This is a genomic window from Streptomyces sp. NPDC090798, assembly GCF_044768965.1.
Taxonomy (GTDB): Bacteria; Actinomycetota; Actinomycetes; order Streptomycetales; family Streptomycetaceae; genus Streptomyces.
Map to the genome: position 1 here is coordinate 55,184 of NZ_JBIVXA010000002.1, position 55,192 is coordinate 110,375.

The window sequence follows — 55,192 nt, forward strand, 5'->3', positions numbered from 1 at the left end:
AGGCCCGGGGAATCCTGCGCGTTCTGCTGCTCACCGCGGTGGTGATGCTGCTGGTCGAGTTGGTTCAGGGCACGCTGATCACCGGGCGCGCCTTCGACATCGACGACGTCATCCTGAACACGTCCGGAGCGCTGGTGGGTTATGTGCTGCTGGGACGGCGGATCGGCCGCGCGGTGCATCCCAAGCGCCGTCGGCGGTTCCGGCGCAACCGGCGGGAGGCCCCGAAGGCGTGAGGGGTCGCACGGCCTGCCCGTCCGCCCGCGGCCCCCACCGCGGGCGGACGGCGTCGACCGGCCGGGGTTGACCGGCTGAGGTTTGCCTCTCAGCAGCCCATGGACCAGGTGTGCGAGTCACCACGGTCGTTCGCCACGGCGTTGTAGCCGACCTCCTCCCCCGGTCCGAGACAGATCGTCATGGCGCCGCCCTGCCAGGCGTTCTCGTAGACCTTCACGTGGTCCTTGACGCCGGGTCCCGAGATGCCGTGGTTGGCCCAGGAGGAGTCGGTGTCGGCGATCCAGCTCTCCCACCACCCGTCGTCCCCCGACCAGTTGGCGCGCTGACCGTCGAAGTTGGCGTTCTCCCAGACGCAGAAGTTGCCGCTGGGGCAGTCGGCCGCGCCGGAGGGGGTGGCCAGGGCGAGACCGCCGGTGAGGGCGAGCAGGGCCGCGGCGGCGGAGAGGGCGAGGCGCTGGGTGATCACGAAGGGTCACTGCCTTTCTTCAGGGTTACCTGGACGGTCCGCTCGGCGTACAGATCCGCCGCGCGGCGCAGTGCGCGGGTGCGCAGCTGCCGGTAGGTGGTCAGTTGTCCGTGCCGCTCGGCGCGGACCCGGGCCAGCAGAGCCGGTTCCAGCCGTGCCCGCACCCGGGTGAGGCCGCTCTCGCGTGCGCAGCGCGTGGAGACTGCGGGGTCGGGGCGGCCGGGGCGGGCCCCGTGCGCCGGGTTGACGCAGCGGGTCCAGCGGGCGGTCGCGGCGCGGTAGTCGGGGTCACGCTTCATGCGCTGCTGGGCCTCGGCCCGCAGGTTGTTCACCACGACCCGGGTACGGAACCAGAGCCGCTGGTCGCCGTAGAGATCGCGCTCGGCGGCGGCGACGCAGCCGTCCGTGTGGGCGGTGACGGTGTAGCCGGTGGCAAGGGTGACGGAGAGCTCCGGGCGGCCGCGGCCGAACAGGGCGCCCTGCAGCCGGCGGTCCCGTGGGTCCGCGGCGCCGCGGTCTCGTGAGGCCGAGGCGCTGCGGTCCCGCGGGGCCGAGGCGTTCTGGAGGGTCAGTCCCTGCCGGGCCAGACAGCGGTCGACGAGTACCTGCTGGGCGGCGTCGATGAGGTCGTCGCGGTCGCGCTCGGTCCTGGGCAGCGGGGGCACGGTCCGCTGCGCCGTCGCCGTGGAGCACCCCGTCAACGCCAGGACCGCGAGCGCGGCGGCGGCGAGCGCGCGAAGGAGTCGCACGGGTCAGCCGACCTCGCAGCCCATCATGGTGTCGGCGACTCCGTCGAGCCGGGCGCCCCAGGGCCAGTTGTCGGCCAGGTCGTGCGCCCGGATCAGCCGGGCGTAGCAGGTGCCGCGGCCCCAGTCGATGGCGTACACGGCGGTATCGGCGTTGGACCTGAAGGAGGCGGCCTTGTCGTGCAGGAACTCCGGGACGTCCGTATAGCCCGGTGGGGTGTAGCACCACGAGGAGCCGTGCTGTCCGGCGGCGGTCCAGAAGCACACGTCTGCGGCCCGCTGCGCGCCGTGCGGCGCCGCGCTCGCCGGTACGGCGGCGAGGAGGGCGGTCGAGGCCAGCAGACCGGTCGAGGCGAGGAGGGCGGCGGCGGGCACGGCGAAGCCACGAGGCATGACGACTCCCGGAGGGAAGAGGGGGCGCCGGGGCGGTCGCGATCACCCGGCAAGATCAACCGTGCCCTCGCGGGAATCGGCCCATGCCGGGTTCCCGCCCTTCGGTGATCTTTCCTGGGGTGCGGGATCACTCCTCCCGCGACAGCTCACACCGGCGCGAACCCCGAGCTCCGCACGCTCCCCGCCCTCGATCTCGCCGTCCGGGGCGCTAGCGCGGTGCCCAGGTGAACTTGTCGCCGCCCACCCAGCGCACCACCTCCGGGTCGTCGAGATCGTGGATGTGGATCCCGTGGGAGCCGGCGATCGTCAGGACATCGGTGATCGACTTCGCCGCGCCGACCATTTCCCCGTCGATCTCCATGATGCGAAACGGCGGGTCGCACGGCTGCACCCCGAGCACCATGACCCGCGGGTAGGAGATGTGGGGGCTCGAGATTTCGGTCATGCCTAGAGCGTAGATCGATTCCCACGAGCGGGCCGAGGTGAGTGCGCTCCGCCGTGCGGGCCGACGGCGGCTGGGCAAGGCTTGAAGGGATGGAAGGGCTTGAAGGGCTGGAAAGGGGTGGGGAGCGCACGGGAGGTGGTGCCGATGGATCCCGTCGAGGCCCTGGACCGGATCGCGTTCCTGCTGGAGCGCACCCAGGCGCCCACCTATCGCGTACGGGCCTTCCGTACCGCGGAGGCCGTGCTGGCCGCGCTGCCCGCCGGGGAGATCGACAGGCACGTCGCCGCCGGAACCCTGGAGTCGCTGAAGGGCATCGGGCCGAAGACGGCGCAGGTCGTGCGCGAGGCGGCGGCCGGTCGGCTGCCCGCCTATCTCGAGACGCTGGAACAGGAGGCCGCGGGCCCCCTCGCCGAGGGCGGCGAACGGCTGCGGGCGCTGTTGCGCGGCGACTGCCATCTGCACTCCGACTGGTCGGACGGCGGCAGCCCGATCGAGAAGATGGGCCGGACCGCCGCGCGCCTCGGGCACGAGTGGGCGGTGCTCACGGACCACTCGCCACGGCTGACCGTGGCGCGGGGCCTGTCCCCCGAGCGGCTGCGCGAGCAGTTGGCGGTGGTGGCGGAGCTCAACCGCCGGTGGGCCCCCTTCCGGCTGCTCACCGGCATCGAGTGCGACATCCTCGACGACGGATCGCTCGACCAGGAGCCGGAGTTGCTGGAGCTGCTGGACGTCGTGGTGGTGTCGGTGCACTCCAAGCTGCGCATGGATGCCGGGCCGATGACCCGCCGTATGGTCACCGCCGTACGCAACCCGCTCGCGGACGTGCTCGGGCACTGCACGGGCCGGCTGCTCACCGAGCGCCGGCGGCCCGAGTCGGAGTTCGACGCGGACGCGGTCTTCGCCGCCTGCGCGGAGTCCGGTACCGCCGTGGAGATCAACTGCCGCCCGGAACGGCTCGACCCACCGCGCCGACTGCTGCGCCGGGCGCTCGACGCGGGCGTGCTCTTCTCGATCGACACCGACGCGCACGCCCCCGGCCAGCTCGAATGGCAGATCCACGGCTGCGCACGGGCCGAGGAGTGCGGGGTGCCCGCCGAGCGCGTGATCACCACCTGGAGCGAGGACGAGCTGCTGGCCTGGACGCGGTCGCGGACGGCGCCGACCCGTGTGACCAGCACCTGACGGGCGTACTCTTGACCGTGAGACCAAAACCGCGTCCGGGCCCCCGGACACGTGAAGCCGAACGGCGAACCGGGACGTGAGTCGTACGGCGACCCGAGAACCGTCCGCCCCTCTTGCCCCCTCCGGGTGACATAGATCACCACACCTGCCCTGGTCACGCGGGAACACCCCTGGATAGTTCCCCGTTAAACCAACCGTGGGTACGGATGGGACAGTGTCCCCGGGCCTCACCTTTTGCCCACAGGGACGATCGTCCGGCTGAAGCCCTGTGGAGCCTCTCGCCGAGAGGTGACCGCCCTCCGTCCCCACCAAAGACGGCCCCGACCGAGATTCCCCCGTCCGGTCGGGGCCTTTCCATGCCTGGCGTCGCGCCCGGCCCCGCCGTGGGCGATGGCGTCCGCTTGACTTCGAGTGCTCTCTAATCCGTAGCGTCGAAACATGACCACTGCACAGCACAAGATCGGCTCGGGGTTCGGCGCCCACAGCACCGCCGACGACGTCCTCCAGGGCATCGACCTGACCGGGAAGCTCGCGCTCGTCACCGGCGGGTACTCGGGGCTCGGCCTGGAGACCACCCGCGCGCTCACCAAGGCGGGCGCCCGCGTCGTCGTTCCGGCGCGCCGCCCGGACGTGGCCCGGGAGGCGGTCGAGGGCATCGACGGGGTCGAGGTGGACGAGCTCGACCTCGGTGACCTCGACAGCGTCCGCGCGTTCGCCGAACGCTTCCTCGCCTCCGGCCGCACCATCGACATCGTCATCGACAACGCCGGGATCATGGCCTGCCCGGAGACCCGCGTCGGTCCCGGCTGGGAGGCCCAGTTCGCTACCAACCACCTCGGCCACTTCGCGCTCGTGAACCGTCTGTGGCCCGCGATCGAGCCGGGCGGCGCGCGGGTCGTCTCCGTCTCCTCGGGCGGTCACCACCTCTCGGGGATCCGCTGGGACGACGTGCACTGGCGCACCGGCTACGACAAGTGGGAGGCGTACGGGCAGGCGAAGACCGCGAACATCCTGTTCGCCGTCCACCTCGACCGGCTCGGCCGGGAGTCCGGCGTACGGGCCTTCGCCCTCCACCCCGGCGGCATCCTCACCCCGCTGCAGCGCCACCTCGCCAAGGAGGAGATGGTGGAGCGCGGCTGGATCGACGAGGACGGCAACCCGCTGAACCCGTCCGGTTTCAAGTCGCCCCAGGAGGGTGCGGCGACCCAGGTGTGGGCCGCGACCTCCCCCCAGCTGGCCGGCCTGGGCGGGGTGTACTGCGAGGACTGCGACATCGCCGAGGTCGCTCCGGCGGACGGCGAGCGGACCGGCGTACGCGACTACGCGATCGACCCCGGGCAGGCCGCGCGGCTGTGGACGCTGTCGGCGGAGCTGACCGGGGTGAACGCGTTCGCGTGACGCGCCCTGGGCGTCAGTCGCGGGCCATGAACTCCCGCAGATCCGCGAGGAGCCGTTCGGCGTGCGTGGCGAAGAGGCCGTGGCCCCCGTTCTCGTAGACCTTGAGCGTGCCGTTGGGGAGCAGTTCGGCCGCCCGGCGGCCGGTCAGGTCCAGCGGCGCCGACGTGTCGTGGGTGCCGTGGACGACCAGCGCGGGCAGGTCGAGCTTGGCCAGCTCGGGGGCGACGTTCAGGCCGGCCGCGAGGTCTCCCAACGCCGCCCCGCCGCGCGCGGTGGCGCCGTGGCAGCGGTTGATCATGGACTGCACATAGGCCGGGGAGAGATCGTTGCCGGGGAGGTCGAGGGCGAAGAACGCGCGGGCCCCGTCGACGAAGAAGGCGGCCCGGTCGCGGCGGAAGACCTCGTTGCCGGCCTCGACGACGCCTGGGTCGATGCCCTCCGGATGGTCCGCGGACCGGACGGCCCCGGGCGCCATGCCCGCGACTAGTGCCACCCTCGCCACCCGCTCGACGCCGTGCCGGGTCAGACAACGTACGACTTCCGCGGTCCCGATGGAGTGCCCGACGAGTGTCACCCCGGACAGGTCGAGGTGGCGCAGCAGCCCGTCGACGTCGTCGGCCAGGCTGTCGAGGTCGAACCCGCCCCACACGTCGTCGGACCGGCCGTGGCCGCGCCGGTCGAAGCCGACGCACCGGTAGCCCTCCGCGGCGAGCGGCAGCATCTGGTACTCCCACATCTCCGTGCCGAAGTAGGCGCTGTTGACGAACACGATCACCTGCCCGGTGGCGGGTCCGTAGTCGACGAAGTGCAGTCGGGTGCCATCGACGGGGCTCTCGAAGTACGGCATGGGAAACCTCCCGGAATCCGGTGGCGGGACGAGTGGGTACGTCCTTCATGGTTCCGGAGGGCCGGGGCGGGGTCGATTACCTCCGAGGTCATGCCAGGCCGCGCTCATCGCAGTCCCCCGACCTCGTGGTCAGCTCGGCCGGTCAACCGCCCGCAACGGGCACCCCGTGTCGACGCGCGTGGCGAGTTCGGCCCGCAGGACGGCGAGTTCGGCCATGCGGGCGTCAATGACCTGGATCTTCTGCTCGAACAGCACGGACAGCGCCTCCGCGGAGTCCGGCGCCTCCCGCAGCTCCTCCCCGTGCCGCGCGATCTCCGCCAGCGAGAATCCGAGCGTCTGCGCCGTGCGGACGTAGTGCAGCCAGGGCACCGCCTCGGGCGGGAAGTCGCGGTAACCGTTGGCCAGCCGCCGGCCCGTGACGAGGCCGACCTTCTCGTAGAACCGAATGGTGTCTCTGCTCATGCCCGCCTGCGCGGCCAGCTCTCCGATACGCATGTCCCTCCATCGGACGGTGTGGGCTTGACCTTGGACCGTACTCCACTGTTTACCGTGAGGCGTCGCTGACCCAAGGCCAGTTGGAGCCTCATTGTGATCCGGACCCTCGCCCCCGAACACCCCGCCTATCTTCGCGCCGTACGCGCGAGCGCCTGGTACGACCTCGTCGTCACCTCGGGCTTCGCGACACCGTGGACGTACGTCCTGGTGCACGATGCGCTGTCGTCGTCGGGCAGCGCGCTCGGGCTGGGCGCCCTGCCTCAACTCGACCCGGTGCAGGTCCTGTACGCGAATCTGATGGGCTCGGTCGTGGTGGTCTGGGCCGTCCTGCGTCTCGTCCGGCCGCTGCCGGTGCACGGACTGCTCGACGGCATCGCGCGCACCCTGTTCGCGGCGTGGCAGGCGTACGCGCTGGCTCACGGTGCCACCCGGCTGCTGTGGTTGTTCTTCGGCGTCGAGGTGACGTTCGGTCTCGTCCAGCTCGTTCCGTGGTGGCGTCACCGGAACACGAACCTGTTGAACGCCGAAGCCGGCCCGGCCGTCGGGCGTCCACTGAACACAGAGGGCGCCTGACGGGCCGTCGAACGCCCCGAGCGCGCGCCGGCGTGCCCGCTCGCGTGCCAAACACCCACGGCGGCGTCTACAAGCCCGCCAAGTGATGCGGTAAGGATCGACGGCAGGGGGCCGGACGATCTCAGGAGCCCCTGCCCCGCTGCTCAACGACCCACCGGTTGCGGGAACGGACGTCGTGAACCCCGGCTGTGGGTCAGTGCGGGGCGCGCTCCTCCAGAGCGGTGCGCCAGGCCGGGGAGGGGCCCTCGCTCACCGGCTCGGCCCGTCGGCCGCCCCGCGCGAAGAAGTCGGCGAGCGGCAGGATCGCGGCGCCGACCGTGACGGCGTCCGGACCGAGCCGGCCGAGGTCGATGGAGACGCGCTCGGCCGGGTAACGCAGGGCGTACGAGGCCGCGTACCGGCGGACGGCGGGCAGAAAGCGGGTGCCGAGCTGGAGGCCCGCCCAGCCGCCGATCAGGATCCGCTCGGGCTGGAAGAGGTTGATCAGGTCGGACAGGCCCGCACCCAGGTACTCGGCTGTCTCCTCCAGGACGGCGAGCGCCACGGGGTTGGGCTCGACGCCCTCCTCGGTCGGGTAGGCCGCGGTGAGCATCGCGGTGAGCGCGGTCTCCTCGTCGGTGCCCTCCGGCGGGCGTCCGCCCTCCTCGCGCCAGCGGTCGAGGAGCGCCTCCGCGCCCGCGTACGCCTCCAGGCAGCCCAGGGCTCCGCACCGGCAGCGGCGCCCCCTGACCCGTACCGTCAGGTGGCCCCACTCCACCGAGCGGCCGTGCTCCACGTCCTCGGTGACCAGACAGGCGCCGACGCCCGAGCCGAAGAGGACGACGACCGCGTTGCGCGCGCCGCGTCCGGCGCCGAACCACATCTCGGCCTGGCCCAGGGTCCGGGCGCCGTTGTCCGCGAAGTACGGGACCACGTCGGGGAGTTGGCAGGCCGAGCGGAGCAGGGACTCCAGCGGGACGGCGTCCCAGCCGATCGTCTGACCGTGCACCACCGCACCCGACTCGGGCGTGCGGGCGACGATTCCCGGGACGCCGATACCAACGCCGAGCAGCCGCTCGGGGGCGATGCCCGCCTCGTCCAGGACCTCGGCGATGCCGTCCCGGATGTGCCCGACGATGACATCGACGTCGTATTCCCGACGCTTCGACGACGGTCCGCCGCCCCCCAGAGACGGCCCTTCCCCCTGGGCCGCCTCGTCGCCCTCCGACGCCCAGTCACCCCCGTACCCCTGCCGCTCCAGCGGCCTCTCCGTGCGGGCGAGTTCGGTGAGGGTCAGGTCGAAGAGTTCGACGCGGACGCGGGTTTCGCCGACATCGACGCCGATCATGTGGCCGCTGCCGGGTACGACCCGCAGCAACGTACGCGGGCGGCCGCCGTCGGAGTCGACGCTTCCGGCCTCCTCGACCAGACCGTCCGCGACGAGCTCCGCGACCACGTTGCTGACGGAACCGGAACTCAGGCCGGTGGCCGGCCCCAGCTCGAAGCGGCTCAAGGGGCCATCGAAATACAACCGTTGCAGCACGGCGGTGCGATTGCCGCGTCGCAGGTCACGCACTGTCCGCCCGTTCCGAACCGCCATGTGAATCCCTTCCGGCCCGCCCGACCTGCAAGATACCCCTGCGCGATCCCTTGACGCGACTTTCTTCCGGGTCTTAACTCACGTCCTAAATTAAGCCATGAGGGTCGTTCGAGAAGTGAACGCGGGCGCTCCTCCTGGCTCGCCCTCCGGGAAAGGGACATACGCAGCCATGCGCAGAATCCGAGCCGCGGCCGCCGGTGCGGTCACCGTCTCCCTGCTGACCGCCGTGACCGCCTGTGGTGGCGGCTCGTCGACGGGCGGCGGGTCCAACGACTCGCCGAAGACGCTCACCTATTGGGCCTCCAACCAGGGCGCCAGCATCGAGGTCGACAAGAAGGTCCTCCAGCCCGAACTCGACAAGTTCGAGAAGCAGTCCGGGATCAAGGTGAAGGTGGAGGTCGTCCCCTGGTCGGACCTGCTGAACCGGATTCTCACCGCGACCACGTCGGGTCAGGGCCCCGACGTCCTGAACATCGGCAACACCTGGAGTGCCTCGTTGCAGGCCACCGGCGCGCTGCTGCCGTGGGACGCGAGCAACTTCGCCAAGATCGGCGGCAAGGACCGCTTCGTCGAATCGGCGCTCGGCTCGACGGGCGCGCAGGGCAAGGACCCGGCCGCGGTCCCGCTGTACTCGATGGCGTACGCGCTCTACTACAACAAGAAGATGTTCGCCGACGCGGGGCTTACGAAGCCGCCGGCCACCTGGGACGAGCTGATCGCCGACGGCAAGAAGCTGTCCAAGGGCGGCAAGTGGGGCCTGGGGGCGGAGGGTTCGAACCCCTCGGAGAACATCCACCACACCTTCGTCTTCGCCAAGCAGCACGGGGCCGACTTCTTCACGGCCGACGGCAAGCCGGACTTCACCTCGGACGGCACGGTCGCGGCGGTCAAGCAGTACGTCGACCTGATGGCCAAGGACAAGATCATCGCGCCCGGCAACGCCGAGTACGCCCAGAACCAGTCCGTGAGCGACTTCGCCAAGGGCAAGAACGCGATGCTGCTGTGGCAGTCGGCGTCGGCCAACCTCAAGTCGCAGGGCATGAGTGACGACGCGTACGGCATCGCCCCGGTCCCCGTGCAGTCCGGTACCCCGGGAACCGGCACCAACGTCAACTCGATGGTGGCGGGCATCAACCTGGCCGTCTTCAAGAACAGCCACAACCTCGACGGCGCCACGAAGTTCGTGAAGTTCATGACCAGCGACGCCGAGCAGAAGATCCTCAACACGGCGTACAGCTCGATCCCGCCGGTGAAGACGGCCCAGACGGACGCCACCTTCAACACCCCGGCGAACGCGGTCCTCAAGGACACCCTGGCCAAGAGCGCCGCCGCCCTTCCGCAGGTCGCCGACGAGTCCCAGTTCGAGACGACGGTCGGTACGGCCGTCAAGACTCTGTTCGCGGCCGCGGCCGCCGGACGCGCGGTGACCACGGAGTCGGTGAAGGCTGAGCTCGAGAAGGCCCAGCAGCAGATGCCTGCGAAGTGAGCGCGGACTCCCTCATGACCACCACGACCGCCGCCTCCGCCGATTCCGGCGAACGGGCGGTGCCCAAGGACTCCCCCGGGGCGGCGCGCGGACCGCGCCGCCCCGGGCGGATCCGGCGCATCGCACTGCCCTATCTGCTGCTCCTGCCCGCCCTGATCCTCGAACTCCTGGTCCACCTGGTGCCGATGGTGATCGGCATCTTCATGAGCTTCAAGGAGCTCACCCAGTTCTACATCCGCGACTGGGGCACCGCACCCTGGTCCGGATTCGACAACTACAAGGTGTCGGTGGACTTCAGCGCGCCCGTCGGCAAGGCGCTGCTGCACTCGTTCCTCGTCACCGTCGGATTCACCCTGCTGTCGGTGGGCCTGTGCTGGCTGATCGGCACGGCGGCCGCGATCTACATGCAGGACACCTTCCGCGGCCGCGGTCTGCTGCGGGCGCTCTTCCTCATCCCGTACGCGCTGCCCGTGTACGCGGCGGTCATCACCTGGGTGTTCATGTTCCAGCACGACAACGGCCTGGTGAACCACGTCCTGCACGACCAGCTGCACCTCACCGACAAGCCGTCCTTCTGGCTCATCGGCGACAACAGCTTCTACGCCCTGCTCACCGTGTCGGTGTGGAAGGGCTGGCCGTTCGCGTTCCTCATCGTCATGGCCGGCCTCCAGAACATCCCCGGGGAGCTGTACGAGGCCGCCGCCCTCGACGGAGCCGGTCTGTGGCAGCAGCTGCGCCGGATCACCCTGCCGTCGCTGCGCCCGGTCAACCAGGTGCTGGTGCTGGTCCTGTTCCTGTGGACGTTCAACGACTTCAACACGCCGTTCGTCCTGTTCGGCAGGACCGCTCCGGAGGCCGCTGACCTCATCTCGGTGCACATCTATCAGGCGTCGTTCGTCACCTGGAACTTCGGCACCGGATCCGCGATGTCGGTCCTGCTGCTGCTCTTCCTGCTCGTCGTGACGGGCGTCTACCTGCTGCTGACCTCCCGGGGAAGGAAGACGGCCGATGTCTAGCACCGCGCAGACGGCGCCCCGCGCCTCGAAGGCGCCCCGCTCGCCGATGGCTCCCCCGCGGTCCTTCCTCTGGTCCCGCAGGATCTTTCTCACCCTGCTCACCGGCTTCGTCCTGGTACCGGTCTACGTCATGGTCTCCAGCTCGCTGAAGCCGCTCGCGGACGTCTCGGGGAAGTTCCGCTGGCTCCCGAGCGGGCTGACGATTCGTCCGTACATCGACATCTGGTCGACGGTCCCGCTGGCGAGGTACTTCGTGAACTCGCTGATCGTGGCGGGCGCGGCGACGGTCTGTTCGGTGGTGATCGCGGTCTTCGCGGCGTACGCGGTGAGCCGCTACAGCTTCCGCGGCAAGCGCGTCTTCACGGTGACCGTGCTCTCGACGCAGATGTTCCCCGGCATCCTCTTCCTCCTCCCGCTCTTCCTTCTCTACGTCAACATCGGCAACGCCACGGGCATCGCGCTGTTCGGCTCGCGCGGCGGCCTGATCCTCACGTATCTCACCTTCTCCCTGCCGTTCTCGATCTGGATGCTGATCGGGTACTTCGACTCGGTGCCGCGCGATCTGGACGAGGCGGCGCTGGTGGACGGCTGCGGGCCGCTCGGCGCGCTGCTGCGGGTGGTCGTGCCCGCCGCGATCCCCGGCATCGTCGCCGTCGCCGTCTACGCCTTCATGACCGCCTGGGGCGAGGTGCTGTTCGCGTCGGTGATGACCAACGACACCACGCGCACGCTCGCCGTCGGGCTCCAGGGCTACTCCACGCTCAACAACGTGTACTGGAACCAGATCATGGCCGCCTCGCTCGTGGTGAGCGTCCCGGTGGTCGCCGGGTTCCTGCTGCTCCAGCGCTACCTCGTCGCCGGCCTGACGGCCGGAGCCGTCAAGTGACCGACTCCTCATCCCCTGAAGGGACTTCCGTGACCATCGACTTTGCCGCACTCCCCGAGGACTTCCTGTGGGGCACGGCCACGTCGGCCTACCAGATCGAGGGAGCCGTCGCCGAGGACGGCCGCTCGCCGTCCATCTGGGACACGTTCTCGCACACCCCGGGCAAGATCGACAACGGCGACCACGGTGACATCGCCTGCGACCACTACCACCGCTGGCGCGAGGACATCGCGCTCATGCGCCAACTGGGCACCAATGCCTACCGGTTGTCCATCGCCTGGCCCCGGGTGGTGCCGGGCGGCGACGGCCCGGTGAACGCGAAGGGGCTCGACTTCTACGACCAGTTGATCGACGCCCTGCTGGAGGCGGGCATCACCCCCTCCGTCACCCTCTACCACTGGGACCTGCCGCAGGTGCTCCAGGACCGCGGCGGGTGGCCGGCACGCGACACGGCATACCACTTCGCCTCGTACGCGTCGGTGGTCGCGGAACGCCTGGGCGACCGCGTCCAGCACTGGACGACGCTGAACGAGCCGCTGTGCTCGGCCTGGATCGGCCACCTGGAGGGCCGGATGGCTCCCGGCCTCGCGGATCTGGCGGTCGCGGTCCCCGCCTCGTACCACCTGCTCCTGGGCCATGGCCTGGCCGTGCAGGCCATCCGGGCGGCGGCGCCGGACGCCCAGGTGGGCATCGTCAACAACCTCTCCAGCGTCGAGGCCGCCACCGACCGCCCCGAGGACGTCGCGGCGGCCCGTCGACTGGACGGACACACCAACCGCTGGTGGCTCGACCCGGTACACGGCCGCGGGTTCCCTGCGGACATGCGTGAGGTCTACGGGGTCGAACTCCCGGAGCTGCCGGGTGACTTGGAGACCATGGCGCAGCCCCTGGACTGGCTGGGCCTCAACTACTACTTCCCGTCCACCGTCGCCGACGACCCCTCAGGACCCGCGCCTCGGGTGCGCACGGTGCGCCGCCTGGGCGCTCCGCGCACCGGCATGGACTGGGAGGTCGACGCCTCCGGCATCGAGCGCCTGCTGCTGCGCCTCACCGACGACTACGGCGCCCGCAAGCTGTACGTCACCGAGAACGGCTCCGCCTATCCCGACGTCGTCCGCCCCGACGGCACCGTCGACGACCCCGAGCGCACGCGGTATCTGGAGCAGCACCTCGCCGCCTGTGCCGCGGCGGCCGGCAAGGGCGTCCCCCTCGCCGGATACTTCGCCTGGTCGCTGCTCGACAACTTCGAGTGGGCCTACGGCTACGACAAGCGCTTCGGCCTCGTGCACGTCGACTACGAGACCCAGCGGCGCACGGTGAAGGGGAGCGGGCACCGGTACGCGGACATCATCCGGGCCCACGGGGAGCGCAGGCGCAGCGCGGCCTGACGTACGTCCTGGCCTTCGCGCTGGACGCGCGTGTTCCTCGACCGGAGCTCGCGTCCAGCCGAAGGCGAGGGCCGAGCTGGACGGCGGCTTCCCTCGGCACGAACGGCGACTGCGCAGCCGTGCCTCAGTGCGCCGGCACCCGCTTGCCTGCTCCCTGCCGGCCGATGTCGTCCAGGGCCGCCACGAGCTGCGGAGCCACCGCCTCGCGGGTCCAGGCTGCCTGGTCGTCGCCCACGGCGCGGGGAACGGTCTCGATGAGCATGATCAGGTAGAGGTAGCCCCGGTAGAGGGCGAGGCGTCGGCGGGCGCCGGTGCCGAAGTCCGCGTGGCCACCCGCGTTCCGATAGCCGGTCAGGAAGGCGGAGTCCTGCTCGATGTCGCCGAGGAGGGCGAGGGAGACGAAGTCCGCCAGGGGGTCGCCCCAGAACATGCGCTCGCCGTCGATGAGGCCACCGATCCGGGGTGTGCCGTGCGTGCGGTCCACGAGGATGTTGCCCCGCCACAGGTCGAAGTGGACCAGGCGGGGGTCGGTGACCTCGTCCAGGACGTCGTACGCCGCCTTCGCCGTGCGGGCCACCTCGTCCACGGGCCGGGGCAGCCAGGCCCGGTAACGGCGGGCGTCGTCCAGGACGGCGTCGAACATGGTGGTGAAGGCGGTGCGCCAGTCGGGGGCGAGCGGGCCGAGGGCCCCGGAGGGGTACCCGAAGCCGGGCCCGGTGACCTGGTGGAGCCGGGCCACCAGGCCGCCCAACTCCGCGCGCAGGTCGGCCTGTTCGCTGCCGGTGAGCGTGCCGTCCCATACCTGGCCCGGGCAGGCCGTCATGAGGAGGTGACGGCCCCCGGTGGCCACCACGCGCGGCGCCGGTACGTCGACGGTGGCCGCCGAACGGTAGAACTCCGCCTCGGAGAGCAGGAGTTCGCGCTCGTGGCGCAGACCTGGAGCGGTCTGCGGGGGCGGAACCTTCAGCACATGGCGGGTGCCGTCGGTGAACAGGAGTTCCTCGACGGTGTTGTACGTGCCACCGTCGAGCGGGCGGCAGCGGGCGAGGCGGTCCGGCGGCAGTCCGGCGGCCGCGAGGATCCGTCGCGCCCGCTCCCAGGAGTCCTCCGTCATGCGCCCCACCCGCTCCTTCGGTCACCCGGCCGCGTACACGTCCTCCACGTAACGCCCGTTCGCGATCAGCTCGTCCAGCCACCTCTCGGCGGTCGCCCCGTCCGCGTCCGGTGTACGGTCCCGGTACAGCGTACGGAAGGCCTCGCGGACTCCGGGCGCCATGCGCGAGCCGTCGCCGCACACGTACACCCGGGCCCCGGCCCCCAGCAGCTCCCAGACCTCGTCCGCCTCGGCGGCGATCCGGTGCTGCACGAAGGTCACACCCTCGACGGGCGCCGCGCTGAAGGCCGGGCGCAGGGAGACCGCCCCGGCGGCCTCGGCGGCGTGGAGTTCCTCCGCGTGGAGGTAGTCCGCGTCCGGCGCGTCGCAGCCGAAGTAGCAGACGGCGGGCAGTAGTTCGGCTCCCGAAGTCAGCCGGGCGCGGCGGTCGGCGATGGCGCCGCGGAACGGGGCGAGTCCGGTGCCCGCCGCGACCATCACGACCGGCGCGCAGGCGTCGATCCGGAAGGCCTCCCGACAGGGCTGGACGCGGGCGAGGACGGTGTCGCCGGGCTTGACCGTGTGCAGATGGCCGGAGCCGACTCCGGTGTACGTGCCCCGGCCGGAGCGGGCCGGGGCCTCCAGCAGGGAGACCATCAGGTCGGCGTGGCCGGGGTCGGTCGCGGGTGAGGACGACACCGAGTAGTGGCGGGGCCGCAGCGGGGTGAGGAGGTCGAGCAGGGCCGGCCAGTCCAGCGCGCCGCGCAGGGCGGGGTGGGCCTCGAACACCTCGACCAGGGTGCGCGGGTCGCCCGCGAGCGCCGCGAGGGCCGTTCGTTCCGGCGGGCACGGGTTGGCCGCCGCGAGGGCGGTGAGCTGGCTGGGGGTCGGGCGTTCCTGCAACTCGACGTGGTGTGCGAGGAGTTGGCGTACCGTCAGAGGCCGGTCGACCGCGATGCCGTCGCGGCGCGGGCGGGTGGCCCGGATGTCCAGGACCGTGTCCAGGTAGAGGCCGAGCGCGGTGGCGGTCCGCTCGACGAGGGCCGGGTCGTTGACGGGGAGCACCGTGAGGTGGTCACCGGTGCGGTAGGTCGTGCCGGCGGGCAGGGCCAGCCGGACGAAACGCTTCGTGCGCGGGTGCGTCGGCGCGGTGAGGTCGTACGCCTCGGTGACGGTCATGGGGAGCAGCCCGTGCCGCTCGGCGAGGGCGTCCAGGGGGCCGCCGGTCAGCGCCCGGACCTCGTACGCCGCCGTGGGCTCCTCGGTGGCGGTGGCGTCCGGGTCGCCGTAACGCTCCAGCAGAGCGGTGCGCAGCCGGGCCGTGAAGGTGCGGACGGTGCCGGCGAGGTCGCCCGAGGCGTCGGCCGCGGCGCGCTCCAGGATCCGGGTGCCGCCCCCTTCCGCGAGGCGCTCGTCGATGCGGGCCGGAACGTGCTGGTAGGTGGCGGCCCAGTTGCGGTCGCCGACGCCCAGGACGCCGTAGGTCACGCCGGTGGCCTCCGGGGCGGTGTCGAGCCAGGCCGCGAAGGCGGTGGCGTCGTCGGTGGGCTGCCCGTTGTAGGAGGCGGCGGCGATGACGACGGGGCGGTCGGTGGGCAGCCCGTCGGTGTACGCGTCCAGCGGCGCCACCTCCGTGTCGCAGCCGATTCCGGCGGCCTCGTCGGCGAGCGAGGCGGCGAACTCACGGCAGGTGCCGTAGTTGCTGCCGTGCAGGAAGAGGGCGCGGGTGCCGCTACGCACCCGGGTGGGCAGGGTGGCCGCGCCGGCCGAAGTCTGCGCCGGGTTCTGGGCGGCGGCGCCGGGCAGGGGCGCCTGGACGCGGTCGGCGGCCGTGCGCGGGGTGAGCGTGAGGGTGAACCCGTCGGGCTTGAGGGTGAGCGTCTCCTTGACCGTCAGCGCGTAGTCGGCATGGTCGTGCAGCCGGTAGCGGTGGACGAGCATGGCGAGCAGCATGGTGGCCTCGTGCAGGGCGAACTGCCGCCCGATGCAGGCGCGTTCACCGGTGCCGAAGGGCTTGAACGCGTGTGGGGAGCGCGCGGCCTCCGCCTCCGCCGTGAAGCGCGAGGGGTCGAACAGCTCGGGGTTGTCGCCCCACACCGGCTGCCGGTGCAGTATCGGGGCGAGCACGGTGACCGCCTGTCCGGCGCGCACCGGGATCCGGCCGCCGAGCAGGGTGTCCTCGCGGGCGTGCCGGCTGAACGCGGCGGCGGTCGGCCACAGCCGCAGCGCCTCGTTGAGCACCTGCCGGGTGTAGGTGAGCCGCCCGATCTCGTCGAACGTCGGCTCGGGGTCCGCGGCGCTGCCCCACAGCGCGTCGGCCTCGCGTTGCACGAGCTGGAGTACGGCGGGGTGCTTGGCCAGGTAGTAGAGCGCGAACGACATCGCGCCGGAGGTGGTCTCGTGGCCAGCGATCAGGAAGGTGATCACCTGGTTGCGGATGTTGGCGGTGTCGAGCGTGGTGCCGTCGGCGGGGTGCTCGGCGGTGAGCATCAGTCCGAGGAGGTCCCCGGCGTCGGCGGCGTTCGGTCCGGCGTCCACGCGGGCGGCGATCACCTCGTCCACGACCTGCGCGAGGTTGTCGGCGTCGGCGCGGAAGGCCGCGTCCGCCGCCGAGTGGTCGCTGCCCGGCGTGCGGCTGAGCCGGGTCATGCTCCACTCCAGGCAGCGGACCATGGACTCGACGAAGGGGTGGGGTTCCTCGCGCTCGAAGGAGCCGAAGTCGTAACCGAACCCGGCGAGCCCGATGGTGTCGAGCGTCATGCGGGTCATGTCGTCGGGGACGTTCACGGGCTGTCCGGCGCGGGCGCCGCGGTCCCAGGAATCGATCAGCCGGCGTGCGACACGCAGCATCACGGGGTGGTAGGCGCGCATGGAGCCCAGCGCGAAGGCGGGCATGAGGATGTCGTGCGCCTTGGCCCAGTTCGGCTCGTCGTTGTAGGCGGTGAACAGTCCGTCGGCGGCGAACGCGCGGACGTTCTCCAGGGCGGGTCCGACGGCCTTGGCGAACCGGGTCTCGTCGGCCAGGTCGGTGACCAGGTCGAGATCGCCGACGAAGAGGGTGTCCCGGCCGTGCAGCCGTCGTACGAGCACGGGGCCGTGCGCGCGCGTCAGCTCCATCACCTGCTGGAGAGGGGTGCGGCCGGGTCCGGTGTCGGATATGTCGACGACCGGTATGTCGTGGAGGGAGTGTGCGGGTTGCGGGTGCGGCGCGGTGGGGGACATGGCGCGACAACTGCCTTTCACGGTACGGAAGTCCTGCCCTCCCAGCCTGATCGTCGGACCCGGCGTGCCCGCGCCACCTCACTACATGATTCTGTAGTCACCGGGGCCGGTACGCCCTTGTCACGGCCGCGGCGGGATGGCAGGAGGTCCGGAGGTGGCGATGGACACGGTGGACGCGGTGGTGTGGCGCAACCGGGCCATGACCTTGTTCGACCGCATCCCCATGCCGGTCGCGGTCTGTGATGTGTACGGGGCGATCATCCTGGCCAATCCGGCCATGGCGGCGGAGTGGGGCGCCACGTCGAGCGGCCTGCGGGGGCGCAAGGTCCTGGACCTGTTCCGGCCGCAGGAGCCCTGGCAGATCGAGCGGATCGCACAGGCGCTGCGGCTGCGCCGTCGCTCGCGCTATCCGGTCTCGGTGCGCTGGGACGCGGCCGACGGGGTGCGGCGCGAGGGCGAGTTGACCGCGGACCCGGTCAGTGACTCCGTCGAGGCGAGCACCGCACTGCTGGTCATGGTCCGCGTGCTCGGCGAGTGCCCGGTCGTGGAGCGGTCGCCCGAGCCGGCGGCCGGCACGGCCGAGATCCGCATTCTGGCGCTGCTCGCCGGGGGCGCGACCACCGCGCGGGCCGCCCGGGAGACGGGCCTGACCGTGGACGGCGTCAACTACCACCTGCGGCGCCTGTCCGAGCGCTGGGGCGCGGCCAACCGTACGGAACTGGTCGCGCGCGCCTACGCGCTGGGCGTACTGACTCCGGGAGTGTGGCCGCCCACGGCCGTGCCCGCCCCCTGAGGGGCGCCGAAGCGCGCGAGGCAGTGCCACACCATCTTCAGGTCCTGGAGTTCGTGGCGGCCGGTGCGGGCGGCGTCCCCGATGATCCGGGGGTCGAGCCGGCCGTCCTCGGCGATCCGGGCGCCGAGCGCGACGAACTCCGGGCCGCGGAAGTCCGGGTGGCGTCGCAGCTCATCGACCGGGAGCCGGTAGCCAAGGTGCCATTCCACGGGGCACGGGAGCCGCCGGGCCGCCTCCTCGACGGCCGTGCCGCGGTAGCTCGCGTCCAGGACCAGGGCCTCCACGTCCCTCGCCAGGTCGACGGGGCCGTGCACCTGCGCCTCGATGTAGTCGTTGAGCGCGTCCTGCTCGTCCGCCTCGGCCAGCTCGATCAGGGACATCCCGGCGGCGACCCCGAACGCGGAGGGCTCGGCCGCGCTGTCGGGATAGCAGAAGGTGGCCCGCCGCAGGGCCGCAGCGGTCAGCCGGAAGTGCGAGGAGCCGAAGCGGGGCGCCGCGCCGACAACCTGGCGCCGGAAGTTCAGGCCGCCGTACACGGGCCGCTCGTGCGCGGGTTCGACGTCGTACGCCGCGCCGAAGATCCGGCTCTCCCAGCGCCAGCGGTCGCCGCCGGGGTGTGCGGTGAGCCCGCCGTTGCTCGTGCCCGTGACGAACTGTGAGACGTACGCGCCGTCCCGGGCCAGCACCTCCAGGATCGGGAGTCGGCCCGCCAGCCGGTCGGGGTGGAAGTTCAGGGTGATGCGCAGCGCCGGGTCCACCGCCGGGCCGCGGGAGAGGGCCGCGACATGGCGCAGCGCCCGCTCCTGGGGTGTGCGGCCGTCCCCGAAGTCCACTGGCCCCTCCCCGCCCTGTTTTCCTACGACTTCTTCGCCCCACCCCGGGACTCTTGGAGATCACCCGTCGGGCCGGACATCCGCAACTCATTTACGGCCAGTACGATCTTGCCCCGGTTGTCGCGCCGTTCCAGGCGTTCGTGGGCCGCGCGCGCCTGGTCCAGCGGGACCACCGTCTCGACCGGCACGTGGTACGTGCCCGCCGCGACCCGCCGGGCCAGCTCGCGCAGGTCCTCGCGGGGGTCGTAGCCGTGGATCTGCAGATTGGTGAGCTGGAAGCCGAGGACGGCGGCGTTCTTCGGATAGAAGTCGCGGGTGTCGATCGTGCTCGGCTCCAGGGCGACGTTGGCGAGGGCGACCACCCGCCCGCCGTGCCCGACCTCGCGCAGACTCCGTCCGAAGGCGGGGCCGCCGACGGTGTCGAGGACGACGTCCGCGCCCCGTCCGCCGGTCAGCCGCAGCACCTCCTCGACCTCCGCGTCGCCCGGGTGCGCGGAGGTGTCGAGGGTGTCGTGGGCGCCGAATCCGGCGGCCCAGGCGGTCTTGTCGGGTGAACCCGCGAGCGCGACGACACGGGCGCCGAGTTCGGCGGCGATCTGGACGGCCGCGCTGCCCACCCCGCTCGCGGCGGCCTTCACCACCACGGTGTCGTCCTTGGTCACCTTCGCCAGATGGCGCAGGCAGTACCAGGCGGAGAGCCAGGCGACGGGCAGGGCGGCGGCCTCCGTCAGCTCCAGGCCGTCCGGCAGGACGGTGACCTGTCGGGCGGGCACGACGGCCAACTCGGCGTAGAAACCAGGTGCGTTCACCCCGTCCAGGGCCATGACGCGCTGTCCGACCTCGATGCCGGTCACCCCCTCCCCCACCGCGGCGACGACGCCGGCCGCCTCCACGCCCGGGATCAGCGGCGGCCGTCCGGCCCGGTGGTACAGCCCGGCACGGATCAGCGCGTCCGCCCGGTTCACCCCCGCCGCCACGACCCGCAGCAGCACCTGGCCAGGGCCCGCGACGGGGTCGGGGACCTCCACCGGCACCAGCACCTCGGGCCCGCCGAACTCGTCGATCCGCACCGCGCGCATCCCGCACCTGCTTCCTGGTGGACGCACCGGAGCACCGCGGAATCGGAGCAGATTCACGAGAGCGGTGACACCGGTTGAAGTGGTGTCACCATGCGACACCACTTCAACCGGTGTCAAGGCGCTACACTCGAAACATGCCCTCCGCTCCCGCCGCCGTCCCCGAGCCCGCCTCGCCGTTCCCCTTCATCGGCGGACGCCCCTGCCTGAACTTCGTGGCCACGCTCGGCAAGCGGCACGCCACCCCCCTGGAGCGGCTCCCGGACCCCGACGCCCTCGCCCGCTGGATCACCGACGCGGGCCTGAGCGCCGGGGCCGACGACATCCCGGTGCGCGTCACCGAGGGCGATCTCGCCCACGCCCGCACCCTGCGCGAGGCCCTCTACCGGCTCGTACGCGCCGCGATGGCCGGGGAGGCACCCGACCCGGCCGATGTCACGCGGGCCAACGAGGCGGCGGCCCGGCCCGACCTCGCCCCCCAGCTCGCCGAGCCGCGGGACGACGGCGCGGGCCCCCGGCAGCCGCTGCGCTGGACGGCCGAGCGTCCCGGACCCGCGGCCCTCGCGACCGTGGCCCGGGACGCCGTCCTGCTGGTCGGCGGCCCGCTTCTCGCCAGGGTCAAGGAGTGCGAGAACCCCGCGTGCTCACTGCTCTTCCTGGACGACTCCCAGGCACGTCGGCGCCGCTGGTGCTCCATGGACCGCTGCGGCAACCTCGCGAAGGTGGCCGGCTACCGGTCCCGCAGCCGCGCCGACTCCAGCCGGTGACGGTGGGGCGCGTCGTCCGCGCCCGTGGCGTCGGCCGGTCGACGGCGCCGTGGTGTCCCCCGCCTCTCGGTCCGCAGGTCAGGACACGGCGGGCGTCCAGTGCGGGTCCCGGCCGAGGAAGGCGAGCAGCGCCTGCGCCCGGCCGGCGGTCGCCGGCACCTCGCGGGCGGCGGCGAACACCCCGTACGAGTCGCGCAGATGATCGGCGAGCCGATCCGCCGCGAACCTGATCCCCGCCGCCAGCTCCTCCTCCAGCGGCGCGTCCTGGCCGGTGGCGACGGCGATGTCCCAGGCGTGCACGGCGGCGTCCATGGCGGCAGCGGCGGCGGCGAGCCGGAAGGGCAGCGGTCCGAGCGGGGTCGCGACCTCCGGGGAGTCGGCCGGCAGCTGTGCGTAGGCGTCCGCCACGCCCCGCAGCACCTTCTCCAGCGCCGTCCGCGCGTCGGCGTCCAGCGCGTCGGCGGGCCGGAAGGGGTCGGAGTCGGGCCGGTCGACGCCGGTGATCGCGGCGCCGTACGCCTGCTGATCCAGTCGCGCGTGGTTGAGGACCTGGCGCACCGTCCACTCGCCGCACGGCGTCGGCGCGCCCCACGCCCGCTCCGGTACGGCGCCGGCCACCTCACTCAGGTAGGTGTGTGCCCTGGTCAGCAGTTCGAAGCCCGCGAGATCGCTCATCCTGGTCCCCTCCTGGGTGCCTTCCGGCCGATGAGAACAAACTAGGCTCCCTTGCGGACAGTTACGGTCCTCAATCAGCACGTTCGGTACGCCTGCGAAAAGGGAAAAGGCCAAGGATGCGAGACGTACGTGGTGCGTGGGCCGTGGCAGGCGCACAGTTCCGGAAGTGGCACCAGGAACCCGTGGTCGTCCAGTCGGTGCGGTCGGCGGGGGCCGCGACCGTCGCGTACGTGATCGCGCTGCGGCTCAGTCCGGAGCCAGCGCCGCTCACCGCCCCGCTCACCGCGCTCCTGGTCGTGCAGGTCACTCTCTACGCCACCCTCACCACCGGCATCCGCCGGGTGAACTCCGTGGTGGCGGGTGTCGTCGTCGCCATCGCCTTCAGCGTTCTCGTGGGTCTGACGTGGTGGAGTCTGGCGCTGCTCATCCTCGCCTCGCTGGCCGTCGGCCATCTCGTCCGGGTCAGCGAGTTCGTGCCCGAGGTGGCGATCAGCGCCATGCTCGTGCTCGGCGTGACCCGGGTCGGGGACACGGCCTGGGCCAGGGTGCTGGAGACCCTGATCGGCGCGGTGGTCGGACTCGGCTGCAATCTGCTCTTCGCTCCCCCGGTGTGGGTGGGTGCGGCCGGCGAGTCCATCGAGGATCTGGCGCGGCGGGTACGCCAGTTGATGCTGCGCATGGGCGAGGAGGCGGCCGGCCGCACCCCCGTCGAGCACGCCACCGCCCGGCTGCACGAGGCGCGCCGCCTGGACCACGACATCGTCCAGGTGGACGCGGCGCTCCGGCAGGCCGAGGACAGCCTCAAACTCAATCCGCGCGTACGGGAGGGCCTGCTGCACCGGATCGTGCTGCGCACCGGCCTCGACACGCTGGAGATCTGCACGGTGGTGCTGCGGGTCCTCGCCCGCACCCTCGCCGACCTCGCCAAGGAGCGCGATCCCGAGCCGCTGTTCGAGCCGCAGGTGGGGGCGGCGCTGGAGCAGCTGCTGTCCGAAGTGGGCGACGCCGTGGTGAGTTTCGCGGTGCTGGTGACCACGGACATCAGTCAGAACGCCGAGTCGGCCGAGGCCCGGCTCGCCGCGGAGCTGTCCACCGCCACGGCGACCCGCGACAAGCTGGCCCAGCTGCTGCTCGACGAGGTGCAGCGGGACGCCCGGCAGTGGCAGCTGCACGGCGCCGTCCTGACCGAGGTCAACCGCATCCTGGACGAGCTGGACACGGAGCACCGCTCACGGCGGCTCATGGAGGAACTCGACCGCGGCACCCGCGAAGAGCGCGAGCGCCGTCACCACCTCGTCCGACTGCGGCAGCGTCTTCGGATGGCCCGCGGGCCGCGACGGCCGCGCTCGGATCGGAACCGTCCCCCCGTCTCCGGTCGTTCTCTCTGAGGACAGCCGTTCCGTGTCGGGGACGGGGCGACGACGTGGGGAGCGGACGGATGGCCGACGACGCTGTGCGGATCGACGGGAACACACTGCACCTGCCGGGCCGGGTGCGGGTCCGGTTCATGCGGACGCTGCGGCTGCCCGAGACGGGCACGCACGAACTGCCACCGGGTCTCGGCGAGTTCCCCGTGCGCCGCGTCGAGGACCACGCGGACACCGTGCCCGCCGAGTGGCGGGCGCGCGGCGGTGTGATGCTGCCGGTGTATCTGCGCGAGGCCATGTGGCTGAGCTTCGCGGGCTCGACGGAGCCGGCCGCGCTCCAGGTCGGCGTGGGCAAGGTGTGCGCCGTCTCGGGCAGGCCGTGGAGCTCCCTGCTCACCCAGAACCCGCAGAACTACCTCGCGCTCCCCCGCCAGCCCTGGCTCGACGGCATCAACTCCGGGAAGAGCACGGTCCGCCAGTTCGTGGCCGTGCCGCTGGGGCTCGGCGCCACGGTCGAAGGCCAGGTCACCGGCGAGGAGGTGTGGGGCGGCCTCCAGCTGCGGTCCTTCCGGCTCAATGACGCGGAGCTCGCGAAGTGGCGTGAGGGGGAGCGCCGCCGGTCCGTGAGCACGAGGTCGGCGAAGAGCGTGTCCGCCTACGGCGCCGCCCCGCCGGCTCCCGGCGCCGCCATGGCCGCCGCGCCGGCCTCGGCGGCCCGCGCGAGGAGCGCCCCGGCCATGGGACTCGGCGTGGGAGGCTCGATGCGCCAGGAGGTCTACGCGGACGAGCGCTCGCCCGGCGCCTGGGCCAGGGAGCCGGTCGGCCGGGTGTTCGTGCATCTCGTGACACCTCCCGAGTGGCGCCGCATCACCGGCGAGGCACCCCCGCCGTCCCCCGTCGACCGCGCGGCGTACACCAAGGCGGGGCTGCCCTGGTTCGAGTACTACGACGACGCGGCCCAGGACGTCGCTCCCACCGACACACTGAGCTCGGTGCGGCCGGTCGGCGAGTGGCTCGGCGACGACCACGAGCCCTGGCAGGAGCCCTCGCCCCACCAGGTGAAGCAGCTGGGCGACGCGCCGGGCAAGCCGGTCGAGGACGGCGACTGGTAGGCAGCTCCGCCCGGTCGTCGGGCAACCCCGCCTATCGTTGCGCAGGGTGCAACAAGTGTTGCCGTTCTTGCACTTCTCGGGTGTCGCACGCCAAGGTGGCTGTGACGACCGAGGCAACCGACACCCGAGGTGCAGGTATGAACAGTGGCGCGGATGCGGCGCGGGACGCGGGCGGCGGCTGGGGCAGGCGCCGGTTCGTCGGGGTGCTGGCGGGGATCACCGCGGTGACGACGGTTCCGGCACCGGCCGCGCCGCGCACCCGCCCCGCGGCCACCACGACCCCACCCGCCGAGGGCTCCCCCGCCACTTCGGCCCCCGGGCCCACCTCGTCCTCCCCCAGCGTCCGCCGGCTGTTCCTCGGCACGTACACCTCGGTCGAGGGCGGCGGAAAGGGGATCGGCCTGGCCACGTACGACCCGGCGACGGGCGCCGTCACGACCACCGGCACGCTCACCGGCATCGGCGACCCGTCGTACCTCGCCGCGCATCCGAAGGGCCACACGCTGTACGCCGTCGACGAGCGGCCGGAGGGCGCCGTGACGGCCGTACGGCTCGCCGACAACAAAGTGCTGGGCACCCGGAGCACCGGCGGCGCGGGCCCCTGCCACCTCTCCGTGCATCCGAGCGGACGGTGGCTGCTGAGCGCCAACTACACCTCGGGCAGCGTGGCCGTGCACCCCGTCGACGCCTCGGGCGCACTCGGCGAGCGCACCGACCTGGTCACACACTCCAGTCCGGCACCGGGCCCCGGCCAGGACGGCCCGCACGCGCACCAGTTCGTGACCAGCCCGGACGGCGGGCACGTCCTCGCCGTCGACCTGGGCACCGACACGGTCTACACCTACCGCCTGGACCAGTCGAAGGGAACGCTCACCGAGGTCTCCCAGGCGCACACCCGGCCGGGCGCGGGGCCACGCCATCTCACCTTCCACCCCGACGGCCGTTTCGCCTATCTCGCCAACGAGGTCGACAACACGGTCGTGGTCTGCGCGTACGACCCGGCGAGCGGACGGCTCACCCCGGGCGAGCCGCAGTCCGCCGGCACGGGCACGGGCACGAACTACCCGGCGCAGATCCTGGTGACGTCGAACGGGTCGTACGCGTACCTCGCCAACCGCGGCCACAACAACCTGACGCGGTACGGGATCGAGGCGGCCGGTGCCCGGTTGAGGCTCCTGGACACCGTGCCGGTCGGCGGCGACTTCCCGCGCCAGCTCGCCTTCTCACCGGACGAACGGCTGCTGTTCACGGCGAACCAGCGTTCGAGCACGGTCAGCGTCTTCCACGTCGACGGCGCCAGCGGTGAACTACGTCTCGCGGGCGAGCCTTTCGCCTCACCCGTCGCCGTCTGTGCGCTGCCGCTGTAGCGCGCGGGGGCAGGCTGCGGAGCTCGCCTGCGTGAGCAGCACATGCATCCGCTCGGTGAGCTGCGAGACGTCGTCGGCGGGCGAGTGGAAGGACAGGCGTACGTCACCGTCGCCGCGCGCCCGTTCGATCCGCAGCGTCAGTCCGTGCCGGTCGACGGCGAGCGGCTGGACGCGGACCGCGCCGTGCAGGCCCTCGGGCTCGACGAGGCGGGTCAGCCGCTCGACGGCGTCCGGGTGCGCGTCGGCCAGGTGGGTGAGCAGGCTCGCCTCGGCCGTCGCGAGCGGGTCGGGGACGGCGTCCGCGAACTCGTCGAGGTCCACCACGCGCGCGCCGGACGCCTCGCGCAGCACCACGCGCGAGGGCTGGAACTCGAGATGCCCGTCCGCCAGGACGAACCGGCCGCCCATCCAGAGCCGGGCGCGGATCCGGTTGCGCACCGGCACGGGCGCGACGTCCGCGAACTCCAGGACGGCGGAGGGCTCTGCGCGCGGCGCACAGACCGCCGCGGCCGTCAGCGTGCTGTCGTCCGGCACGTGCAGGAGAACACGGCCGTCCGCGGCGACGGTGTGCGCGCCGACCAGTTCCTCCCCGCCACCCTCCGCGGTCACCGCGCAGGACCATGCCGCGGCGAGCACCGAGCGGGCGCGCTCGGCCGTGGCGGGCGCGGCCGTCCAGGTATGACGGTCACCCATGCGGTCACCCATCCCAACCTCCCTTAGGTAAGCCTTGCCTAACCTATCGGAGATCTGGGTGTACGCCAACCACGCCGCACCTTCATCCCTCGCACGAGTTACAGCGCGATGGCACCCAGAAGCGCCCGTGCGCACAGATCCCGCAGCTGCTCCCGGGTCAGCTCCGCCCCCCTGAGCCACTCCAGACACACGGCCGTGGTGAAGGCGAGCCAGCCCCGGACGGCGATCCGCAGCTCGGGCTGGTCCTCGATCCCCCCGGGGACGTCGGGGTCCGCGTCGAGCGCCGCCAGGATCTGCTGCTCCTGCGCGGCCAGCGCCCGCTGATAGACCCTGCGCACGGCCTGGTCACCGGCCGCGTCGGCGCGGTGGAAGGCGCGGAAGCCGTGCGCGTGGGCCTCGACGTACGCCAGGAACGTGTCGAGTCCGGCGCTCAGCTGCTCGCGGACGGGAATGCCAGGCACCGCGGCCGTCAGCCGCAGCATCCGCTCGCTCTCGCGCTCCACGACAGCCGCGAAGAAGTCCCTTTTGGTGGGGAAGTAGTGGTAAAGGAGCCCGCGCGAGACCCCGGCGATCTCGGCGACCTGCTCGATCCACACCTCGTCGTACGGGCTCTCCGAGAACAGCCGCGCCCCGACGGACAGCAGTTGCTCCCTGCGCTCCCCGGTACTGAGCCGACGGCGCGTCCGTTCGCCTCGCTCCCCCTGTTCGCCCATCATGGCCGCACCTTACTTGACGTCGGTTCAACAACGGGATCACACTGAAAACCGCTATTGAACCCGCGTACAACATGGTCAGGGCAGCAGCGTCGACGTGCCGCAGGCACTAGGGAGATCGCGTCATGGCGGAGACGACAGGGGCCGTGCTGCCCAAGGGGTTCCGGAGCGCGGAGCTGGGCTGGCCCGAGCTGCACCGCATCCCCCGGCCGCCCTACCGGCTCCCCCTCGTCGGGGATGTGATCGGCGCGAACGTCCGCTCTCCGCTGCAGGACTCGATGCGATTCGGGCGCAGGCTCGGGCCGATCTTCCGGCGCAAGGGCTTCGGCAAGGAGATCGTCTTCGTGTGGGGCGCCGAGCTCGCGGCCGAGCTGGCGGACGAGACACGGTTCGCCAAGCACGTCGGCCTCGGGGTCGCCAACCTCCGGCCGGTCGCCGGGGACGGTCTGTTCACGGCGTACAACCACGAACCGAACTGGCAGCTGGCCCACGACGTCCTCGCCCCGGGCTTCAGCCGTGAGGCGATGGAGGGCTACCACCCGATGATGCTCGCCGTGACCGAGCGGCTGATGGACCGCTGGGACGGGGAACGCGCGGCGGGCCGGGCGGTGGACGTACCCGGCGACATGACGAAACTGACGCTGGAGACGATCGCCCGCACCGGCTTCGGCCACGACTTCGGCTCCTTCGAGCGCTCCAGGCCGCACCCCTTCGTCACCGCGATGGTCGGCACCCTGACCTACGCGCAGCGCCTCAACACGCTCCCCGCGCCGCTGGCCCCGGTCCTGCTGCGCGGGGCCACCCGCCGCAACGAGGCGCACATGGCGTACCTCAACCGGACCGTCGACGCCGTCGTGGCCGCCCGTCAGCACTCCTCCGGCGAGGGGGACCTGCTCGACCGGATGCTGGAGACCGCCCACCCGGACACGGGGGAACGGCTGACGCCCGAGAACATCCGCCGCCAGGTGATCACCTTCCTGATCGCCGGCCACGAGACGACCTCGGGCGCGCTCTCCTTCGCCCTGCACTACCTCGCCCAGCACCCGGACGTCGCCGCCCGCGCCCGGGCCGAGGTGGACCGGGTCTGGGGCGACACTCCCCTGCCCGCCTACGACCAGGTCGCCAAGTTGCGGTACGTCCGCCGGGTCCTCGACGAGTCGCTACGACTGTGGCCGACGGCGCCCGCCTTCGCGCGCGAGGCCCGCGAGGACACCGTGCTGGGCGGGGTCCACCCGATGCGGACGGGTGCCTGGACCCTGGTCCTGACGGCACTGCTGCACCGCAACCCGGAGGTGTGGGGCGCGGACGCCGAGGAATTCGACCCGGATCGCTTCGACCCAGGGGCCGTACGGTCCCGAGCCGCCCACACCTTCAAGCCGTTCGGCACCGGGGCGCGGGCCTGCATCGGCCGGCAGTTCGCGCTGCACGAGGCGACGCTCGTCCTGGGGCTGCTGCTGCGCCGCTATGAGCTGCGGCCCGAACCGGACTACCGGCTGCGGGTCGCCGAGCGGCTGACGCTGATGCCGGAGGGGCTGCGGCTGCGCCTCGGTGACCGGACACCCGTGCCGGCCCCGGTGTCACCGCGTCCAGTGGCCCGGGCGGGTGACTGACCGCGGCAGCCTCGTCCCGGCACTGCCCCTGGCCGCGTTCAGCTGGGGCTGGGTCAGGAAGAACGCGTCGGTCAGATCCGCGTCCGTGAGATCGGTGTCGCGGAAGTCGGCGCCGATCAGGTCCGCGCCGCGCAGATCGGCGCCGGTGAGGTCGGCGGCGATGAGGTAGGCGCCGCGCAGGTTGGCACCCCGCAGGTCGGCGCCCTTGAGGCGGGCGCCCATGAGGTCGGCGCCGCGCCGCTCCTTCTTCTTGCCGCGGCCGACTCCCGCGCGCACGAGTTCGCTGGTCCGCAGCAGGAGGGTGTTGACCTGCTGCCGGTGCGCGTTCACGTCCAACGCCCCGAGTTCCTCCGGGGATTGGTTCGTCAGTCGCTCCGTCTCCGCGAGGGCTCGGCGGAGGTGGGCGTGGATCGGGCGGGCCGGCGGGAGGGTCAGGGCCTCGTTCAGGTACCAGAGCAGTTCGTGGAGCTGGCGGACGACCGGGAACACGTCGAACATCTGGCGGGCTCGTTCCCGCGGGCCTGTGCGCCAGTCCTGGCCGGCGAAGGTGACCTGGGAGACGTGCTGGCCGGCGCCGAAACAGTCGTACACCGTGCACCCGTTGAACCCCTTCTCCCTCAGCTGCGTGTGGATTCCGCACCGGGAGTCCGTCCGCAGGTTCTGGCAGGGCTTTCCGGCGTCCTTGTCGATCGCGAAGTCCGCCGAGCGGGTGAAGGGCAGGGCGACACAGCACAACCCGAAACACCGACCGCAGTCGGCCCGCAACTCAAGGAGCCGGTCATCGACTGCCGTCACGCTGTCTTCTCGCATGTCACCAGCGTACTGAGGCGGCAGGCGCCCTCGGTGAGGGGTTCCCTCGCCCCCGGGGGGTCTTGGGCTGCGGGCTTCCCCGCGCCCCTTGAGAGCGCTGGCGCGCCTCTTTTCAGCCCGTCCGGCGTTTGAGGACGAGGCCGTTCAGGCCGATCGGGGGTTTGGGGGCGGAGCCACCACGTGGGGATGGGACGGGTAGGGGCGGCGGGGGCGAGGAAACCGGGGTCAGCCCGCCAGGCCGGGGAGGGCCAGGTAGGACAGGCGGGCGGGGTCGGCGAGGATGTACATCTCGACGATGCGGCCGTCGGTGATGGTGACGCCCAGGACGGACAGGGGACGGCCTTCGGGGGCCGTGACGACGCCGATCGTCCCGTTGACCAGCGCGAGCCGGGAGAACTCGGCGAACTGGCGGAAGACGAGCGCCTGTTGGGCGACGCCGGTCGCGCCGTGGACCACCTTGGACGCAGCCGCCCCGCCGACGAGCACACCGGCGTCGACGCGGAGCACGACATCGGGATGGAGGACGGACACCAGCGCCTCGAAGTCCCCGGCGCGCGAGGCCGCGAGGAAGGCGTCGAGGACCAGTTTCTGCCGGGCGGGATCGAGCTCGGGCTCCGGCGCGGCAGCGCCCCGTACCCGCCGCCGCGCCCGACTCGCCAGCTGCCGCGTCGCGGCCGACGAGCGGCCCACGACGGTCGCGATGTCGTCGAAGGGCACCGCGAACATGTCGTGCAGGACGAACGCGAGGCGCTCGGCGGGTTCCAGTGTCTCCAGGACCACCAGCAGGGCCAGTCCCACCGAGTCGGCGAGCAGCACCTGCTGCTCGGGGTCGATCCGCTCCAGGGGGCTGACCAGCGGGTCGGGGACATAGGTGTCCAGCGGCTCCTCGCGGCGCGCGGCACGCGAACGCAGCATGTCCAGACAGACCCGGCCGACCACCGTGGTCAGCCAGCCCGCGAGATTCCTGATCTCGCCGACGTCCGTGCGGCCGAGCTTCAGCCACACCTCCTGGACCGCGTCGTCCGCCTCACTCAGCGAGCCGAGCATCCGGTAGGCCACCGCCCGCAGACGACCGCGGTGCTCCTGGAACCGGTCCGCCAGGTGTTCGAGGAGTTCGTCGTCGTCGTCCATCGCGTTGCCCTCTCCCCCGAACGGCGCCCGCTCAGACCTCGTCGCGCGTCAGCGCCAGCAACCGGTCCAGGACGCGCGAGCCCCCGGCCCGTACACCGTCGTGCTCGAACTCGTCGGTCACCCAGGTCCGCAGACCACCGATGGCACGGGCCGTGCGCAGGGAGTGCTCCGGGTCGACGTACATGTCGTCGTGGTAGACCGCCGCGGCCACCGGCACCTCGTTGGCGGCGAGGCGGGCGGGGTCGTACAGCGGCCGCCAGTCGGTGCGCGCGGCGAGTTCCTCGGCGGTCTCGCGCAGGGGACGCAGCGCCGGGTCGCTGTCGAACACCCAGGGGTGCACGGACTCACCGGTGAACAGCAGCGGTCCGTCGTCCGCGAGGGCCTTCGCCGCGTCGAACTGCGGGAACTCGGCGCGCACCCGCTCGGCGGACCAGGCGGTCGGCCGGTCGTCCTGGGCGTAGCAGGCCTCGTGGACGAGCGCGTACAGGGGGTGGCCGGCGTACGAGAGGAGGCCCTGTACCTCCTCCTGGAAGGCGTCGGAGAGGGCCGGGCCCTGCGGGGTGCGGACGAAGGCCTCCTCCAGGAGGTAGTGCAGACGGTGGCTGCCCTCGCCACCGCCGAGGAGGATGCCGAGGGACTGGAAGGCCTCGACGGTCAGGCGGTAGCCGTTGCTCAGGACGATCTCGTGGCGGAGGAGGTGTTCGGCGATCTGCCGGGCCCGCTGGATGTCCTGGGGGTATCGCGCGTAGTGTGCCGCGACCTTGCGTTCGATACGGGGGTACGCGGCCCGGTAGACGTCGTCCGCGTGCGCGTCGAGGGAGGGCAGGCCGCCGGTGATGAGGGCCGCCCGCAGCCCTTCGGGGGCGGTCGAGAGGTAGTGCACGATGCAGAAGCCGCCGAAGCTCTGGCCGAGTACGGTCCAGGGGTCGCCGCCGGTGAGCCCGGGGCGGATGGCCTCGCAGTCGCGGACGATGGAGTCGGCGCGGAAGTGCGCGAGGTAGTCGGCCTGCGCGGCGGGGCCGCCGCGCAGCGGCAGCGTCTGGCGATTGGCGGGCGTGGAGTGGCCGGTGCCGCGCTGGTCGAGCAGCAGCACCCGGAACTCCTTCAGCGCGCGGCCGAGCCAGGCCTGCTTGCCGACGAAGCGGTTGGCGCCGAAACCGGGGCCGCCTTGGAGGTAGACCATCCAGGGGAGGTCCTGATGCGCCTTGTCGCTCGCGACGACCTCGCGGGCGAACAGTTCGATGCTCTCCCCCGCCGGGTCGTCGTGGTCGAGGGGCACGGTGAGACGGTGGTCGGTGAGGACGACACCGGGCTGGCGGTAGCTGACGGTCAACAGGGCTCCCGAGACGTACGGATCCAGGCTGCGTCCCAGTTGAGCACATGATCCCCGACCGGCCGAGACCGGGGATCAAGAAAGTCGTACTGAATGGTCGCTCAGCAGGCCAGGCGCGCGGACCGTGCCGCGGGTCAGCGCGCCGACAGGCTGGAGCGGCGCACGACCAGCTCCGGCTGGAGCACCACGCGCCGGTGCTCGTGCGGTGTGGGTGCCGTCTCGGCCTCCGTCTCCTCCAGCAGCAGTTCGGCGGCGAGGGCACCCATGGTCATGGCGGGCTGCCGTACGGAGGTGAGCGGGACGGCCGCGGCGGCGGCGAACTCGATGTCGTCATAGCCGACGATCGCGAGGTCGTCGGGGACGCCGACGCCCGCCGCGTACATGGCCTGCAGGACGCCGAGCGCGAGCAGGTCGTTGGCGCAGAAGACGGCGGTCGGGCGGTCGGCGAGGCCCAGCAGCCGGGCGCCCGCGTCGCGGCCCGCGGCCACGTCGAGGCGCTGGGTGGGCAGCTCCCGCATCGCGGTGGCCGGGAGGCCGGCCTCGGCCAGCGCGTTCAGGGCGCCCACGCGGCGGTCCCTGACCTGGTTGAGGCCGGGCGGGCCACTGACGTACGCGATCGATCGATGGCCCGCGTCGACGAGATGCCGTACGGCCAGCGCGCCGCCCGCCACGTCGTCGACCGAGACAGAACACTCGGTGGTGCCCTCGGCGACCCGGTCGACCAGCACGAAGGGGATGCCGTTGCGGCGGAACGTCGCGATGTTGCGCCCGGTCGCGTCGGCGGGCGTCAGCAGCACGCCGCGTACCCGCTGCTCGGCGAAGAGCGACAGATAGTCGGCCTCCTCGCTGGCGCTCTGCGCGCTGTTGCAGACCATCACGCCGAGCCCGGCGTCCCGCGCGGCGCGCTCGGCGCCGCGGGCCACGTCCACGAAGAAGGGGTTGCCCATGTCGAGGACGAGCAGGCCCATGATCCGGCTGCGTCCGGCCCGCAGCTGGCGCGCGGACTCGCTGCGGACGTAGCCGAGCCGGTCTATCGCCGACTGGACACGGGCCCGGGTCTCGGAGGCGACGCTGTCCGGGCGGTTGATGACGTTCGAGACCGTGCCCACGGAGACTCCGGCGGCGCGGGCGACGTCCTTGATACCCACCGACTGTGCCATCAGGCAGGAACCTCCAGGGGGACGAGAAGCGGCGGGCGGGCCTTCACATTACCCGCGAGTCCGCCGACTTCGCTGGTCATGCGGGCAGCCGGAAGTCGACGACATGGAGCGCCGAGGGCGTGGTCCCGCTGGACTTCTCCTGGTACATGACCGACAGCGTCCCGTCCTGTGAGACGCGGGTCTCGTCGACCACCACCTCACCGAAGGCGTTGAGGCCGCTGCCGTCGTACAGGAGCTTCCAGTCCGTGTACCCGGAGGACTTCGAGGCGCCCGCGATCCGGCCGAAGGGCATGATCGCGTAGGCGTTGTCGTACTTGTCCAGGATCAGCTTCGTGCGCTGGCTCGAGCCGAGGGCGATCGGGATCTCGGTCTTGGTCCAGCTGCCCGAGGCGTTCTTGCGGAGGTGGAACGCGCGGCCGTTGTTCGTCCGGTCGGTGACGTAGTTGGTGGTGCACTGGCCGAAGCGCCCGGGCACATAGCTGATGATCGCGTGCGGCAGGCCGGTGGAGTCGGTGGCCTGGCTCTCCTGGTTCATCAGGGAGTGATCGGGGTTGAGCGCGTCGACGACGAGTCCGGCGTCGGTGACGGCCACCGTGTCGGAACCGCCCGTGGTGGCGACGACGGTGCCCGCGTCGTTGCGCCAGGTGCGGCCGCCGTCGGTCGAGTGGACGTAGCCGGTGTCGTGGTTGGTGATGCCGCCGCTGTTGCACATCACGGCGGCGTTCTGCTCGCGCCAGGTGAAGAAGGAGTGCAGGCGTCCGTTGACGTCGTAGTCGATGCCATGCAGATACATGTTGCGGGCGGTGCTGGAGCCGTGCTCGCTGGTGTACGTGCCGGTCGAGGCGGACCACTCCCCGAGAGCGGTCCAGGACGAGCCGTCGTACTCCGCGAGGGCGTTGCGCCCGTTTCCGGAGATGCCCACGCGGTAACTCAGCTGGAGCTTGCCGTCGGGCGTGGAGATGAACTGGGGGTAGGTGAACTGCGTGGTGAGCGCGAGGCCGTCCAGCGAGGTCTGTACGGCTCCGAAGACCGCGGAGGTCCAGCCGGTGGCGGCGGGGTTGTCGAGCAGCCCGGCCGCCGACTTCACGTAGAAGAAGCCGTCGCTGTGGGAGTCCATGTTGAGGTGCAGCCGGCCGTCGGTCCTCGACACGCCCATGGAGATCACGTTGTGCGAGTCGGAGCTCTTGAGCCGATGGGCGAGGGTCAGTGTCGACCAGCTGGACGCGCCGAGCGCCCGGCGGGCGACGACCGCGCTGCGGTCGGTGGTGTACCAGACGGCGTACTGGTACCCCTTGTAGGTCAACAGACCGTTCTTCTGGAACGAGTTGTTGTTGACCAGGCCGTCGTAGGACACGAAGTACAGCGCCTGGGAGTCCAGTTGGGTGCTGCCGGTGAGGGTGACCGAGGGGCCGGAGTCCGCCGCGCGTGCCGTACCGGCGCCGATTCCGGGGCCTGCCACACCGGTCACCAGGGCGGTGGCCAGCAGGGTGCGTCTCTTCATGTCCGGACTCCTGGGTAGGGCTTCGCGCGGGTGTCAGCGGGTGTCAGCGGGTGTCAGAGGGTCTCAGCGGGTGTCAGGCGAGGTGGAAGACCTCGGTGAGGGGCTTCATGGCCTCGTCGGGTCTGGCGCCGTCCAGCGATTCGAAGAACGGCGCCATCTCCGCCTGCCAACGGGCATTGATGTCGGTGGCTTCCATGCCGGCCTGCGCGGCCGCGAAGTCCTCGGTCTCCAGGTAGCCGACCAGCAGGCCGTCCTCGCGCAGGAAGAGCGAGTAGTTGTGCCAGCCGGTGGCCGAGAGCGCGTCGAGCATCTCGGGCCACACGGCGGCGTGCCGCTCGCGGTACTCGTCGAGGCGGTCCGCACGGACCTTCAGCAGAAAGCACACACGCCGCATCAAGCGACCCCCGGATCCTAGAAGTTGAACTGGTCGATGTTCTTGGCGTTGAAGACGGTCGGCTTGCCCAGGTTGATCACGCCGTCCTTGCCGATGGTGAACGAGCCCATGTCACCGGCCTTGAAGGTCTCACCCTCGGCGCCGGTGATCTGCCCCGAGGCGAGCGCCACGGCCGTACGCGCGGCGAGCTCGCCGAGCTTCGCCGGGTCCCACAGCTCGAAGGCGTCGACGGTGCCGTTCTTGACGTACTTGCGCATGTCGTTGGGGGTGCCGAGGCCGGTCAGCTTGACCTTGCCCTTGTACTTGGAGCCGGACAGGTACTGGGCCGCGGCCTTGATGCCGACCGTGGTCGGGGAGATGATCCCCTTGAGGTTCGGGTGCTCCTGGAGGAGACCCTGGGTCTGCTGGAAGGACTGCTGGGCGTCGTCGTTGCCGTAGGCGACCTTGACCAGCTTGATGTCCTTGTACTTCGGGTCCTTCAGCTCCTCCTTCATGAACTGGATCCAGGCGTTCTGGTTGGTCGCGGTCTGCGCGGCGGACAGGATCGCTATCTCACCCTTGTAGCCGATCTGCTCGGCGAGCAGCTGGACCTCGGTGCGGCCCAGGTCCTCGCCACTGGCCTGCGAGACGAAGGCGTTGCGGCACTCGGGGTTGGTGTCGGAGTCGTAGGTGACGACCTTGATCTTGTTGCTCATGGCCTGCTTGAGCGCCGTGCACAGGGCGCCCGGGTCCTGTGCGGACACGGCCATCGCGTTGACCTGCTGCTGGGTGAGCGTGTTGACGTAGCTCACCTGGCCGGAGGTGTCGGTGGCGCTGCTGGGGCCGACCTCCTTGTACTTGGAGCCCAGCTCCGTCAGCGCCTTCTCGCCGCCCTTGTCCGCCGAGGTGAAGTACGGGTTGTTGACCGCCTTGGGCAGGAAGCCGACCGTGAGGCCCTTCTTGATGGCCGCGTTCGGGTCGGCCTTGCCGGTCGCGGCGGCCGAACCGCCCCCGCTCTTCACGTCGTTCTTGGTGGTGCCGCCGCAGGCGGTCGCGGCGAGGGTGAGAGACGTGACGGCGGCGAGGGCCGCGCAGGCACGACGGAGGGATGACTTGCGCATGGCATGGGGTCCTTTGATACGAGGGTGAGCGAGAGCGCCCCTTCAGGGGCGGGGGGGAACTGCGCGACCAGCCACATCGGGTCCCGCAGACGCAAAACGACCTATCCAGTGGAGCGAGCCGCGGCCCTTGCGACAGCGACTTGCTGAGCAACCCGAGGGCCAAGCACAGAGACAACGAGCAGAACGCCGGTGACGACGATCTGCGACTGTGCGGAAACATTCAGCAGACTCATCACGTTCTGCAGCGCCCCGAGCAGGAAGACACCCGCGATCGCACCCCCCAACGTGCCCTTGCCACCGTCGAAGTCGATGCCGCCGAGCAGGACGGCGGCGACGACGGAGAGTTCGAGGCCGTTGGCGTTGTCGTAACGGGCGCTGGCGTAGTGCAGGGCCCAGAAGATGCCGGTGAGCGAGGCCATGAAGCCGGTGGCGACGAAGAGGATCAGCTTCTGCCGCTTGACGCGGATGCCGGCGAACCGGGCGGCCTCCTCGTTGGCGCCGACCGCGAAGGCCGAGCGCCCGAACGGGGTGGCGTGCAGTACCACCACGGCGATCGCGAGGAGGACGAGGAAGGGCAGGAGGGCCTGCGGGATGAAGGTGTTCCCGATGCGCCCGGCCGCGAAGTCCTGGTACTGGGTGGGGAAGTCGGTCACCGCGTCCGAGCCGAGCACGATCTGCGCGATGCCCCGGTAGGCGGCGAGCGTGCCGATGGTGACGGCGAGGGAGGGCAGTCCGAGCCGGGTCACCAGCAGGCCGTTGACCAGTCCGCACACCACTCCGAGGAGCAGGCACAGCGGGATGATCGTCTCGATCGTCATGCCCTGGTTCCACAGGGCGCCCATCACGGAGCCGGACAGTCCGGCCGTGGAGGCGACGGAGAGGTCGATCTCCCCGGCCACCACGAGCAGGGTCATCGGCAGCGCGATCAGCGCGATGGGCAGCGTGTTGCCGATCAGGAACGACAGGTTGAGCGAGTTGCCGAACCCGTCGACGAAGCCGAAGGAGAACAGCAGCAGGACGATGAGGAGGGCGCCGACGACCGTGTCCCAGCGGACGGCGCGCGCGAGGGACGAGTCAGCCATGGCGGGCGTTCCTCTTCTTCAGTGCGGAGGCCACGCGCAGCGCGACGATCCGGTCGACCGCGATGGCGAGGATGAGCAGGATGCCGTTGATGGCGAGCACCCAGACGGAGCTGACGCCGAGGGCGGGCAGCACACTGTTGATGGAGGTCAGCAGCAGCGCGCCGAGCGCGGCGCCGTAGACGCTGCCGGAGCCGCCGGTGAAGACGACACCGCCGACCACGACCGCGCTGACGACGGTGAGTTCGTAGCCGGTGCCGGTGCCGGAGTCGACGTTGCCGAACCGGGCGAGGTACAGGGCGCCCGCGAGTCCGGCGAGGCCGCCGCACACGACGTACGCGGTGAGGATCCGCTTGCGGACGGGGATGCCGGCGAGCCTGGCGGCCTCCGGGTTGGAGCCCAGCGCGTACAGCTCGCGGCCGCTGCCGAAGTGCTTGAGGTAGTACGCGGTGACCAGCAGGACCGCCAGCGCGATCAGGGCGAGGTACGGGACCGCGGAGATGCCGCCGGAGCCGAAGTCGACGAAGCCGCCGGGGAGGTCGGCCGCGGTGATCTGGCGGGAGCCGACCCAGATGGAGTCGACACCGCGGATGATGTAGAGCGTGCCGAGGGTGACGACCAGCGCGGGCACCTGGCCGAGGCTGACCAGCAGCCCGTTGACCAGTCCGCAGCCGATGCCGAGCAGGACGGCCAGCAGGACCGCGACGACGGGGTTTCCGCCGCCGTGCAGATAGGTGCCGGCGGCGAAGGCACTGATGCCGAGGGTGGAGCCGACCGACAGGTCGACGTTACGGGTGATCACGACCAGCGACTGACCGGTGGCGACCAGCACCAGGATCGTCGCGTTCAACAGCAGGTCCTTGATGCCCTGTTCGGACAGGAACTCGCTGTTGCCCATCTGGGTGATGGCGATCATCACCAGGAAGACGACCAGGATGGCGAGTTCACGCATCTTGAAGACACGGTCCACCAGCCGGGTGCCACTCGACTTGGGCACCTCGGCGGCGGGCGCGGGATTGGGTGCGGTCACCGTCATGCCGTCCTCCTTTCGTTCGCTTCTCCGCCCGCGCGGCGCAGAGGTGCGGGCATGGTGTTCGTCTGCAGCCCGGCGGCCGCGCGCGCGTCGCTCACGCGGCCGCCCACCCCGGTCGCCGCCGGTGCCGCCGGTGCCGCCGGTGCCGCCGGTGCCGCCGGTGCCGCCGGTGCCGCGCCGAGGGTGGCGCGCCTGGTGGCTGTCACGCGGCAACCCTCCCCGTGGCGGCTGCCATCACGGTCTCCTCGGTGGCTTCGGAGCGGGGTATCTCGGCGGTGAGCCGGCCCTCGTGCATCACCAGCACGCGGTCGGCCATGCCGAGGATCTCGGGCAGGTCGGAGGAGATCATCAGGACGGCCACCCCGTCGGCCGCCAACTCGGAGAGCAGCCGGTGCACTTCGGCCTTCGTGCCCACGTCGATGCCCCGGGTGGGCTCGTCGACGATCAGTACCTTGGGGCCGGTGGCGAGCCACTTGGCGAGGACGACCTTCTGCTGGTTGCCGCCCGAGAGCGTGTTGACCGTGTCGGCGATCCGGGCGTACTTCACCTGGAGCTTGACCGCCCAGTCGAGGGAGCGGCTGCGCTCGGCGCCGCGGTCCACCAGCCCCGCCTTCACGGTCGTACGCAGCCCGGTGAGCCCGATGTTGCGCTCGATGGACATGTCCATCACCAGGCCCTGGGCGCGCCGGTCCTCGGGGACGAGGGCGAGCCCCGCGGCCATGGCCGTGGAGGGCGCCCCGTTCGTCAGTGACTTCCCGTCGACCTCGACCTCTCCGGCGTCCCAGCGGTCGACGCCGAAGACGGCCCTGGCGACCTCCGTACGCCCGGCGCCGACGAGTCCGGCGAGACCGACGATCTCGCCGCGCCGCACGTCGAAGGAGACGTCGGTGAAGACGCCCTCGCGGGTCAGCCGGCGCACGCTCAGGGCGACTTCGCCCGCCTCGACGTCCTGCTTGGGATAGAGCTCGTCGAGGTCGCGGCCGACCATCCGGCGTACGAGGTCGTCCTCGGTCATGCCCTCGATCGGCTCGCTGGCGATCCAGGCGCCGTCGCGCAGGGTCGTGACCCGCCGGCAGATCTGGAAGATCTCCTCCAGGCGGTGCGAGATGAACAGCACCGCCGCGCCCTGCTCGCGCAGGGTGCGCACGACGCCGAAGAGGCGGCCCACCTCGCTGCCGGTGAGGGCGGCGGTCGGCTCGTCCATGATCAGGACGCGGGCGTCGAAGGAGAGCGCCTTGGCGATCTCGACGATCTGCTGGTCGGCGATGGACAGGCCGCGCGCCGGGCGGTCGGGGTCGAGTTCGACACCGAGTCGCTTCATCAGGGCGGCGGTCGCCTCGTGGGTGGCCTTGTGGTCGATACGGCCGAGGGCGCGCCGGGGCTGGCGGCCCATGAAGATGTTCTCCGCGATCGACAGGTCGGGGAAGAGGGTGGGCTCCTGATAGATCACCGCGATGCCCGCGTCGCGGGCGTCGGCGGGACCGTGGAAGACGGTGGGCTCGCCGTCCAGCAGCACCCGGCCGGCGTCCGGTCGGTGCACGCCGGCGAGCGTCTTGATGAGGGTCGACTTGCCCGCGCCGTTCTCACCGGCGAGAGCGTGCACCTCGCCGGGAAACAGTTCCAGGGACACGTCCCGCAGGGCGCGTACCGCGCCGAAGGACTTGGAAATGTCCTCCAGCGCCAGTACGGGGGCCGGACCCGCGTCGGACCGGTGGGTCATGTGAGCTCCTCAACGACGCGGGCGGAGAGGCCTCACGACGCCGTGAAAGGTTTCAACTAGGTTGCCGGGACGTTAGGCAGGTAGCCCAGGTCACGTCAATGGGTTCGGGTCGAAATTTTCGATAGCCGAAGGTCACAACCGAGTCACGGACGGCGGACTTCGCCCAGGGGGTTGACACGCCCTCGGAGGGCTCATAGCTTCGGCGTTCTGAATCGTTTCAGATCGTTTCAGGCGGAAGAGCTGTTCCGATCAGGCAGAAGTGCAGTTCGGACCCGGCTCCACAAGTCGTTCGAAACCGAAGCCACACCCGAAGTCACAGGAGCGCCGAAGTGACCGAGCTTGCCGCGGTGAAGACCGCCCTCAAGACCCAGGCAGTAGAGACGCCCTCGTGGGCGTACGGGAACTCGGGAACCCGCTTCAAGGTGTTCGCACAGCCTGGAGTCCCGCGCAATCCGCGCGAGAAACTGGACGACGCCGCCCAGGTGCACGCCTTCACGGGGACCGCGCCGACCGTCGCGCTGCACATCCCCTGGGACAAGGTCGACGACTATGGGGCGCTGGCGAAGTACGCGCAGGAGCGCGGCCTGAAGCTGGGCGCGATCAACTCCAACACCTTCCAGGACGACGACTACAGGCTCGGCTCCATCTGCCACCCGGACGCCGCCGTCCGCCGGAAGGCCCTCGATCACCTCCTCGAGTGCGTCGACATCATGGACGCGACGGGCTCGAAGGACCTGAAGCTCTGGTTCGCCGACGGTACGAACTATCCCGGTCAGGACGACATCCGTGAGCGCCAGGACCGGCTGGCCGAGGGCCTGGCCGAGGTCTACGAGCGGCTCGGGGACGACCAGCGGATGCTGCTGGAGTACAAGTTCTTCGAGCCCGCCTTCTATATGACGGACGTCCCGGACTGGGGCACGGCGTACGCGCACTGCCTCAAGCTCGGCCCCAAGGCGCAGGTCGTCGTCGACACCGGGCACCACGCGCCCGGCACCAACATCGAGTTCATCGTCGCGACGCTGTTGCGCGAGGGGAAGCTCGGCGCGTTCGACTTCAACTCGCGGTTCTACGCCGACGACGACCTGATGGTGGGTGCGGCCGATCCCTTCCAGCTGTTCCGGATCATGTACGAGGTGATCCGGGGCGGTGGCTTCACTCCGGACGTCGCCTTCATGCTCGACCAGTGCCACAACATCGAGGCGAAGATCCCGGCGATCATTCGTTCCGTGATGAACGTGCAGGAGGCGACGGCGAAGGCGCTGCTCGTGGACGGTGCGGCGCTGGCCGACGCGCAGCGTACCGGGGATGTGCTCGGGGCCAACGCGGTGATCATGGACGCGTACAACACCGATGTGCGGCCGTTGCTGGGTGAGGTGCGTGAGGAGCTGGGGCTGGACGCGGATCCCGTCTCGGCGTATCGCCGATCCGGGTGGGGGGAGAAGATCGCGGCGGAGCGGGTGGGTGGGCAGCAGGCGGGGTGGGGGGCGTGAGCGGCTGAGTCGCGTCTGCCTTGTACGGACCGTTGCAGGCTGCGGGCCGTGTGGGGCTGGTCGCGCAGTTCCCCGCGCCCCTTTGGGGCGCTTCACCGCAGGTGCTTCACATCTCACCCTTCTTTCTTTTCTTTAAGGACTAGGAACATGGCATCCCATCCCGAAGCTGCCGCTCTGTTGGCTCGGTCGCACCGGCTCGGTGCTGATCCTCGTAATACCAACTACGCGGGCGGCAATGCCTCCGCGAAGGGCACCGACACCGACCCTGTGACCGGCGGTGATGTCGAGCTGATGTGGGTGAAGGGGTCGGGTGGGGATCTGGGCACCCTGACCGAGTCGGGGCTCGCCGTGCTGCGCCTTGACCGGCTGCGGGCGATGACGGAGGTCTACCCGGGGGTGGAGCGCGAGGACGAGATGGTCGCCGCGTTCGACTACTGCCTGCACGGCAAGGGCGGCGCGGCCCCGTCCATCGACACGGCGATGCACGGGCTGGTGGACGCGGCCCACGTCGACCATCTGCACCCCGACTCCGGGATCGCGCTGGCCTGCGCGGCGGACGGCGAGAAGCTGACCGCCGAGTGTTTCGGCGACAGTGTGGTGTGGGTGCCATGGCGCCGGCCGGGCTTCCAGCTGGGTCTGGACATCGCGGCGGTCAAGGAGGCCAACCCGCGGGCGATCGGCTGCGTCCTGGGCGGGCACGGCATCACGGCATGGGGCGAGACGGCTCAGGAGTGCGAGCGGAACTCGCTGCACATCATCCGCACCGCCGAGGCGTTCCTCGTCGAGCGTGGCAAGGCGGAGCCCTTCGGGCCCGTCGTCGAGGGGTACGCGGCCCTGGATGCCTCCCTGCGCCGGGAGCGGGCCGCGGCGCTGGCGCCGTACGTCCGGGCCCTCGCCTCGCAGGACAAGCCGCAGGTGGGCCACTTCACCGACTCCGACGTCGTCCTCGACTTCCTCGCGAGCGCCGAGCACCCGCGCCTCGCCGCGCTCGGCACCTCCTGCCCCGACCACTTCCTGCGGACCAAGGTCCGGCCGCTCGTCCTCGATCTGCCGCCGACCGTGGAACTGGACGCGGCGATCGCGCGGCTGAAGGAGCTGCACGGCGAGTACCGCGAGGAGTACGCGGCCTACTACCAGCGGCACGCCGACGCCGACTCTCCCGCGATGCGCGGCGCGGACCCGGCGATCGTGCTGATCCCCGGTGTCGGCATGTTCTCCTTCGGCAAGGACAAGCAGACCGCACGCGTGGCCGGCGAGTTCTACGTCAACGCGATCAACGTGATGCGGGGCGCCGAGGCGGTCTCGGCGTACGCGCCGATCGAGGAGTCGGAGAAGTTCCGCATCGAGTACTGGGCACTGGAGGAGGCCAAGCTCCGGCGGATGCCGAAGCCGAAGCCGCTCGCCACCCGGGTGGCGCTGGTGACGGGGGCGGGCAGCGGGATCGGCAGGGCGATCGCCGAGCGGCTCGTCGCGGAGGGCGCGTGCGTGGTGATCGCCGATCTCAACGCGGAGAACGCCGCCGAGGTCGCCTCCTCGCTGGGCGGGCCCGACAAGGCCGTCGCCGTCACTGTCGACGTGACCTCCGAGGAGCAGATCGCGGAGGCCTTCAAGGCGGCGGTGCTCGCCTTCGGCGGCGTCGACCTGGTGGTGAACAACGCCGGTATCTCCATCTCCAAGCCGCTGCTCGAGACCACCGCGAAGGACTGGGACCTCCAGCACGACATCATGGCCCGTGGCTCCTTCCTCGTGTCGAGGGAGGCCGCGCGGGTGATGATCACGCAAGGGCTGGGCGGTGACGTCGTCTACATCGCGTCCAAGAACTCGGTCTTCGCCGGTCCCAACAACATCGCGTACTCCGCGACCAAGGCCGACCAGGCGCATCAAGTCCGGCTCCTTGCCGCCGAGTTGGGTGAGCACGGCATCCGGGTGAACGGCGTCAACCCCGACGGGGTCGTGCGCGGCTCAGGCATCTTCGCGGGCGGCTGGGGCGCGCAGCGCGCGGCGACGTACGGCATCGAGGAGGAGAAGCTCGGCGAGTTCTACGCCCAGCGGACCATCCTCAAGCGCGAGGTGCTGCCCGAGCACGTGGCGAACGCCGTGTTCGCCCTGACGGGCGGGGACCTGACCCACACCACCGGTCTGCACGTCCCGGTCGACGCGGGTGTCGCGGCGGCATTCCTGCGATGAGCGAGGACGTGAAGAGCTTCGCCGCGGTCGACCTCGGCGCGTCCAGCGGGCGCGTCATGGTCGGCCGCGTCGGTCCCGAGAGGCTGGAGCTGACGGAGGCGCACCGCTTCCCGAACCGGCCGGTGCGGGTTCCCGAGGGGCTGCGCTGGGACATTCTCTCGCTGTACGCGGGGGTGCTCGACGGGCTGCGCGCGGCCGGGCAGGTCGACTCCGTCGGCATCGACAGCTGGGCCGTGGACTACGGGCTGCTGGACGCCGACGGCGCGCTGCTCGGCAACCCGGTGCACTACCGCGACGCCCGCACCGAGGGTGTCGCGGAGAAGGTGTGGGCCACCGTGCCCGCCGCCGAGCTGTACGCGGCGACCGGGATCCAGTACGCGCCCTTCAACACCCTTTACCAGCTCACGGCGGCCCGCTCGACGGCTCAACTCGCCGCCGCCGAGCGGCTGTTGCTCGTTCCGGATCTGCTGGCCCACTGGCTCACGGGCGAGGCGGGCACGGAGATCACCAACGCCTCGACCACCCAGCTGATCGACCCGCGCACCCGTGACTGGTCCCACGACCTCGCGGACCGGCTCGGCATCGACCTCAAGCTGTTCGCGCCGCTGCGGCAGCCGGGCGACCCGGCCGGTCTGCTGCTCCCGCGGGTCCTGGAGGAGACCGGGCTCAGGGGCCCGGTCCCGGTGACGACCGTCGGCTCGCACGACACCGCGTCCGCGGTCGCCGCCGTGCCGGCGGCGGGTGAGCGGTTCGCGTACATCTGCACCGGCACCTGGTCCCTCGCGGGCCTGGAGCTGGAGCGGCCGGTCCTCACCGAGGCGAGCCGCGCGGCCAACTTCACCAACGAACTGGGCCTGGACGGCACGGTCCGCTATCTGCGGAACATCATGGGGCTGTGGCTGCTCCAGGAGTGTGTACGGGAATGGGGGCAGCCCGACCTGGGTGAGCTGCTGCGGGCCGCCGCGGAGGTGCCCGCGCTGCGCTCGGTGGTGGACGCGGGCGACGCCGCGTTCCTGGCCCCCGGCCGGATGCCGGACCGGATCACCGACGCCTGCCGGGAGTCGGGACAGCCCGTGCCCGAGTCACGCGCCGAGATCACCCGTTGCATTCTCGACTCCCTCGCGCTCGCCCATCGCAGGGCGATCCGAGCGGCCGAGGCTCTCGCCGACCACCCGGTCGACGTCGTCCACATCGTCGGCGGCGGCACCCGCAACGAGCTCCTGTGCCGGCTGACGGCCGACGCCTGCGGACTGCCGGTCGTGGCCGGCCCGGCGGAGGCCGCCGCGCTCGGCAACGTCCTCGTACAGGCCCGCGCACACGGTCTGGTCGGCGACCGTACGTCGATGCGGCGACTCCTCGCCCGTACGCAGCCCTTGCGGCGGTACGAGCCCCGGGGCGACGCGGCGGCCTGGCGCGCCGCGGAGGACCGGCTCGCCCGCCGGTGAACGGGAACTCGCGCCCGCCGTGACGGGGGCATTTCACCCCGTCCGCGAGGGGGACTCGCCCGTGTCCATGAGCGGGGGCTCCCCTGCCGCTCGCCCTCCGCGTACCCTGCACTCATCCGATGATCGATCCCAAGGAGCCGCGATGCGTGTCGCCCTGTTCCTGACCTGTGTCAACGACACGCTCTATCCGGACACCGGCCGCGCTGTGGTGAAACTACTGACCAGGCTGGGCGTCGAGGTCGACTTCCCGATGGCGCAGACCTGCTGCGGGCAGGCCCACTACAACACTGGGTACCGGCATGAGGCCGAGCCACTGGCCCGGCAGTTCTCCGATGTCTTCGGTGAGTACGAGGCGATCGTGACGCCCTCCGCGTCGTGCGGCGCGATGGTGCGGGAGCTGTATCCGCGGATGGGTGAGCGGGCGCGGGCGGAGCGCCGCGGGGACGCCCTCGCGGCCACCCTCGCCCCGGTCGTGCCGAAGACGTACGAACTCACCGAGTTCCTGGTGGATGTGCTCGGCGTGACGGACGTCGGCGCGTACTACCCGCACACCGTCACCTACCACCCCACCTGTCACGGGCTGCGCAGTCTCGGGCTCGGCGACCGGCCGCGCCGGCTCCTCCAGGCCGTCAAGGGGCTCGAACTGCGCGAGCTGCCCGGCGCGGACGAGTGCTGCGGCTTCGGCGGCACGTTCGCCGTCAAGAACCCCGATGTCTCGGCCGCGATGGGCGCCGACAAGGTGCACCACGCCGAGTCGACGGGCGCGGAGGTGCTGTGCGCCGCCGACAACTCCTGTCTGATGCACATCGGCGGCACGATGTCCCGGCTGGGGACGCGGATGCGGCCCGTGCACATCGCGGAGATCCTGGCCGGTACGGAAGAGGAGCCGAGCGCATGAGTGGCACCTTCGTCGGCATGCCCGCGTTTCCCAAGGCGGCGCACGACGCGGTCAACAACCCGACCCTGCGCGGCAATCTGCGTCACGCCACCCACACGATCCGCGCCAAGCGGGCGGTCGCCGTCGCCGAACTCGACGACTGGGCCGCCCTGCGCGAGGCCGGCAAGCAGATCAAGGACCACACGCTCCGTCATCTCGACCGCTACCTGGTGCAGTTGGAGGAGTCGGTCACCGCGGCCGGGGGCATCGTGCACTGGGCCGCCGACGCCGACGAGGCCAACCGGATCGTCGCCGACCTGGTGAAGATGACCGGGGAGAGCGAGGTCGTCAAGGTCAAGTCGATGGCCACGCAGGAGATCGGCCTCAACGAAGCCCTGGAGGTCGAGGGCATCCACGCCTACGAGACCGATCTCGCCGAACTCATCGTGCAGTTGGGCAAGGACCGGCCCTCCCACATCCTCGTCCCGGCCATCCACCGCAACCGCGGCGAGATCCGTGACATCTTCGCGCGCGAGATGGGCGAGTGGGGCCGCCCGGCGCCGGAAGGCCTCACCGACACGCCCGCCGAACTGGCCGAAGCCGCCCGGCTGCACCTGCGCGAGAAGTTCCTGCGCGCCAAGGTCGGCATCTCCGGCGCCAACTTCATGGTCGCCGAGACCGGCACCCTCATGGTCGTGGAGTCCGAGGGCAACGGCCGGATGTGCCTGACCCTCCCCGAGACGCTGATCTCGGTCGTCGGCATCGAGAAGATCGTGCCGACCTGGCAGGACCTGGAGGTCTTCCTCCAGACCCTCCCCCGCTCCTCGACCGCCGAGCGCATGAACCCCTACACCTCGATGTGGACGGGCACCACGGAGGAGGACGGCCCCCAGACCTTCCACCTGGTCCTCATCGACAACGGCCGCACCGACACCCTCGCCGACGAGGTCGGCCGCCAGGCCCTGCGCTGCATCCGCTGCTCGGCGTGTCTCAACGTCTGCCCGGTCTACGAGCGCGCCGGCGGCCACGCCTACGGGTCGGTCTACCCCGGCCCGATCGGCGCGATCCTCAGCCCCCAACTCCGGGGCACCGCAAGCGAGATCGACGCCTCACTCCCGTACGCCTCCTCGCTCTGCGGCGCCTGCTACGAGGTCTGCCCGGTCGCCATCGACATCCCGGAAGTCCTCGTCCACCTGCGCGAACGGATCGCCGAGGGCGGTCAGGTGACGCGGGAGGGCAACAAGGTCGTCCTCAAGCCCGCCAAGGGGCACGCCGCCGAGCGGGCCGCGATGCGGGCGGCACGCTGGGCGTTCAGCCACCCCGGCGCCCTGCGCACCGGCCAGCGGCTCGCCTCCCGGACGCGCCGCTTCCATCCACGCTCGCTGCCCGGCCCCGGCAAGGCGTGGAGCAGCACCCGGGATCTGCCGACGGTCCCCGCGGAGCCGTTCCGTGACTGGTGGCAGCGCACGCACGGCGGAAAGGACACGGACAAGTGAGCAGCAGGGATCTGATCCTGGGGCGGGTGCGGCGCGCGCTCGCCGACGTACCGCGGGACGACACTCCGTACGAGCAGGCCATTGAGCGGGGGTATCTGCGCGAGCACGGGGGGCGGAGCGTCGAGGAGACGGTGGATCTGCTGGCGGAGAACCTCGCCGACTACCGTGCGCTGGTGCACCGCTGCGCGGCCGACGGGCTGGCCGCCACCATCGCCGGGCTGCTCGCCGGGCACGGTTCGACGTCGGTGGTCCTACCGGCGGGCCTGGACACGGAATGGCTGGCGGCGTCGGAGGTGACGCGCGTCCCGGACCGGGCCGAGGACACCTCGGGCGAGCTGGACCGCGTCGACAGCGTCGTGACCGCGTGCGCGCTCGCGATCGCCGAGACCGGCACCCTCGTCCTGGACGGCGGCCCGGACCAGGGACGCCGTCGCATCACACTGGTCCCCGATCACCACATCTGTGTCGTCCGCGTCCCCGACCAGGTCGTCTCCTCCGTCCCCCAGGCCCTGGAGCGGCTCGATCCGGCCCGCCCGCTGACCTGGATCTCCGGCCCGTCGGCGACCAGCGACATCGAGCTCGACCGGGTCGAGGGGGTGCACGGCCCGCGCACCCTGGAAGTGGTGCTGGTGAGCGGGGAGTGACCTGCGCGGTTAGCGTGAGGGGATGATCCGGTTCGAACAGGTCACCAAGCGCTATCCGGACGGCACGACGGCGGTGGACGGCCTCTCGTTCGAGGTCGCGGAGGGCGAACTCGTCACGCTCGTCGGCCCGTCGGGCTGCGGTAAGACGACGACCATGATGATGGTGAACCGGCTGATCGAACCGACCTCGGGCCGGATCTTCGTGAACGGCGAGGACATCGCCACGGTCGACCCGGTGCGGCTGCGGAGGCGTATCGGGTACGTCATCCAGCAGGTGGGCCTGTTCCCGCACCGGACGATCCTCGACAACACGGCGACCGTGCCGACGCTCATCGGCTGGAAGAAGGCGAAGGCCCGCACGCGCGCGGCGGAGCTGCTCGATCTGGTGGGCCTGGACCCGAAGACGTACGGCTCGCGCTATCCGGAACAGTTGTCGGGCGGCCAGCGCCAGCGGGTCGGGGTGGCCCGGGCGCTCGCCGCCGATCCACCCGTACTGCTCATGGACGAGCCCTTCGGGGCCGTCGACCCGGTGGTCCGGGAACAGTTGCAGGACGAGTTTCTGCGCATGCAGGAGGCCGTGCGCAAGACGGTGCTGCTGGTCACGCACGACATCGAGGAGGCGGTGCGGCTCGGCGACCGCATCGCGGTGTACGGGCAGGGCCGCATCGAGCAGTTCGACACGCCGGGGGCCGTGCTGGGCACCCCGGCCACCCCCTACGTCGCCGAGTTCGTCGGCGCCGACCGCGGGCTGAAGCGGCTGTCGGTCACCGACATCGAGCCCGACGACCTGGACCAGCCGCCCGTCGCCCGCCTGGACGAGGCCGCCGGGACGGCGGTCGCCCGCTTGCACGCGCAGGGCGCGCGATGGGCGGTCGTCCTCGACGCGCAGGACGATCTGCACGGGTGGGTGGGCGTCGACGAGTTGGCGGCGGGCGGCTTCGTCGGCGACCGCGCCCACCGAATGAACTCATGGGTCCCGGTGGGTGCCCCGCTGAAGCAGGCCTTCGGTGTGATGCTCCAGCACGACGCGGGCTGGGTCGCGGTACTGGACGGGGCCCGCTTCCTCGGCGTACTCACCCCGGCGAAACTGCACGAGGCGCTGCGGCGGTCGGTGGACGCGGATGCGCGGGGGGTGCGGCGGGGGCAGGTGTCGTTCGACTCGGTCTCCGATGCGTGAGCGCTCCGCTGGGTTGGGTTGGGGCCGTGGGGTGCGGGTCCTTTTTGGCTGCGGAGCCGTTGTGGCCGGGCGCGCGGTTCCCCGCGCCCCTCTGGGGCGCGCGCCCGTCAGGCCTTCGTGGGTCGGGCCGAGAGGCGTACCTCGGGGGTCAGGCACCAGGCCAGGACCGACGGCCAGGAGCCGTAGCCCGCGTCGAGGTCCAGGTGGGCGCCGCCCTGGATGACGTCGGTGTCGAGGTCGAGAGGTATGCCGTACTCCTTGGCCGCGCCGCCCGGGCAGTACGGGTCGTCGTCGGCGGCCACGAGCCGGGTCACGGGGGCGGCGGTGCGCAGGTGCGCGGCGGTGGCGCCGGGACCGACGAACCCGGCGATGTCCTCGTAACCGGCCATGACCTCGTCGGACGGCGGCGCGACGAGTAGAACCCGATCGGCGCGGGCCCGGCCGCGGGCCGCCGCGTGCAGCCACAGCGGGACGGCGAGGCTGTGGCAGACGACCACCCGTTCGTGCTCGTGTCCCAGGGCGTCGAGGTGGGCGTGGAGCCGGTCGAGCCACACGACCAGGTCCGGGTGGTCGGGGTCCGGGAGTTGCGGGTAGGTGACGGCGTGGCCGCGGGCGGTCAACTCGTTCGCCAGCCAGTGCTCCCAGTGGTCCACGGGGCGGTGGTTCTGCCAGCCGTGCAGGATGAGGAAGGAACGCGAGTTCGAAGTCACCCTTCAGTATCGGCCGCGAGGGGCGGATTCAGGGCAAGCGTTCTGCAGGTCGACGAGTACGGCGTGTGCCGGCTCGGCCGCTCCCGCGCCCGCGGCGAGCGGGGCGCACGTCCGTCAACGAACGCCTCCTGAAGCGGGGTTCTCTTCCGCCGCGTTGCCGAGGACAGCATCCAGGCGGGCGGCCAGGGCCGACAGACGGGCGGTGAGCGGGGCGCCGCCGGGCTGCCGGGCCAGGCAGGCGAGGATCTCCTCGACGGCCTTGCGGACACGTGCCTTGTTGATCGGGGGGCGGGCCAGCTCCACCTTGATCACCGCTGCGGCCTGCCGGATGACATACCGCGTGTAGAGGTCCAGCCCCAGCCGATCGGCCTCGACCCGTAGGGTTTCCACCACCTGTACGGGGTCGGCACGCAGGGCAGGCTGGAAGTGCGCCCGGTAGAGCTGCTCGGGCCGTGCGTCGGTCCGATTCCGGGTCACATTTCCTTGGGAGTTGATCGCCACCTGGCTGTCGGTGATCGGGCCGAAGACATAGACCAACGGAGTGGTCGGCTCGTCGGGACGCAGGGGGCTGACCTGCTGGGGACGCGGCTCACGAGCCAGGTGCAGCAGGGACTCGTAGTCGCGGTAGTCGATGAACGGGAGCACGCCCGGCCTTTCAGGTAACCCTTCAGCCGGCCACAGCCTCCCAGTCGGCGTCCTCGGCTCCTCGTGACGGCGCTCGTCCTCGTACCGGAATCCCGCACTGGCCATGTGAACCCCCCGTGGCGAAGCCCCTACTTGAAGCGTAGCGAGCCATAGGCAGGGAGGAAGGCCTCATCCGGCATCGGAACACCGCAATCTGGCCACTCCCGCCCGGGCGGGGCTGAGCGCACGGGACGTGATCTACCTGCTGGTCGGTGGGCCGGCGCTGCGGATCGCCTTCGGGGACGGTAAGAACCGGGCGGACCGCGACGGTGCCGTCGCGGAGATCGCGCGGCAGCCCTTCGGCACGGTCCTGCTGATCGGCGGGCGGGCCGTGTTGCGCAAATACCCACAAGACGCCGAGTCTGAGGGCGTCGATTCAGAGCAGGCCCTTGTTCTTCAGAGCAGGCCCTTGTCCTTCAGATAGGTCCGCGCCACGTCCTCGGGCAGCCGTCGCCAGCTGTCCACCTGCTGGTTCATCGATGCCAGGTCCGCGGTGGTGAGTACGTCGTTGAGCTTGCCGAGTGCCTTGGTGACGCCCTCGCTGCCGGCGCGCGAGCGGTTGACGACCGGGACGATGTAGTCGGCGTTCTGCAGGTGTTTGTCGTCGGCGAGGAGGACGAGGCCGAACTCGTCGAGCGTCGCGTCCGTCGTCGTGGTCAGGACCATCTGGTCCTGGCCGCTCTGCACGGCCCGCTTCGCCTGGGTGGTGCCCACGCCCTTCGGGTCGACGCCGGTGATGTCGATGCCGTACGTCCTCTTCAACCCGGGTTCGCAGTAGGGCCGCTGGACGCACTCGTCGCCCGCCGCGAGCCGTACCGGAAGACGGGACGCGCCGAGGTCGCTGAGAGTCTTCAGGTGATGCTGCCGGGCGTACGCCGCCGTCACCGCGAAGGCGTTCTGGTCGACGGCCCTGCCCGGGTCCAGGACGGTGAGGCCGCGTGGCGCGGCGAGCGACCGGAGCGCCTTCATCGTGGTGGCGAGGTCGGGTGAGCCGACGGCCGGCGCGCCCGCACCGTGGGTCTTGGCGTTCAGCCAGTCCGCGAAGGTGGCCGCGTACTCCGGTACGACGTCGATCTGGCCGGACTCCAGGGCGGGTTCGTAGAGTTCGCGGTTGGCGACCGTCAGCATCGAGGTCTTGTATCCGGCCTGGCCGAGCAGCAGCGCGTACATCTGGGCCAGCAGGTCGCTCTCGGTGAACCCGGCCGAGCCGATGGTCAGGTGCTTGCTGTCGCCGGGCGGCGCGGTGACCGCGCCGCGGTTCTCCAGGGACGGGCCGGTGCCGCAGCCGGTCAGCAGGACCAGGCTCAGCAGAACCAGGCTCAGCGGGGCGCCGACTCGCCTCATCCGATGCCCCTCGCCCAGCGCGGTGCCAGCCGTTCGGCGATCTCGAAGACCCCCTCGACGCACAGGGCGAACACGGCGACGAGGATCGCGCCGGCGACGACCTGCGGGGTGCTCGCCAGGTTGAAGCCCGCGGTGATGATCCGGCCGAGTCCGCCGCCGCCCGCGAGCGCGGCGATCGTGGCGGTCGCGACGAGTTGGACCGCGGCGATCCGTACGCCGTTCATGACCATCGGGAGCGAAAGGGGCAGTTCCACGTGAAACAGCATCTGTCGCCCGGTCATCCCCATGCCGCGCGCCGAGCTCACCACGCTCCGGTCGACCTCGCGCATCCCGACGTAGGCGTTGGTGAGCAGCGGCGGTACGGCGAAGAGGACCAGCGCGACGACGGTCGGACCCTCGCCCCACTTGCCGAGCGGGGTGAGCAGCAGGAGGACCAGTACCGCGAAGGTGGGGACGGCGCGGCCGATGTTGGAGATGTTGACGGCGAGCGCGCCGCCCTTGCCGAGGTGGCCCAGGACGAGGGCGACGGGCAGCGCGATGAGGCAGCTGATGACGAGACAGACGACGGTCAGGACGAGGTGCTGGGCGAGGCGGTGCCAGACGCCGTCGTCCCCGGACCAGTGCGCGGGGTCGCTGAGCCAGTCCCAGGCCCCGGTCAGGGTGTTCATCCGCGGGCCGCCCGGGTCCAGGGGGTGATGAGCCGCTGCACCGCGAGCAGGAGGAGGTCCGCGGCGACGGCGATGACGACGCAGAGTACGGACGCGGTGAGGACCTGCGCCTTGAAGTAGGTGTTCATGCCCGCGTAGATGAGGTTGCCGAGTCCCCCGAAACCGACGATCGCGCCGACCGTCACCAGGGAGACCGCCGAGACGGTGGCGATGCGCAGTCCGGCCATCGAGGCGGGCACCGCGAGCGGCAGTTCCACGGTGAGCAGGAGGCGAATGGGCCCGTATCCCATGCCGCGGGCGGCCTGCCGGGTCTCCTCGGGGACGGCGCGCAGGCCCGCGAGGATATTCCGGACGAGGAGGGTCAGCGAGTAGAGGACGAGTCCGGAGACGACCAGCGTGGCCGACAGCCCGTACACGGGCAGGAGCAGCGAGAACATCGCGAGGGACGGGATGGTGTAGAGGATCGTGGTCACCGCGAGGACGGGTCCGGCCGCCCAGCCCCACCGACGGGCCAGGACGGCAAGCGGCACCGCGATGACGAGTCCGACGAGCACGGAGACGACCGTGAGCTGGAGGTGCTGGACGACCGCGTCCAGGAGGATCTGGCGGCGCGTGCTCAGATACTCACCGCAGATCCACTCGTTGCGGGCGAGACAGTCGTCCGGGGGCGCGGTCACGCGTCCATTCCATCGGGGGCGGGCGGGAGTCGGCGCGTTCTGGTGACCCGTACGGGGTGTCACTGGGTACACCCCGCGATACGGGTTCTGCGCCCCATGTGGGCCGAGCGTTCGCTCCGTAGCGTCGTGAGCGAGGCACAGGGCGTGCCGGACGGAGAGTGATGACGATGTTTCGCCGCACCTCGCGACGTACGAACGAATCGGAACCCGCTCAGGAGGCGCTGCGGCTGGTCAAGGTCGGCAAGACCTACGGCGCCGGGGAGAGCGCGGTGACCGCGCTGGACGGGGTGAGTCTCGGCCTGGCGCGGGGCAGCTTCACCGCGGTCATGGGGCCCTCGGGGTCGGGCAAGTCCACGCTGTTGCGGTGCGCGGCCGGGCTGGAGCGGCCCGACAGCGGCATCGTGCGGGTCGACGGAGTGGAGATGACGGGCGGCGGTGAGGCCGAGCTGACGAAGTTCCGGCGCGGCCGGATCGGTTTCGTCTTCCAGCAGTACAACCTGCTTCCGACGCTGACCGTCGCTCAGAACACGATCCTGCCGCTGAAACTCGCCGGGCGGCGCGTCGACCGGGCCGGGGTGCGGGAGGTCCTGACGGCGGTCGGTCTGGGCGACCGGCTCGGCAGCCTGCCGGACCAGCTCTCCGGCGGGCAGCAGCAGCGGGTGGCGATCGCCCGGGCGTTGGTCGCCGAGCCTCGGTTGATCTTCGCGGACGAGCCGACCGGCGCCCTCGACAGCCGCAGCGCACGGGATGTGCTGCGGCTGCTTCAGGAGGCGGTACGGGTGCACGGCAGGACGGTCGTCATGGTGACGCACGACCCCCTCGCCGCCTCGTACGCCGACGCGGTCGTGTTCCTCGCGGACGGGCGGATGGCCGGCCATCTGCACGCGCCGACGGCGGACGCCGTGGCGGAGCGGCTTGCGCACCTCGGCGACGACACGAGCGTGGGGGTGTGAGCCGTGTTCGCTCTGGCCCTGCGTTCCCTCCGGCAGCGCCCCGGGCGCGCCACGGCGACCCTGCTGTCCGCCTTCCTCGGCGCGGCGATCGTCATGACCTTCAACTCCCTGCACGACACGGCCGCGCAGCCGGGCGTGGACTCGGTGAGCGCCGGTTCGCTGTCCACCGCGGCGGGCGTCGTCGGCGGCTACGGCACCCTGCTGGTGTTCTTCGCGATCGCCTCGACCCTGACGGTGAACGTCCGTCAGCGCGGCACCGAAATGGAGCTGCTCAGGTGCTCCGGAGCGACTCCCGCGCAGATCAGGTGGATGGTCGTGGGTGAGGCGGTGGCAATCGCGCTGGTGGGCGCGGTACTGGCGATCGGTCCGGCGATGCTCGGCGGACGCGCCCTGCTGGGCGTCTTCCAGGACACCGGCCAGGTCGCCCGGTCCGTCGACTACTCCTTCGGTCCCGTCGCCCTCGGGTCGGGCGTCGGCATCACGGTGCCGGCGGCGGCGGGCGCGGCGTTTCTCGCGGTGCGGCGGGTGACGCTCCGCCGTCGCCCCCGGGGTCGGGCACGGACGTTCCTCGCGTACGCGGCTCTGCTCACCGGTGGTGCGGCGGTCTGTTCCACCTTCGCGTTCTCGGCCGAGGACGCCGCGCTGATGGCGCCTCCGGCGTACGGGGCGATCCTGCTGTCCGTGGGGTGCGCGCTGCTGGCGCCGCGGCTGCTGGAGGGTCTGCTCGAACGGCTGCCCCTGGCGGGCCCGAGCGGGTACCTGGCCGTACGGAACCTGCGTCGGCGTGCCGCGGAGATGTCCGGTGTCCTGATGCCGCTGATCCTCTTCACCTGCATGGCGTCGGCGACGCTGACCATGCAGGCGGTCGAGAGCGACGCGATCAAGGCCTCCGGTGTCCCCAAGTCGGTGGACGCGAAGAACCTCGAGACGCTCAACCTCACGGTCGTCGGGATCATCGTGGTCTTCTGCTGCGTCATGCTGGTCAACTCCCTGTACGCGGCGACGACTTACCGTGGCCGGGAGTTCGGGCAGCAGCGGCTGGCGGGCGCGACGCCGGGCCAGGTGCTCGGGGTGGTCGGCGCCGAGGGTGTGATCCTGACGGTGACGGGCGTCTTCTTCGGCAC

54 protein-coding genes (2 of these 54 cut by a window edge) are annotated in these 55,192 nt (G+C 71.3%); 24 read left to right on the forward strand and 30 right to left on the reverse strand.

Annotated elements, in window-relative coordinates; genetic code table 11:
* A protein-coding gene (locus tag ACIQTP_RS04455) for a VanZ family protein (RefSeq protein WP_403396188.1) crosses the window boundary here: on the forward strand, positions 1-233 show its 3' end. The gene continues 349 nt to the left of window position 1, outside the view; 233 of the gene's 582 nt are visible here — the last part of the coding sequence; its start codon lies beyond the left edge, outside the window; it ends in the stop codon at positions 231-233.
* A gap of 89 nt (positions 234-322) precedes the next feature.
* Here the strand turns inward: ACIQTP_RS04455 and ACIQTP_RS04460 are convergent, their stop codons facing one another.
* From ACIQTP_RS04460 to ACIQTP_RS04475, 4 genes are all read right to left on the reverse strand, one after another.
* Positions 323-700 (reverse strand): peptidase inhibitor family I36 protein, encoded by a 378-nt coding sequence (locus ACIQTP_RS04460; RefSeq protein ID WP_402033260.1) that lies wholly within the window; start codon positions 698-700, stop codon positions 323-325.
* Entirely contained in the window at positions 697-1,449 is a 753-nt protein-coding gene (locus tag ACIQTP_RS04465) for a hypothetical protein (protein ID WP_403396190.1), read from the reverse strand. Before ACIQTP_RS04465 ends, ACIQTP_RS04460 begins: the two co-directional genes overlap by 4 nt.
* Positions 1,450-1,452: 3 nt before the next feature.
* The gene (locus ACIQTP_RS04470) at positions 1,453-1,839 is read right to left on the reverse strand and encodes a hypothetical protein (protein ID WP_403396192.1); all 387 of its coding nucleotides are present in this window, start codon (positions 1,837-1,839) and stop codon (positions 1,453-1,455) included.
* A 208-nt stretch (positions 1,840-2,047) separates the two neighbouring features.
* Positions 2,048-2,284: a hypothetical protein gene (locus ACIQTP_RS04475; RefSeq protein WP_403396195.1), complete on the reverse strand. Its 237-nt coding sequence runs from the start codon at positions 2,282-2,284 to the stop codon at positions 2,048-2,050.
* A 144-nt stretch (positions 2,285-2,428) separates the two neighbouring features.
* Between ACIQTP_RS04475 and ACIQTP_RS04480 the strand changes: the two genes are divergently transcribed.
* A complete protein-coding gene (locus ACIQTP_RS04480; protein WP_403396198.1) occupies positions 2,429-3,466 on the forward strand; it encodes a PHP domain-containing protein in 1,038 nt (345 codons plus the stop codon).
* A 438-nt stretch (positions 3,467-3,904) separates the two neighbouring features.
* Complete coding sequence (locus tag ACIQTP_RS04485; RefSeq protein WP_403396201.1) at positions 3,905-4,864, forward strand: SDR family NAD(P)-dependent oxidoreductase; 960 nt, start codon at positions 3,905-3,907, stop codon at positions 4,862-4,864.
* Between the two features lie 13 nt (positions 4,865-4,877).
* On the opposite strand, the gene ACIQTP_RS04490 is transcribed toward ACIQTP_RS04485, so the two are convergent.
* Together ACIQTP_RS04490 and ACIQTP_RS04495 are read right to left on the reverse strand one after the other, a co-directional pair.
* Positions 4,878-5,711, reverse strand: coding sequence for an alpha/beta fold hydrolase (locus tag ACIQTP_RS04490; protein ID WP_402033272.1), 834 nt, complete (start codon positions 5,709-5,711; stop codon positions 4,878-4,880).
* Between the two features lie 129 nt (positions 5,712-5,840).
* Positions 5,841-6,206, reverse strand: a complete 366-nt coding sequence (locus ACIQTP_RS04495; protein WP_403396203.1) for a MerR family transcriptional regulator — start codon at positions 6,204-6,206, stop codon at positions 5,841-5,843.
* Positions 6,207-6,299: 93 nt separating this feature from the next.
* Between ACIQTP_RS04495 and ACIQTP_RS04500 the strand changes: the two genes are divergently transcribed.
* A complete protein-coding gene (locus ACIQTP_RS04500; RefSeq protein WP_403396206.1) occupies positions 6,300-6,779 on the forward strand; it encodes a hypothetical protein in 480 nt (159 codons plus the stop codon).
* A 193-nt stretch (positions 6,780-6,972) separates the two neighbouring features.
* On the opposite strand, the gene ACIQTP_RS04505 is transcribed toward ACIQTP_RS04500, so the two are convergent.
* The gene (locus ACIQTP_RS04505; protein WP_402033278.1) at positions 6,973-8,358 is read right to left on the reverse strand and encodes an ROK family protein; all 1,386 of its coding nucleotides are present in this window, start codon (positions 8,356-8,358) and stop codon (positions 6,973-6,975) included.
* A gap of 169 nt (positions 8,359-8,527) precedes the next feature.
* On the opposite strand from ACIQTP_RS04505, the gene ACIQTP_RS04510 reads away from it, so the two are divergent.
* The 4 genes from ACIQTP_RS04510 to ACIQTP_RS04525 are packed head-to-tail and all read left to right on the forward strand — an operon-like array spanning position 8,528 to position 13,134.
* Positions 8,528-9,844 (forward strand): ABC transporter substrate-binding protein, encoded by a 1,317-nt coding sequence (locus tag ACIQTP_RS04510; RefSeq protein WP_403396209.1) that lies wholly within the window; start codon positions 8,528-8,530, stop codon positions 9,842-9,844.
* A gap of 14 nt (positions 9,845-9,858) precedes the next feature.
* Positions 9,859-10,860 carry a carbohydrate ABC transporter permease gene (locus ACIQTP_RS04515; protein ID WP_099946846.1) on the forward strand — a complete coding sequence of 334 codons (1,002 nt, stop codon included), beginning with the start codon at positions 9,859-9,861 and terminating at the stop codon, positions 10,858-10,860.
* On the forward strand, positions 10,853-11,746 hold the full coding sequence (locus ACIQTP_RS04520; RefSeq protein ID WP_067360303.1) for a carbohydrate ABC transporter permease: 894 nt from the start codon (positions 10,853-10,855) through the stop codon (positions 11,744-11,746). The genes ACIQTP_RS04515 and ACIQTP_RS04520 overlap by 8 nt, the downstream gene beginning before the upstream one ends.
* 29 nt (positions 11,747-11,775) lie before the next feature.
* A complete protein-coding gene (locus ACIQTP_RS04525; RefSeq protein WP_403396211.1) occupies positions 11,776-13,134 on the forward strand; it encodes a GH1 family beta-glucosidase in 1,359 nt (452 codons plus the stop codon).
* Positions 13,135-13,258: 124 nt separating this feature from the next.
* Here the strand turns inward: ACIQTP_RS04525 and ACIQTP_RS04530 are convergent, their stop codons facing one another.
* Both ACIQTP_RS04530 and ACIQTP_RS04535 read right to left on the reverse strand, forming a co-directional pair.
* Entirely contained in the window at positions 13,259-14,248 is a 990-nt protein-coding gene (locus ACIQTP_RS04530) for a phosphotransferase family protein (protein ID WP_403396214.1), read from the reverse strand.
* A gap of 21 nt (positions 14,249-14,269) precedes the next feature.
* Entirely contained in the window at positions 14,270-17,449 is a 3,180-nt protein-coding gene (locus tag ACIQTP_RS04535) for a cytochrome P450 (protein ID WP_403396216.1), read from the reverse strand.
* A gap of 160 nt (positions 17,450-17,609) precedes the next feature.
* On the opposite strand from ACIQTP_RS04535, the gene ACIQTP_RS04540 reads away from it, so the two are divergent.
* Complete coding sequence (locus tag ACIQTP_RS04540) at positions 17,610-18,242, forward strand: PAS domain S-box protein (protein WP_403397246.1); 633 nt, start codon at positions 17,610-17,612, stop codon at positions 18,240-18,242.
* Here ACIQTP_RS04540 and ACIQTP_RS04545 read toward each other — a convergent pair.
* Both ACIQTP_RS04545 and ACIQTP_RS04550 read right to left on the reverse strand, forming a co-directional pair.
* Positions 18,182-19,075, reverse strand: a complete 894-nt coding sequence (locus ACIQTP_RS04545) for a DUF3626 domain-containing protein (RefSeq protein ID WP_403396218.1) — start codon at positions 19,073-19,075, stop codon at positions 18,182-18,184. The two genes, ACIQTP_RS04540 and ACIQTP_RS04545, sit on opposite strands and share 61 nt — an antisense overlap.
* A 23-nt stretch (positions 19,076-19,098) precedes the next feature.
* Positions 19,099-20,154, reverse strand: coding sequence for a zinc-binding alcohol dehydrogenase family protein (locus tag ACIQTP_RS04550; protein WP_403396220.1), 1,056 nt, complete (start codon positions 20,152-20,154; stop codon positions 19,099-19,101).
* Positions 20,155-20,288: 134 nt separating this feature from the next.
* Between ACIQTP_RS04550 and ACIQTP_RS04555 the strand changes: the two genes are divergently transcribed.
* A complete protein-coding gene (locus ACIQTP_RS04555) occupies positions 20,289-20,918 on the forward strand; it encodes a CGNR zinc finger domain-containing protein (RefSeq protein ID WP_403396222.1) in 630 nt (209 codons plus the stop codon).
* A 78-nt stretch (positions 20,919-20,996) separates the two neighbouring features.
* Here ACIQTP_RS04555 and ACIQTP_RS04560 read toward each other — a convergent pair whose 3' ends face one another.
* The gene (locus ACIQTP_RS04560; protein WP_403396224.1) at positions 20,997-21,593 is read right to left on the reverse strand and encodes a TIGR03086 family metal-binding protein; all 597 of its coding nucleotides are present in this window, start codon (positions 21,591-21,593) and stop codon (positions 20,997-20,999) included.
* A gap of 116 nt (positions 21,594-21,709) precedes the next feature.
* On the opposite strand from ACIQTP_RS04560, the gene ACIQTP_RS04565 reads away from it, so the two are divergent.
* From ACIQTP_RS04565 to ACIQTP_RS04575, 3 genes are all read left to right on the forward strand, one after another.
* Complete coding sequence (locus ACIQTP_RS04565; RefSeq protein ID WP_403396226.1) at positions 21,710-22,981, forward strand: aromatic acid exporter family protein; 1,272 nt, start codon at positions 21,710-21,712, stop codon at positions 22,979-22,981.
* A gap of 50 nt (positions 22,982-23,031) precedes the next feature.
* Complete coding sequence (locus ACIQTP_RS04570; protein WP_403396229.1) at positions 23,032-24,072, forward strand: hypothetical protein; 1,041 nt, start codon at positions 23,032-23,034, stop codon at positions 24,070-24,072.
* 137 nt (positions 24,073-24,209) lie between these two features.
* Positions 24,210-25,439 carry a beta-propeller fold lactonase family protein gene (locus tag ACIQTP_RS04575; RefSeq protein ID WP_403396231.1) on the forward strand — a complete coding sequence of 410 codons (1,230 nt, stop codon included), beginning with the start codon at positions 24,210-24,212 and terminating at the stop codon, positions 25,437-25,439.
* Here the strand turns inward: ACIQTP_RS04575 and ACIQTP_RS04580 are convergent.
* Both ACIQTP_RS04580 and ACIQTP_RS04585 read right to left on the reverse strand, forming a co-directional pair.
* Positions 25,407-26,132 (reverse strand): DUF2470 domain-containing protein, encoded by a 726-nt coding sequence (locus ACIQTP_RS04580; RefSeq protein WP_403397249.1) that lies wholly within the window; start codon positions 26,130-26,132, stop codon positions 25,407-25,409. The genes ACIQTP_RS04575 and ACIQTP_RS04580 overlap by 33 nt on opposite strands.
* A gap of 98 nt (positions 26,133-26,230) precedes the next feature.
* Positions 26,231-26,848 carry a TetR/AcrR family transcriptional regulator gene (locus ACIQTP_RS04585; protein ID WP_403396232.1) on the reverse strand — a complete coding sequence of 206 codons (618 nt, stop codon included), beginning with the start codon at positions 26,846-26,848 and terminating at the stop codon, positions 26,231-26,233.
* Between the two features lie 122 nt (positions 26,849-26,970).
* Here ACIQTP_RS04585 and ACIQTP_RS04590 point away from each other — a divergent pair, with 122 nt between their 5' ends.
* Positions 26,971-28,455, forward strand: a complete 1,485-nt coding sequence (locus ACIQTP_RS04590; protein WP_403396235.1) for a cytochrome P450 — start codon at positions 26,971-26,973, stop codon at positions 28,453-28,455.
* Here the strand turns inward: ACIQTP_RS04590 and ACIQTP_RS04595 are convergent.
* The 11 genes from ACIQTP_RS04595 to ACIQTP_RS04645 all read right to left on the reverse strand — a co-directional run bounded on the left by ACIQTP_RS04595 (position 28,423) and on the right by ACIQTP_RS04645 (position 39,716).
* Positions 28,423-29,265: a pentapeptide repeat-containing protein gene (locus ACIQTP_RS04595; RefSeq protein ID WP_403396237.1), complete on the reverse strand. Its 843-nt coding sequence runs from the start codon at positions 29,263-29,265 to the stop codon at positions 28,423-28,425. The two genes, ACIQTP_RS04590 and ACIQTP_RS04595, sit on opposite strands and share 33 nt — an antisense overlap.
* Before the next feature lie 225 nt (positions 29,266-29,490).
* On the reverse strand, positions 29,491-30,396 hold the full coding sequence (sigJ, locus tag ACIQTP_RS04600; protein ID WP_403396239.1) for an RNA polymerase sigma factor SigJ: 906 nt from the start codon (positions 30,394-30,396) through the stop codon (positions 29,491-29,493).
* 31 nt (positions 30,397-30,427) lie between these two features.
* Entirely contained in the window at positions 30,428-31,729 is a 1,302-nt protein-coding gene (locus ACIQTP_RS04605; protein ID WP_403396241.1) for an alpha/beta fold hydrolase, read from the reverse strand.
* A 134-nt stretch (positions 31,730-31,863) separates the two neighbouring features.
* Complete coding sequence (locus tag ACIQTP_RS04610; RefSeq protein ID WP_403396243.1) at positions 31,864-32,889, reverse strand: LacI family DNA-binding transcriptional regulator; 1,026 nt, start codon at positions 32,887-32,889, stop codon at positions 31,864-31,866.
* 76 nt (positions 32,890-32,965) lie between these two features.
* Positions 32,966-34,390, reverse strand: coding sequence for a BNR repeat-containing protein (locus ACIQTP_RS04615; protein ID WP_403396245.1), 1,425 nt, complete (start codon positions 34,388-34,390; stop codon positions 32,966-32,968).
* A gap of 73 nt (positions 34,391-34,463) precedes the next feature.
* Positions 34,464-34,784 carry an L-rhamnose mutarotase gene (locus ACIQTP_RS04620; RefSeq protein ID WP_217569693.1) on the reverse strand — a complete coding sequence of 107 codons (321 nt, stop codon included), beginning with the start codon at positions 34,782-34,784 and terminating at the stop codon, positions 34,464-34,466.
* Positions 34,785-34,801: 17 nt separating this feature from the next.
* Entirely contained in the window at positions 34,802-35,884 is a 1,083-nt protein-coding gene (gene rhaS, locus ACIQTP_RS04625; protein WP_403396247.1) for a rhamnose ABC transporter substrate-binding protein, read from the reverse strand.
* Between the two features lie 101 nt (positions 35,885-35,985).
* Positions 35,986-36,966 carry an ABC transporter permease gene (locus ACIQTP_RS04630; protein ID WP_403396249.1) on the reverse strand — a complete coding sequence of 327 codons (981 nt, stop codon included), beginning with the start codon at positions 36,964-36,966 and terminating at the stop codon, positions 35,986-35,988.
* Positions 36,959-37,999, reverse strand: a complete 1,041-nt coding sequence (locus ACIQTP_RS04635; protein ID WP_168498844.1) for an ABC transporter permease — start codon at positions 37,997-37,999, stop codon at positions 36,959-36,961. Before ACIQTP_RS04635 ends, ACIQTP_RS04630 begins: the two co-directional genes overlap by 8 nt.
* Positions 37,996-38,202 carry a hypothetical protein gene (locus ACIQTP_RS04640; RefSeq protein WP_403396251.1) on the reverse strand — a complete coding sequence of 69 codons (207 nt, stop codon included), beginning with the start codon at positions 38,200-38,202 and terminating at the stop codon, positions 37,996-37,998. Before ACIQTP_RS04640 ends, ACIQTP_RS04635 begins: the two co-directional genes overlap by 4 nt.
* Positions 38,199-39,716: a sugar ABC transporter ATP-binding protein gene (locus ACIQTP_RS04645; RefSeq protein ID WP_403396253.1), complete on the reverse strand. Its 1,518-nt coding sequence runs from the start codon at positions 39,714-39,716 to the stop codon at positions 38,199-38,201. The genes ACIQTP_RS04640 and ACIQTP_RS04645 overlap by 4 nt, the downstream gene beginning before the upstream one ends.
* A 329-nt stretch (positions 39,717-40,045) precedes the next feature.
* On the opposite strand from ACIQTP_RS04645, the gene rhaI reads away from it, so the two are divergent.
* The 7 genes from rhaI to ACIQTP_RS04680 all read left to right on the forward strand — a co-directional run bounded on the left by rhaI (position 40,046) and on the right by ACIQTP_RS04680 (position 49,032).
* Positions 40,046-41,206: an L-rhamnose isomerase gene (gene rhaI, locus ACIQTP_RS04650; RefSeq protein WP_403396255.1), complete on the forward strand. Its 1,161-nt coding sequence runs from the start codon at positions 40,046-40,048 to the stop codon at positions 41,204-41,206.
* 147 nt (positions 41,207-41,353) lie between these two features.
* Positions 41,354-43,393, forward strand: a complete 2,040-nt coding sequence (locus tag ACIQTP_RS04655) for a bifunctional aldolase/short-chain dehydrogenase (RefSeq protein WP_403396257.1) — start codon at positions 41,354-41,356, stop codon at positions 43,391-43,393.
* Positions 43,390-44,838: a rhamnulokinase family protein gene (locus ACIQTP_RS04660; protein ID WP_403396259.1), complete on the forward strand. Its 1,449-nt coding sequence runs from the start codon at positions 43,390-43,392 to the stop codon at positions 44,836-44,838. The genes ACIQTP_RS04655 and ACIQTP_RS04660 overlap by 4 nt, the downstream gene beginning before the upstream one ends.
* 142 nt (positions 44,839-44,980) lie before the next feature.
* Positions 44,981-45,736, forward strand: coding sequence for a (Fe-S)-binding protein (locus ACIQTP_RS04665; protein ID WP_403396261.1), 756 nt, complete (start codon positions 44,981-44,983; stop codon positions 45,734-45,736).
* Positions 45,733-47,211 (forward strand): LutB/LldF family L-lactate oxidation iron-sulfur protein, encoded by a 1,479-nt coding sequence (locus ACIQTP_RS04670; RefSeq protein ID WP_403396263.1) that lies wholly within the window; start codon positions 45,733-45,735, stop codon positions 47,209-47,211. The genes ACIQTP_RS04665 and ACIQTP_RS04670 overlap by 4 nt, the downstream gene beginning before the upstream one ends.
* Positions 47,208-47,855: a lactate utilization protein C gene (locus tag ACIQTP_RS04675; protein WP_403396264.1), complete on the forward strand. Its 648-nt coding sequence runs from the start codon at positions 47,208-47,210 to the stop codon at positions 47,853-47,855. The genes ACIQTP_RS04670 and ACIQTP_RS04675 overlap by 4 nt, the downstream gene beginning before the upstream one ends.
* 22 nt (positions 47,856-47,877) lie before the next feature.
* A complete protein-coding gene (locus ACIQTP_RS04680; RefSeq protein WP_403396266.1) occupies positions 47,878-49,032 on the forward strand; it encodes an ABC transporter ATP-binding protein in 1,155 nt (384 codons plus the stop codon).
* A 107-nt stretch (positions 49,033-49,139) separates the two neighbouring features.
* On the opposite strand, the gene ACIQTP_RS04685 is transcribed toward ACIQTP_RS04680, so the two are convergent.
* Both ACIQTP_RS04685 and ACIQTP_RS04690 read right to left on the reverse strand, forming a co-directional pair.
* A complete protein-coding gene (locus ACIQTP_RS04685) occupies positions 49,140-49,742 on the reverse strand; it encodes an RBBP9/YdeN family alpha/beta hydrolase (RefSeq protein WP_403396268.1) in 603 nt (200 codons plus the stop codon).
* 114 nt (positions 49,743-49,856) lie between these two features.
* Positions 49,857-50,387: a hypothetical protein gene (locus tag ACIQTP_RS04690; protein ID WP_403396270.1), complete on the reverse strand. Its 531-nt coding sequence runs from the start codon at positions 50,385-50,387 to the stop codon at positions 49,857-49,859.
* A 217-nt stretch (positions 50,388-50,604) separates the two neighbouring features.
* On the opposite strand from ACIQTP_RS04690, the gene ACIQTP_RS04695 reads away from it, so the two are divergent.
* Positions 50,605-50,850, forward strand: a complete 246-nt coding sequence (locus ACIQTP_RS04695; RefSeq protein WP_403397251.1) for a DUF1206 domain-containing protein — start codon at positions 50,605-50,607, stop codon at positions 50,848-50,850.
* Here ACIQTP_RS04695 and ACIQTP_RS04700 read toward each other — a convergent pair.
* From ACIQTP_RS04700 to ACIQTP_RS04710, 3 genes are read right to left on the reverse strand one after another with little or no spacing between them, the layout of a single operon-like run.
* The gene (locus ACIQTP_RS04700; RefSeq protein ID WP_403396273.1) at positions 50,823-51,770 is read right to left on the reverse strand and encodes an ABC transporter substrate-binding protein; all 948 of its coding nucleotides are present in this window, start codon (positions 51,768-51,770) and stop codon (positions 50,823-50,825) included. The genes ACIQTP_RS04695 and ACIQTP_RS04700 overlap by 28 nt on opposite strands.
* Positions 51,767-52,438: an ABC transporter permease gene (locus tag ACIQTP_RS04705; RefSeq protein WP_402033349.1), complete on the reverse strand. Its 672-nt coding sequence runs from the start codon at positions 52,436-52,438 to the stop codon at positions 51,767-51,769. The genes ACIQTP_RS04700 and ACIQTP_RS04705 overlap by 4 nt, the downstream gene beginning before the upstream one ends.
* Positions 52,435-53,115 (reverse strand): ABC transporter permease, encoded by a 681-nt coding sequence (locus ACIQTP_RS04710; protein ID WP_382117027.1) that lies wholly within the window; start codon positions 53,113-53,115, stop codon positions 52,435-52,437. The genes ACIQTP_RS04705 and ACIQTP_RS04710 overlap by 4 nt, the downstream gene beginning before the upstream one ends.
* A 161-nt stretch (positions 53,116-53,276) precedes the next feature.
* On the opposite strand from ACIQTP_RS04710, the gene ACIQTP_RS04715 reads away from it, so the two are divergent.
* Together ACIQTP_RS04715 and ACIQTP_RS04720 are read left to right on the forward strand one after the other, a co-directional pair.
* Positions 53,277-54,068, forward strand: a complete 792-nt coding sequence (locus tag ACIQTP_RS04715) for an ABC transporter ATP-binding protein (RefSeq protein WP_403396276.1) — start codon at positions 53,277-53,279, stop codon at positions 54,066-54,068.
* Between the two features lie 3 nt (positions 54,069-54,071).
* Positions 54,072-55,192, forward strand: partial view of an FtsX-like permease family protein gene (locus tag ACIQTP_RS04720; protein ID WP_403396278.1) — the 5' portion only. It continues 190 nt past the right edge of the window; 1,121 of the gene's 1,311 nt are visible here — the first part of the coding sequence; it begins with the start codon at positions 54,072-54,074; its stop codon lies off the right edge, out of view.

Bases quoted from the DNA above. Each gene is read 5' to 3' on its own strand.
- ACIQTP_RS04665 (WP_403396261.1), top strand. From the start codon at position 44,981: ATGCGTGTCGCCCTGTTCCTGACCTGTGTCAACGACACGCTCTATCCG.
- ACIQTP_RS04570 (WP_403396229.1), top strand. From the start codon at position 23,032: ATGGCCGACGACGCTGTGCGGATCGACGGGAACACACTGCACCTGCCG.
- ACIQTP_RS04490 (WP_402033272.1), bottom strand. From the start codon at position 5,711: ATGCCGTACTTCGAGAGCCCCGTCGATGGCACCCGACTGCACTTCGTC.
- ACIQTP_RS04505 (WP_402033278.1), bottom strand. From the start codon at position 8,358: ATGGCGGTTCGGAACGGGCGGACAGTGCGTGACCTGCGACGCGGCAAT.
- ACIQTP_RS04590 (WP_403396235.1), top strand. From the start codon at position 26,971: ATGGCGGAGACGACAGGGGCCGTGCTGCCCAAGGGGTTCCGGAGCGCG.
- ACIQTP_RS04495 (WP_403396203.1), bottom strand. From the start codon at position 6,206: ATGCGTATCGGAGAGCTGGCCGCGCAGGCGGGCATGAGCAGAGACACC.
- ACIQTP_RS04655 (WP_403396257.1), top strand. From the start codon at position 41,354: ATGGCATCCCATCCCGAAGCTGCCGCTCTGTTGGCTCGGTCGCACCGG.
- ACIQTP_RS04620 (WP_217569693.1), bottom strand. From the start codon at position 34,784: ATGCGGCGTGTGTGCTTTCTGCTGAAGGTCCGTGCGGACCGCCTCGAC.
- ACIQTP_RS04705 (WP_402033349.1), bottom strand. From the start codon at position 52,438: ATGAACACCCTGACCGGGGCCTGGGACTGGCTCAGCGACCCCGCGCAC.
- ACIQTP_RS04715 (WP_403396276.1), top strand. From the start codon at position 53,277: ATGACGATGTTTCGCCGCACCTCGCGACGTACGAACGAATCGGAACCC.
- ACIQTP_RS04550 (WP_403396220.1), bottom strand. From the start codon at position 20,154: ATGCGCGCGGTGCGGATCGACGAGTTCGGCGGGCCCGAGGTGCTGGTG.
- ACIQTP_RS04680 (WP_403396266.1), top strand. From the start codon at position 47,878: ATGATCCGGTTCGAACAGGTCACCAAGCGCTATCCGGACGGCACGACG.
- ACIQTP_RS04580 (WP_403397249.1), bottom strand. From the start codon at position 26,132: ATGGGTGACCGTCATACCTGGACGGCCGCGCCCGCCACGGCCGAGCGC.
- ACIQTP_RS04630 (WP_403396249.1), bottom strand. From the start codon at position 36,966: ATGGCTGACTCGTCCCTCGCGCGCGCCGTCCGCTGGGACACGGTCGTC.
- sigJ (WP_403396239.1), bottom strand. From the start codon at position 30,396: ATGGACGACGACGACGAACTCCTCGAACACCTGGCGGACCGGTTCCAG.
- ACIQTP_RS04635 (WP_168498844.1), bottom strand. From the start codon at position 37,999: ATGACGGTGACCGCACCCAATCCCGCGCCCGCCGCCGAGGTGCCCAAG.
- ACIQTP_RS04595 (WP_403396237.1), bottom strand. From the start codon at position 29,265: ATGCGAGAAGACAGCGTGACGGCAGTCGATGACCGGCTCCTTGAGTTG.
- ACIQTP_RS04585 (WP_403396232.1), bottom strand. From the start codon at position 26,848: ATGATGGGCGAACAGGGGGAGCGAGGCGAACGGACGCGCCGTCGGCTC.
- ACIQTP_RS04660 (WP_403396259.1), top strand. From the start codon at position 43,390: ATGAGCGAGGACGTGAAGAGCTTCGCCGCGGTCGACCTCGGCGCGTCC.
- ACIQTP_RS04575 (WP_403396231.1), top strand. From the start codon at position 24,210: ATGAACAGTGGCGCGGATGCGGCGCGGGACGCGGGCGGCGGCTGGGGC.
- ACIQTP_RS04645 (WP_403396253.1), bottom strand. From the start codon at position 39,716: ATGACCCACCGGTCCGACGCGGGTCCGGCCCCCGTACTGGCGCTGGAG.
- ACIQTP_RS04700 (WP_403396273.1), bottom strand. From the start codon at position 51,770: ATGAGGCGAGTCGGCGCCCCGCTGAGCCTGGTTCTGCTGAGCCTGGTC.
- ACIQTP_RS04540 (WP_403397246.1), top strand. From the start codon at position 17,610: ATGGACACGGTGGACGCGGTGGTGTGGCGCAACCGGGCCATGACCTTG.
- ACIQTP_RS04520 (WP_067360303.1), top strand. From the start codon at position 10,853: ATGTCTAGCACCGCGCAGACGGCGCCCCGCGCCTCGAAGGCGCCCCGC.
- ACIQTP_RS04670 (WP_403396263.1), top strand. From the start codon at position 45,733: ATGAGTGGCACCTTCGTCGGCATGCCCGCGTTTCCCAAGGCGGCGCAC.
- ACIQTP_RS04485 (WP_403396201.1), top strand. From the start codon at position 3,905: ATGACCACTGCACAGCACAAGATCGGCTCGGGGTTCGGCGCCCACAGC.
- ACIQTP_RS04475 (WP_403396195.1), bottom strand. From the start codon at position 2,284: ATGACCGAAATCTCGAGCCCCCACATCTCCTACCCGCGGGTCATGGTG.
- ACIQTP_RS04530 (WP_403396214.1), bottom strand. From the start codon at position 14,248: ATGACGGAGGACTCCTGGGAGCGGGCGCGACGGATCCTCGCGGCCGCC.
- ACIQTP_RS04515 (WP_099946846.1), top strand. From the start codon at position 9,859: ATGACCACCACGACCGCCGCCTCCGCCGATTCCGGCGAACGGGCGGTG.
- ACIQTP_RS04610 (WP_403396243.1), bottom strand. From the start codon at position 32,889: ATGGCACAGTCGGTGGGTATCAAGGACGTCGCCCGCGCCGCCGGAGTC.
- ACIQTP_RS04615 (WP_403396245.1), bottom strand. From the start codon at position 34,390: ATGAAGAGACGCACCCTGCTGGCCACCGCCCTGGTGACCGGTGTGGCA.
- rhaS (WP_403396247.1), bottom strand. From the start codon at position 35,884: ATGCGCAAGTCATCCCTCCGTCGTGCCTGCGCGGCCCTCGCCGCCGTC.
- ACIQTP_RS04555 (WP_403396222.1), top strand. From the start codon at position 20,289: ATGCCCTCCGCTCCCGCCGCCGTCCCCGAGCCCGCCTCGCCGTTCCCC.
- ACIQTP_RS04480 (WP_403396198.1), top strand. From the start codon at position 2,429: ATGGATCCCGTCGAGGCCCTGGACCGGATCGCGTTCCTGCTGGAGCGC.
- ACIQTP_RS04535 (WP_403396216.1), bottom strand. From the start codon at position 17,449: ATGTCCCCCACCGCGCCGCACCCGCAACCCGCACACTCCCTCCACGAC.
- ACIQTP_RS04560 (WP_403396224.1), bottom strand. From the start codon at position 21,593: ATGAGCGATCTCGCGGGCTTCGAACTGCTGACCAGGGCACACACCTAC.
- ACIQTP_RS04510 (WP_403396209.1), top strand. From the start codon at position 8,528: ATGCGCAGAATCCGAGCCGCGGCCGCCGGTGCGGTCACCGTCTCCCTG.
- ACIQTP_RS04565 (WP_403396226.1), top strand. From the start codon at position 21,710: ATGCGAGACGTACGTGGTGCGTGGGCCGTGGCAGGCGCACAGTTCCGG.
- ACIQTP_RS04470 (WP_403396192.1), bottom strand. From the start codon at position 1,839: ATGCCTCGTGGCTTCGCCGTGCCCGCCGCCGCCCTCCTCGCCTCGACC.